We start from the raw sequence: 57671 nt of genomic DNA on the forward strand, positions 1-57671 counted from the left end.
CCGGTATTACACATTCATCCGACTCTCAGGTGCCGCCGCTGGCATCCAGGTTATCGAAGGAGGCGCATGATGGCACTGACGAAGAAACAGCGCGCAGACCTGCGCATGAAGTTCGGCGGCCGCTGCGCCTATTGCGGATGTGAGCTACCAGAGAAGGGGTGGCATGCTGACCATGTTCAGGCGGTGCTGCGCATATCGGAGCAGTGTATGAAAGCTGCTGCGAAAGGCATCTTCAAACTAAAGGCGACGGGGGAATTCTACAGACCAGAGGCTGAAAGGCTGGAGAACATGTTCCCGGCATGCGCGCCCTGCAACCTACTGAAAACGTCCTACTCGCTGGAAATGTTCAGAAAGCAGGTATCTCTTCAGGTTGAGCGTGGGCGCAAGAGCAGCGTGAACTTCCGCACGGCAGAGCGTTTCGGCCTTATCGAGGCAGTAGAAAAGCCAGTCGTGTTCTGGTTCGAAAAATATCAGGAAGGTGCAGCATGACAATCAACTTAATAGACCCAGCTAACCACCCGGCAAACGGGAAATTAACAGATGATCGTCTTGTTCGTGTGCGTAACGAGCTGGAGCGCATGCTCTCGTATCGAAATGGCAGCACTCAGGACTATGTCACCACCGATGCGATAAAAGCGATAGACGAGCTCCTAGAACGCCGTAAAGCAGCGGGGCCGGAACTGAAGCCTGCAAATCTCATCAATAAGTTTTACGAGCGTTACCCGGTAGCATCATTCAAAAGCGATACCGAACGTGCCGCCGCGCTGGGATATTTCATGGCTGGAGCAGAGCTTCAGTGCTTTGGTGAATTTGTTAAATATGAGGATTTATGCAGCGATGAATAACCATTTAATGATCGACCTTGAAACTATGGGCACTAAACCGAATGCCCCTATCGTCGCCATTGGAGCTGTATTTTTCGATCCCCAAAGCGGGGAATTAGGACCAGAATTTTACACCGCGGTGAACCTCGCCAGCGCAATGGAGCAAGGTGCTATACCTGATGGCGACACAGTTATCTGGTGGTTGAAACAAAGCCCGGAAGCACGTTCTGCAATCTGCGTTGATGACGCTTTGCCGGTCGCGGCTGCGCTTTCTGAACTGAGCCACTTTATCAACCGCAATACGGATCCTAAATTTCTCAAGGTTTGGGGCAATGGCGCCACGTTCGACAATATCATTTTGCGTAGCTCCTACGAGCGCGCCGGCCAGACTTGCCCTTGGAAGTTTTTCAATGACAGCGATGTGCGAACCATCGTTCTGATGGGCCGCCAGATGGGATTCGATCCAAAGCGAGAAATGCCTTTTGATGGTGTCGTTCATAACGCATTGGCTGATGCCCAGCACCAGGCCAAGTATGTTTCGGCAATCTGGCAAAAACTCATCCCATCCACCAACGACCATTAAATATCATACCGGGTGCAGCCGGTTTGTATGGAGAAATAATCATGAGCAATGTTATCCAGTTAGCCCCGAACGAGTGGGTATGCGAGAGTGTTCTTATAGCCGTTACCGGGCTTAAACCAGGAACTATTCTCCGAGCCAGAAAAGAATGCTGGCTCGTTGGTCGGGAGTATATCCATGTGTCCCCTGACGGCAGCCCAAAGCCGTCCAGCGAGTGCATGTACAACAGAAAAGCAGTTGATTCATGGGTCGCGTCCCTGAGAAACAAGCAACCAGGGTGATTTAACGCCATGAAAAAGGTAAGCTCACATCGCTCTTGGGCGTCTGGAGGAATCAATGGATAAAGTCACATATCCAACAGGCGTCGAAAACCACGGTGGCACATTACGCATCTGGTTTAACTATAAAGGTAAGCGTGTCAGGGAAAGCCTCGGTGTCCCTGACACCATTAAGAATAGGAAGTTGGCTGGCGAACTGCGCGCCTCCGTCATTTTCTCTATTCGCATGGGTAATTTTGATTATGCTGCGCGGTTCCCTGAATCACCGAATCTGGATCAATTCGGGATCGCCAGTAAAGAAATAACCGTTGCGCAGTTGGTGAAGAAGTGGCTTTCACTGAAGGAAATGGAGATAGCTAGCCGAACCCTAAACAGCTATGAATCCGTAATGGATAATATGCTGAAAATGTTGGGCCCAAATAAATTAGCTTCTTCGATCACCCAGGAAGATATTCTTTTCATTAGAAAAGAGTTGCTAACCGGTTATCAAACACCAGGCGGCGGGAGAAAAACCATCGTTAAGGGTCGTAGTGTTACGACAGTGAACCAATACCTGGCAATAACATCCGGAGTATTCAAGTTCGCTGTTGATAATGGTTATATCGCTCAGAATCCTTTCACTGGCGTTTCTCATCTGAAAAAGTCACGGCAGCCGCCGGATCCTTTAAGCAGAGACGAGTTTATCCGGTTGATTGGCGCTTGCCACCAGCGGCAGCTGAAAAACATCTGGGTGCTGGCTGTGTACACCGGCCTCAGACACGGCGAAATTTGCGCGCTGGCCTGGGAGGATATCGACCTGAAAGAAGGGACGTTGATAGTGCGCAGGAACCGCACCAAGTTGAAAGAGTTCACCCTGCCAAAGACTTTGGCGAGTACTGACAGGGTGGTTCATCTTATTCAGCCGGTTATCGACGTGCTAAAGGATCAGGCCGAACTGACACGGCTTGGAAAGCAGCACCAGATAAAGGTTATGACGAGAGAATACGGGCGTAGCGTCAACCATTCCTGTACTTTCGTCTTCAGTCCACAGGTTGCAGATAAATCACGTCGAGCTGGGGATTGCTACTCGACGAATTCTATCAACAAAACATGGGACGCAGCAATGAAACGGGCGGGGAACCGTCATCGTAAGGCATACCAGTCTCGACACACTTACGCGTGTTGGTCACTGGCCGCTGGTGCGAACCCAAACTTTATTGCAAACCAAATGGGTCATGCAGACGCCCAGATGGTATTTAGGGTATATGGCGCATGGATGCCGGACAGCAACGCCCTGCAGGTGGAGATGCTAAACCGGCAACTTTCTGAATATGTCCCAATGGTGTCCCAAACTAGGGTAGTGGCTGGTTAGCATTATACAATTCAAGTAGTTAAGTCGTTAGCGCGACTTAAATAAAAAAAGGCGCTCTATCAGCGCCTTTTTTAAAGCATGACGATTATTCTGTCACGTCTGCCCCGAACCATTTTTCAGACAGTGCCTTCAGGCTACCGTCTTTGTGCATGGCATCGATGGCACCATCAATCGCTTTCAGTAGGTCTTCGTTGCCTTTACGCAGCGCAACGCCAGATTCCTGACGGGAGAACGCATCGCCCGCAACGGCCAGCGTATTGTTGGTTTTCTTCACCAGATCCAGCGCCGCCAGACGGTCAACCAGAATCGCGTTGATACGGCCTACGCGCAGGTCCTGGTATTTTGTCGGGTCATCATCGTAAGTACGAATATCAACGCCCTGGACGTTTTTACGCAACCACTCTTCGTAGTTGGTCCCCAGACCCACGCCGACTTTTTTACCTTTCAGGTCAGCCGCGGTTTTGATGGTGTCTTCACTGCCCTTTTTCACCAGCGCCTGAATGCCGGAGATGGTGTACGGGGTGGAGAAGTCATATTTCTTCTGACGCTCAGGAGAAATCGTCACCTGGTTAATCACCACGTCGATACGTTTTGAATCGAGCGACGCCAGCATCCCATCCCACTTGGTCGGTTTGAGGTCAGCCTTAACGCCCAGGTGTTCTGCCAGCTCATTGGCAAACTCCACTTCAAAGCCGGTCAACTTACCGTCATCGCCCTGGAAACTGAACGGAGGATAAGTGCCTTCCAGGCCAACGCGCAGCGTGCCGCGTTCTTTCACCTGGTTTAATAAATTCTCAGCAGCGAACGCCTGTACGCTTGCGCCAGCAACCAGCGCAACGGCCATAGCACCCATCAGCGCCTGACGACCCAGAAACTTCAGTTTCATTATACCCCCGAAAAGCATCACTTTTTTTCGTAGTGTAAACCGTTCGTCTTCAATGACAAACACCCATGAGATACATCTTATTCCAATTTAATATATATCAGAGGTTTCACAGTCTGCGAAATTTTGCTCGTTATCACGCGGCAAGTGGCGCTGAAAACGCAGGTATTTCCGCAAGGCAATACGATAATTGTTGGTGCTTGTGTCCGGCAGCCAGGCCTCCAGTTTTTCATCCGCATGACGCTCAAGCAGTATCGATTGCGGCACCTGTTGGTCGACAAAATGGTTGCCAAGACGACGCAGACGCACAACGTACTCACGTACGGTACCCGCGCTCATATCCGTTTGTTCGAGGAGATATTGTTTGAAGCCGATGATATTGAAGAAGGCACTCTGCTCTTTACAGTGCAGATCGCCGCAGAAGCGGCATAGCGCTGACCAGGCGCTACGTTCCTGCTGCCACGCGTTGTCATCCATCAGCGTATCCAGGCGGGAGATAGCGATTTTATTCACGATTACGCCCTGACGCACTAAGGTGATACGGTCGAGCAGTTTGTGACACTGGGCGCAATGCGTTTCGCTGTGTTTAAAGTCTTTGAGATAGCGGCTTAATGGCCGTCTTTTTACCTGCATCATTATGATAACTCCGGGTTCTCATTACATAATGCGGCATTTTTGGCGAAACTTAACGTTACTCCAACCTACGTCTTACCCAGTTTTATGCGCAGACGCTTAATGGCCTGGCTGTGCAGTTGGCTTACGCGCGACTCCCCTACTTCCAATACCGCGCCGATCTCTTTGAGGTTCAGCTCTTCCTGGTAATAGAGGGTTAACACCAACTTCTCGCGCTCTGGCAGAGCCTCGATGGCTTCCATCACGCGATGGCGAAGATCGCCTTCCAGTAGTTGATGCAGTGGGTTTTCGTGTTGATTCTCTTCCGTCACCAGCTCAATGCTGTCGCCATATTCTTCACGCCACTCATCGTAGGAGAAAAGCTGGCTGTTATTGGTGTCCAACAGCACCTGACGGTATTCTTCAATCGCGATCCCAAGTCGCTGCGCGACTTCGGTTTCGGTCGCGTTTCGTCCTAGTTCCTGCTCCAGCTGTCCCAACGTCTGCGCAACTTCACGCGCGTTCCGCCGGACGCTACGCGGTACCCAATCTCGGCTGCGTAATTCGTCCAGCATCGCCCCACGGATGCGTTGCACTGCGTAAGTCGTAAATGCCGTACCTTGCAGAGCGTCATAGCGTTCAACTGCGTTCAATAAGCCGATACCGCCCGCCTGGAGCAGATCGTCCAGTTCCACGCTCGCCGGCAAACGCACCTGAAGGCGCAGCGCTTCGTGTCGCACCAGCGGCACATAGCGTTGCCATAGCGAGTGTTTATCCATTACACCTTCAGCGGTATACATTGAATTCACGATAAACAGCCCTGCATTAATATGAGTTATCGGCACGATTATCCGTTTCTACAGGAATTTTAATCGATGGAACAATGGGGAAAAGTGGGGGTTATTTGCGGAGTAAGTGAAATTTACTTAACAAAAAAACCCCGCCGAGGCGGGGTTTGTCAGATTGAGAGCGATTAGCCCTGCAGCAGAGACAGAACCTGCTGTGGAACCTGGTTCGCTTTGGACAGCACGGAGTTACCAGCCTGCTGGATGATCTGCGCTTTAGACATGTTGGACACTTCGGTCGCATAGTCGGCGTCCTGAATACGGGACTGCGCTTCAGACAGGTTGGTGGTGGTGTTGTTCAGGTTGGTTACAGCAGAGCTCAGACGGTTCTGTACCGCGCCCAGAGAAGAACGGAATTTATCGACGGATGCGATAGCTTTGTCCAGCAGAGCCAGCGGGTTGTTAGAAGACGCGCCATCAAACTCCTTAGTAGCTACAGTAGTAGTACCATCTGCACTGGAACTGAGTTTAATTACCGCCGGGTTAGTACCAGTCCCATCTACAGTAATTTTAGTGGCGGCAGCAAGACCGCTGTTAGCGAGAGAGCCCGCTACAGAGAAGTTTTTGCCTTGAACAGTTACATAGCCAACTGCAGCACCGCTCGAATCCGAGCCAACTTTAATTAACTGGCCAGATTGGGTTGCTGAAGTTACACCATTAGCAACATCAGAATAAGTTACGTCTGCGGTGTTCAGAGAAACAGTTCCGTCAGCCGCAATAGACGCTGCATAAGAATCACTGCCACTTTGTACAACGTAATTACCTGATGCTGAACCATCAGCATTTTTTACGTTGTGCAGGCTGAGGCCAGAAGTATCAGTGATGTTCAGCGCAGTAGCTACACTCGCAGCATATTTGATAGCAACAGGCGGACTACCTGCTGTTGCTGAAGGAATCTGCGTGATAGAGTCGCCAACACTTACGCTGCCGCCGGCAACAGAGAAGCCTTTAAGACCCAGAGTAGAAGAGTCAATCTTCTGCAGGTCGATGCTGATGGTCTGACCATCGTTCGCGCCAACCTGAATCTCCATAGAACCGTTTTTAGCCAGTACGTTCACGCCGTTGAACTGAGTCTGACCGGATACGCGGTCAATTTCAGACAGGCGGGATTTAATTTCGTCCTGGATAGAAGACAGGTCAGAATCGGAGTTAGTACCGGTCGTTGCCTGAACGGTCAGTTCACGTACACGCTGTAAGTTGTTGTTGATTTCAGACAGTGCACCTTCAGTGGTCTGCGCCAGAGAGATACCGTCGTTAGCGTTACGTGCCGCCTGAGTCAGGCCTTTAATGTTGGAGGTGAAACGGTTAGCAATCGCCTGACCCGCTGCGTCATCCTTCGCGCTGTTGATACGCAAGCCAGAAGACAGACGCTCGATAGAACTGGACAGAGCAGACTGGTTCTTGTTGATGTTGTTCTGAGTGATCAGCGAGAGGCTGTTGGTATTAATGACTTGTGCCATGATTCGTTATCCTATATTTCAAGTCGTTGATTACGTTATGGGTTTTCACCCGTCGGCTCAATCGCCGTCAAACTTGTTATCGTCTGCTGTAAAACAACCTTTAGAATTTTTTTCACCAATCCCGCATTTTTTTAGCCGCCGAAATACTCTTTTCTCTTGCGCTTATTCTCGCCATTAAAAAAAAACAATTAAGCGTAAACTTTGACGCATTCAGGCCGATAACCCAGACATTCATTATACGTGTCGACACATTAAGGAATAAAAATGGCAAGCATTTCTTCATTGGGAATCGGATCGGGCCTGAAGCTGAGCGACATTCTGGATAGCCTTACCGCGGCTGAAAAAGCCACGTTAACACCTATTACAAAACAGCAGACCTCTTACACCGCTAAACTCAGCGCCTATGGCACGCTGAAAAGCTCCTTAGAGGCCTTCCAGACCGCTAACACAGCGCTTTCTAAAGCCGATCTTTTTACGGCGACCACAACGGCCAGCTCTACTACCGCCTTCAGCGCAACCACTACCGGTAACGCGATTGCGGGTAAATACACCATCAACGTCACACAGCTGGCACAGGCGCAAACGCTGACCACCAAAGCAACGCAGGCTGATAACAAAACGGCCATTGCCACCAGTGACAGCGTTCTGACTATTCAACAGGGTGGAGGTAAAGAGCCGGTAACCATTAACATCAGCGCAGCAAACTCCTCATTAACCGGAATGCGCGACGCTATCAACAATGCCAAAGCGGGCGTCAGCGCCAGTATCATTAACGTCGGCGGAGCCTATCGCCTGTCGATTACCTCAAATGACTCCGGCCTGGATAACGCCATGACGCTGAGCGTCAGCGGCGACAGCGCACTGCAAAACTTTATGGGTTACAACGGCACCAAAGGCGATACCAGCAATGGTATGACCGAGAGTGTGACGGCGCAGAATGCCGAGCTCACAGTAAACAACGTTGCCATTGTAAACAGCAGCAATACCATTAGTGATGCGCTTGAAGACATTACACTGAACCTCAATGACGTGACCAGCGGCAACCAAACGCTGACCATCACTCAGGATACGACAAAAGCGCAAGCTGCGGTTAAAGCATGGGTAACAGCCTACAACGCCCTGCAGGATACCTTCAGCTCCCTGACCAAATACACGGCGGTTGATGTAGGCTCCGATAGTCAGGATACCAGCAACGGTGCATTGATTGGTGACACCACGCTACGCACCATTCAGACCCAGTTGAAGAGCGCACTGAGCAATACGCTGAGCTCCTCGGCTTATAAAACTCTGGCACAGATTGGCGTCACTTCTGACCCAAGCACCGGCCAGTTGAACGTTGATGATGACAAACTCAGCGCTGCGTTGAAAAAAGATTCATCCGGAGTCGGCGCTCTGATTGTGGGTGACGGTAAAAAAACCGGCATTACCACCACTATCGGTAACAACCTGACCAGCTGGCTTTCCAGCACCGGGATTATTCAGGCTGCCAAAGATGGGGTCAGCAAAACGCTGAACAAATTGACCAAAGACTATAACGCCGCCAGCGATCTGATTGATGTAAAGGTCGCCCGTTATAAAGACCAGTTTACCCAGTTGGACGTTCTGATGACCTCGTTAAATAACACCAGTAGCTATTTAACGCAGCAGTTTGAATCAACATCCAGCAGTTCCAAGTAATTATTCTTAACCGGGAGAAACATCATGTACGGGGCCCAAGCAACAAAAGCCTACGCACAGATTGACGTAGAAAGCGCAGTGATGAGCGCCAGTCAGCAGCAGCTAGTCAGCATGCTGTTTGACGGCGCGCTGAGCGCGCTTATCCGCGCCCGCCTGTTTATGCAGGACGGCAATCTGCAGGGAAAAGGGCTTTCCCTGTCGAAGGCAATTAATATCATCGAAAACGGCCTGAAAATGGGGCTGGATGAAAAGAGTCATGATGAACTGACGCAGAATCTGTTAGCGCTCTACGCCTATATGGTAAGACGACTTTTACAGGCTAATCTGCACAATGACGCTGGCGCCGTTGAGGAGGTTGAACACCTCATGCGCAATATCGCCGATGCCTGGAAGGAATCTCTCCTTACGCCTAATTTGATTCAGGACGCCGTCTAATGAGCCATGCACCGCATCTTTATCTCTCGTACCAACAGCTGGTTGAAAAAAGCAACAGGATGCTGCGACTTGCCACGGAAGGATTGTGGGACGAACTGATTGCCAGTGAAATGGAATACGTTAATGCGGTGCAAAAGATTGCTCAGTTAACCCAGCTAAGTGAACCGTCCGACCCGGTTCAGGAGCAGCTTCGTCCCCTGCTGCGCAAGGTACTGGATAATGAAAACACCGTAAAACGTCTGCTACAAGCGCGCATGGATGAGCTGGCAAAACTGGTGGGGCAATCGTCGATACAAAAGTCGGTGATGTCGACCTACGGTAAACAGGGTGGCCACGTGCTGGTTCCCCAGGATAATGCCGACCTTAATCATTAGTGATATTCACTCCGACACGCGGCGTGCCGGAGTGAATGTTTTTTATGGCAGTACCGACGGCAGCGGCGTTTTCGCCAGCGCAGCCGCGCATTCCACCGTTGGGCGTTCGACGCGTTGCAGCGTCATGCCGTCATACTTCAGCGTGTTACCGTCACGTTCAACCGCGTACACGTCCAGCTTATTCGTCACGTTATAAACGTCTTTATCTTTCAGCATCAGTTTCCCCGGAAGCGCAATCACGCGCTGCCACTGACGGCAGTCCATCGTATCGCCATCACGAGTCACAATCAGGCTGCCTATCGCCTCCGGGCTCACCAGCGCACGCTGCGGCCCAACCGACTGCCAGTATCCAACCAACCCCGCCGGAGCCGGTGCTTTTACAACGGTGGAGTAATCGGTAATTTGCGCACAACCCGCCAGCGTTAACAGCGCCGCCACAATGGCTAATTTTTTCATTATTCGTCCTGTTCCGGGAGAAAAAAACAGAAACATTATAGCGTTAAACCGATGACCGTTTCACGGTAATTGACTATTGCGGTAGGCGTGCCGCGATAAAAAACGCGGACGTTGGAGCGAGGAAGAGAAAATAGAAGGAAAAACACAAATCAGTTGTAGGCCGGATAAGCAAAGCGCCATCCGGCATCGCCCGAACAAATTGCCGGATGGCGGCGTGAACGCCTTATCCGGCCTACGGACTGAGTATTAAACTTGCATGCCCATCACTTCCTGATACGCACTCACCAGCTTATTGCGCACCTGAATCCCCATCTGCAGCGACACCGACGCTTTTTGCAGATCGGTCATAACATCGTTTAGCGCAATGCCCGGCTCACCCAGCGAAAACTTCTCCGCCTGCGCTTTCGCGCTGTTCTGCGTATCGCTCACGCGATCCAACGCGGCGTGAAGCTGCCCGGCAAAGCTGATGCTTGGTTGCGTATCCACGCTCTGATTGCGTGCCATTGCCGCCGTTGCTTGCAGCTGTGACAGAACACCCTCAATACCCTGAATCGCCATATGAACTCCCGGATTGTATTTAACCTGGGAACAAGCTTACCAGTTTGTCAATAAGATAAAGGCGCTAAATAGCACCATAAAAATGGGTTATTTGGCCCATCAAAAATCCTAAAGAAACAAATAATGGCATAGCTATCTTTATGAGTTCTGACCTGGGAGTCTGCTTTGTTTTCGTTAACGTTTAACGCCATTGATCAGGATCGACGAGGTGCGCAATGAGCGCGAGTGCTACGGCTACACCACAAAATAAAACCTTAGAGTGGGTCAACCGCCTGCGCGCGAATCCTAAAATCCCACTGATGGTCGCCAGCGCGGCCGCAGTGGCCGTTCTTGTGGCAATGGTACTGTGGGCAAAATCCCCGGACTACCGCACCCTGTTCAGCAACCTGTCTGACCAGGACGGCGGTGCTATCGTCACGCAGTTAACCCAGATGAACGTCCCTTACCGCTTTGCCGATAACGGCGGCGCGCTGGAAGTTCCTGCGGATAAAGTTCACGAGCTGCGTCTGCGCCTGGCTCAGCTTGGCCTGCCGAAAGGTGGCTCAGTTGGCTTTGAGTTGCTCGACCAGGAAAAATTTGGCATCAGCCAGTTCAGCGAGCAGGTGAACTACCAGCGCGCGCTGGAAGGAGAGCTAGCCCGCACTATTGAAACCCTCGGCCCGGTCAAAAGCGCGCGCGTCCATTTAGCGATGCCGAAACCATCGCTGTTTGTCCGTGAACAAAAATCCCCTTCCGCTTCGATAACCGTCAATCTGGAACCCGGCCGTGCGCTCGATGAAGGGCAGATATCCGCCGTTGTGCATCTGGTCTCCAGCGCCGTCGCCGGTTTACCGCCGGGCAACGTCACGCTTGTCGACCAGGGCGGGCACCTGCTGACGCAGTCGAATACCAGCGCCCGCGACCTGAACGACGCGCAGCTGAAGTATGCCGCCGACGTTGAAGGCCGCGTTCAGCGCCGTATCGAAGCCATACTCGGGCCGATTGTCGGCAACGGTAACGTCCACGCGCAGGTCACCGCGCAAATCAACTTTGATAACAAAGAGCAAACCGACGAGCAGTATCGCCCGAACGGCGATGCCAGCCAGGCCGCGGTGCGTTCACGTCAGGTGAGCGAGAGCGATCAGGTAGGCAGCCCTTATCCGGGCGGCGTTCCGGGCGCGCTGTCAAACACCCCTGCCCCTGCGCCATCGGCACCTATCAGTACGCCACCAGCAAACCAGGCCAATGGTCAGACCGCCGCGAACCGCAATACCACCACCACGACCGGTCCGCGCAATACGCAGCGTAATGAAACCAGCAACTACGAGCTCGACCGCACCATCATGCACACCAGGAAAAACGTTGGCGATGTGCAACGTCTGTCGGTGGCCGTGGTGGTCAACTACCGTAATCTGCCGGACGGCAAACCGCTGCCGCTTACGAACGATCAGATGAAGCAGATTGAAGACTTGACCCGCGAAGCGATGGGCTTCTCCACCACCCGTGGCGATACCCTGAACGTGGTCAATTCACCGTTTAACGATACCGATGAAAGCGGTGGTGAACTGCCATTCTGGAAGCAGCAGTCGTTTATCGATCAGCTGATGACCGCCGGTCGTTGGTTACTGGTGCTGATTGTCGCCTGGCTCCTATGGCGTAAAGCGATTAAGCCGCAGCTCCAACGCCGTGAAGCCATCGCGCTGGCGTCCGCCGAGCAGGTGAAAGTTCAGCAGGAAGCGCAGGACGCTGTTGAGGTTCGCCTCAGCAAAGATGAACAAACGCAGCAGCGCCGTGCTAACCAGCGCCTGAGCGCTGAAGTGATGAGCCAGCGTATTCGCGAAATGTCTGATAACGATCCGCGCGTGGTAGCGCTGGTCATTCGCCAATGGATGAATAACGACCATGAGTAACCTGACTGGAATCGATAAAAGCGTCATTTTGCTGATGACGATTGGCGAAGACCGCGCGGCTGAGGTGTTCAAACATCTCAGCACCCGCGAAGTGCAGCAGCTCAGTACCGCCATGGCGGGCGTAAAGCAGATCTCTAATAAACAGCTGACCGACGTGCTGGCGGAGTTCGAGCAAGAAGCCGAGCAGTTTGCGGCGCTCAGCGTCAACGCCAACGACTACCTGCGCACGGTGCTGGTCAAAGCGCTGGGCGAAGAGCGTGCCGCCAGCCTGCTGGAAGATATTCTCGAAACCCGCGAAACCACCAGCGGCCTCGAAACGCTCAACTTTATGGAGCCACAGAGCGCTGCCGATGTTATTCGCGAGGAGCACCCGCAGATTATCGCGACCATCCTGGTGCACCTCAAACGCGGTCAGGCGGCCGATATTCTGGCGCTGTTCGACGAACGTCTGCGTCACGACGTGATGCTGCGTATTGCGACCTTCGGCGGCGTACAGCCGGCGGCGCTGGCGGAACTGACCGAGGTGCTGAACAACCTGCTCGACGGCCAGAACCTCAAGCGCAGCAAAATGGGCGGCGTGAGAACGGCGGCCGAAATTATCAACCTGATGAAAACGCAGCAGGAAGAAGCGGTTATTACCGCAGTGCGCGAATTCGACGGCGATCTGGCGCAGAAAATCATCGACGAGATGTTCCTGTTCGAAAACCTGGTCGACGTGGACGATCGCAGCATCCAGCGCCTGCTGCAGGAAGTGGACTCCGAATCGCTGCTCATTGCCCTCAAAGGCTCCGAGCCGCCGTTGCGCGAGAAGTTCCTGCGCAATATGTCCCAGCGTGCGGCCGACATTCTGCGCGACGACCTGGCCAACCGTGGCCCGGTTCGTCTGTCTCAGGTCGAGAACGAACAGAAAGCCATCCTGCTTATTGTGCGTCGTCTGGCCGAAACCGGCGAGATGGTGATTGGCAGCGGAGACGACACCTATGTCTGATACCACGCCGTGGAAAGTCTGGCAGCCTGACGATCTCTCTCCGCCAATGGAAATGGAGTTTACCCCACTTTCCGTTGACGAAATGGACGAGGAGCAAGAAGAGATCTCCGCCGAACAGCTGCAACAGCAACAGCTGGCTCAGCTACAGATTCAGGCTCATGAACAGGGCTACCAGGCCGGTCTGCGTGAAGGCCACGCCGCCGGTCAACAGCAGGGTTATCAGGAAGGTCTGGCGCAAGGGCTCGAACAGGGTCTGGCGCAGGCCAAACAGGAACAGGCGCCAATTCACGCCCGTATGCAGCAGCTGGCGAGCGAATTTCAGCATACGCTGGATACCCTCGATAGCGTCATTGCTTCACGTCTGATGCAGATGGCGCTGGAAGCGGCGCGGCAGATTGTCGGGCAGGTGCCGGTGGTGGATAACACCGCGCTGATTAAGCAGATTCAATCCCTGCTTCAGCAGGAGCCGCTGTTCACCGGCAAGCCGCAGCTGCGCGTCAGCCCGGAAGATTTACCACGCGTCGAAGAGATGCTCGGCGCAACGCTGAACCTGCACGGCTGGCGGCTGCGAGGCGACCCAACGCTGCATCCCGGCGGCTGCAAAGTCTCCGCCGATGAAGGCGATCTGGATGCCAGCGTCGCCACGCGCTGGCAGGAACTGTGCCGCCTGGCGGCACCGGGAGCCTGCTGATGACCGTGCGTCTGACCCGCTGGCTCAACACGCTCGACAATTTCGAGGCGCGCATCGCGCAGCTTCCTGCTGTGCGCCGCTACGGACGTCTCACCCGCGCAACTGGCCTCGTGCTGGAAGCCACCGGGCTACAGCTTCCGCTCGGCGCGACCTGCATTATCGAACGCCAACAGGGCGCGGAGATGCAGGAAGTAGAAGCCGAGGTTGTCGGCTTTAACGGTCACCGCCTGTTTTTGATGCCGCTCGAAGAAGTTGAAGGCATCCTGCCCGGCGCGCGCGTCTATGCGCGTAACACCGCCGGTGACGGCCTACAAAGCGGCAAACAGCTGCCGCTTGGCCCGGCGCTGCTGGGCCGCGTACTGGATGGCAGCGGCAAACCGCTTGACGGATTGCCCGCCCCGGATACTACCGAAACCGGCGCGCTTATCACCGCGCCGTTTAACCCCTTACAGCGCACGCCGATTGAACACGTGCTGGATACCGGGGTACGCCCAATCAACGCCCTGCTCACCGTCGGACGCGGCCAGCGTATGGGACTGTTTGCCGGTTCCGGCGTCGGTAAGAGCGTGCTGCTCGGCATGATGGCGCGCTATACCCGCGCCGACGTCATCGTCGTCGGGCTTATCGGTGAACGTGGGCGTGAAGTTAAAGACTTTATCGAGAACATTCTCGGCACCGAAGGCCGCGCGCGTTCGGTGGTGATTGCGGCGCCAGCCGACGTCTCCCCCCTGCTGCGTATGCAGGGCGCCGCCTATGCGACCCGCGTGGCGGAAGATTTCCGCGACCGCGGTCAGCACGTACTGCTGATCATGGACTCCCTGACCCGCTACGCCATGGCGCAGCGTGAAATCGCGCTAGCCATCGGTGAACCACCGGCCACCAAAGGCTACCCGCCTTCGGTCTTCGCCAAGCTGCCAGCGCTGGTTGAACGTGCCGGTAACGGCATCACCGGCGGCGGCTCGATCACCGCGTTTTATACCGTTTTGACCGAAGGTGATGACCAGCAGGACCCGATAGCCGACTCCGCGCGCGCCATCCTTGATGGTCACATCGTGCTGTCCCGTCGGCTGGCGGAAGCCGGGCACTATCCGGCCATTGATATCGAGGCCTCGATCAGCCGTGCGATGACCGCGCTCATCAGCGAAGAGCATTACGCCCGGGTGCGCAACTTTAAGCAGCTGCTCTCGAGCTTCCAGCGTAACCGCGACCTGATTAGCGTCGGCGCATACGCCAAGGGCAGCGACCCGATGCTGGATAAAGCCATCACACTTTGGCCGCATCTGGAAGCATTTTTACAGCAAGGCATTCTTGAAAAAGCAGACTGGGAATCATCCATCCAGGCCCTGGAAATGATTTTCCCATCGTCATAGTGAAGCAAGAGGATCACAAATATGGCGCAGCACGGTGCATTAGCAACGCTGAAAGAGCTGGCAGAAACTGATGTGGACAACGCCGCCCTGGTTTTGGGTGAAATGCGGCGCGGATGCCAGCAGGCGGAAGAACAGCTCAAGATGTTGATGGACTATCAACTGGAATATCAAAACAGCCTGAATAACGACATGACGCAGGGCATTGCCAGTCTGCGATGGCAGAACTGCCAGCAGTTTATTCAAACTCTGGAGAAAGCTATCGACCAGCACCGTCAGCAGTTGATTCAGTGGAACAACAAAGTGGAGCAGGCGCTGAATTTCTGGCGCGAGAAAAAACAGCGTTTGCAGGCATGGCAAACGCTACAGGACCGGCAAGAATCCGCCGCGCTGCTGGCGGAAAACCGGCTTGATCAGAAAAAAATGGATGAGTTTGCCCAACGCGCAACCTTGAGGAAACCCGAATGATTACTCTGCCTAACCTTGCCGTCAGCGATGCAAATATTGCAAGCACAGACGCGACGGCAAAAACCCCGGGGTCACCCGAGGATTTCCTGGCGCTGTTGGCAGGCGCACTGACCCAGAGCGCCGACCCCGCTGGCGCAAAAAAAGCGCTGCTCACCGACGCTGATGTCAAAGGCCTTACCGATGTGAAAGGTCTGAAAGATATCAAAGTTCAGGGTCAGTCGCTGACCAAGTGGCTGGTTCAACAGGAGGCTACCCAGGCCAATGCCAGCGCCGAGAGCGACGTAGACTTAGCGACCTCAAGTGATGCTCAGACCCTGTTAAGCTCACTGGCCGCCCATCTGAAAAGTGAACTGACCACCGGTAAAACGGACGCGAAAAGCGACGACGACTCCGCTGAGAGCAAACTGAGCGACGACGATCTGAAAAGTCTCAGCGCGCTCATGGCGATGCTGCCGGTCACCCCGCAGATTCAGCAGACGGCTACCGTTACTGCGCCTGCGCAAAATAGCGACACGCTCAGCTCCCTGACCACCGCACTCGGTCGCGGTGGTGCGAAATCTCAGGGCTTTGTGGATGTTAAAGGCACACCGACCACGCAAACTGGCGTTGATACTCGCGCGCTGCCCGCCGACTCCGCCTTTGTGATCCCAACCCAGAAAGCGGAATCAGAAAGCGTTTCGAGCCCAACCGCCGCCACCGCCGCGCTGGCACCGGTCGCCAACCAGAACAACGCCGCGCCGGTCCTTCCTGCCACCGCGACGGCCAACGTGCGCGCCCAACTGGGCACCGCGGACTGGCAGCAGAACGTGAGCCAGCACATCACGCTGTTTACCCGTTCGGGCCAGCAGACCGCCGAGCTGCGCCTGCACCCGGAATCGCTGGGCCAGGTACACATTACGCTGAAGGTGGAAGATAACCTGGCGCAAATCCAGATGGCCTCACCGCACAGCCACGTGCGCGCTGCACTGGAGGCCGCGCTTCCGGTACTACGCACTCAGCTTGAAGACAATGGCATTCAGTTGGGACAAAGCAATATCAGCAGCGATGGCTTTGCAGGTCAACAGCAGCAACCTTCATCTCAGCAGTCGTTTGCCGCACGTCATAACGCCGACGGCGGTGAAAACCAGGACGACACCGAACTTCTCGCCGTCCCTGCCGCCCTGCAATCTTCGGCTCGCGGGGATAATGCGGTAGATATCTTCGCTTAAACGCCCGAGGTAACACGATTATTCCCGTCTTTTCCACGCTTTGACCCGCGCGGGAGGCGGGATAATCATTGGATAGGCTCTAAAAGGAAGACCGCATCAAATGACTGACACCGCAATCAATAAAAAGAGCAAACGCTCCCTCTGGATCCCTTTGTTGGTGCTGGTAACGCTCGCCGCCTGCGCCACCGCAGGCTACAGCTACTGGCGTTTAACCAACAAAGCAGAGACCGCCGCGCCAAAAGAAGCGCCGCCGCCAGCTGCGCCGGTCTTCTTCCCGCTGGATACCTTTACCGTCAATCTCGGCGATGCCGACCGCGTGCTGTACGTTGGCGTGACGCTGCGCATGAAGTCTGAGGCCGACCGCGCGCGTCTGAATGACTATCTGCCGGAAGTTCGCAGCCGTATGCTCCTGCTGCTGTCACGCCAGGATGCGACTAAGCTTGCTACTGATGACGGCAAAAAGCAGCTCGCTGCCGAGATTAAAGAGACGTTGAGCGCACCGCTAATTGCTGGTCAGCCTAAACAGAACATTACCGACGTGCTGTATACAGCCTTTATTTTGCGGTAGGACTATGGGCGATAGCATTCTTTCTCAGGCCGAAATTGACGCGCTGTTGAACGGCGACAGCGACAATCCTAACGAGCCGCAGGCACGCGCTGCGGGCGAAGATGACATTCGCCCCTATGACCCCAATACCCAACGACGCGTTGTACGTGAACGTCTGCAGGCGCTGGAGATCATCAACGAGCGTTTTGCCCGCCACTTCCGTATGGGATTGTTCAACCTATTGCGCCGGAGTCCGGACATTACCGTGGGGGCGATTCGTATTCAGCCATACCACGAGTTTGCTCGTAACCTGCCGGTGCCCACTAACCTTAACCTGATCCATCTAAAGCCGCTGCGCGGCACGGGCCTGGTGGTCTTTTCCCCAAGCCTGGTGTTTATCGCCGTGGATAACCTGTTCGGCGGGGATGGACGTTTTCCGACCAAAGTAGAAGGTCGTGAGTTCACCCATACCGAGCAGCGGGTCATCAACCGCATGCTGAAGCTAGCGCTGGAAGGCTATAGCGATGCATGGAAAGCTATCAACCCGCTGGAAGTGGAATATGTCCGTTCGGAGATGCAGGTAAAGTTCACCAACATCACCACTTCGCCGAACGACATCGTGGTGAACACGCCGTTCCACGTAGAAATAGGCAATCTGACCGGCGAGTTTAATATCTGCCTGCCGTTCAGCATGATTGAGCCGCTGCGCGAACTGCTGGTTAACCCGCCGCTGGAAAACTCACGCAATGAAGATCAGAACTGGCGTGAAAATCTGGTGCGTCAGGTGCAGCACTCCGAGCTCGAACTGATAGCGAACTTCGCCGATATCTCGCTTCGACTGTCACAAATACTCAAACTTCAACCCGGTGATGTCCTGCCGATAGAGAAGCCCGATCGCATTATTGCGCACGTCGACGGCGTGCCGGTGTTAACCAGCCAGTACGGCACGGTTAACGGGCAATATGCGCTGCGCGTAGAACATTTGATCAACCCGATATTGAATTCGCTGAACGAGGAACAGCCCAAATGAGTGATATGAATACTCCACCCGATGACAACAGCGGATCCGTGGACGATCTGTGGGCTGAAGCGCTGAACGAACAGAAAACCACCAGCAGCAAAAGTGCTGCCGATGCGGTATTCCAGCAACTGGGCGGCGGCGACGTCAGCGGCACGCTGCAGGATATCGACCTGATCATGGATATTCCGGTCAAGCTGACCGTTGAACTGGGTCGTACCCGGATGACCATCAAAGAGCTGCTGCGCCTGACGCAGGGTTCCGTGGTCGCACTGGACGGTCTGGCGGGTGAACCATTGGATATCTTAATCAACGGCTATCTGATTGCCCAGGGTGAAGTCGTGGTGGTTGCCGACAAGTACGGCGTACGTATCACGGACATCATCACGCCATCAGAGCGTATGCGCCGCCTGAGCCGTTAAGATGAGCACAAACCACGCTGTGCCACCGGCACCGGTCTCTCATAGCGCTACGCCGTCTGGACACGGCGTGGCGACGACAAACCATACTGCCGCATCCGCAACCCCCACCGCACCGGTGACCGTTGCGCATGTTAATGAGCCGGCGACGTCGCCGTTAATTCAGGTTAGCGGCGCCCTGCTGGGCATTATCGTACTCATCCTGGCGGCGGCATGGGTGGTGAAGCGCGTCATGCCCGGCGCCATGAGAAACCAACCGGCAAGCGGGTTGAAGGTCAGCGCTAGCGCCTCGCTGGGTGCCCGTGAACGCGTGGTGATTGTTAACGTTGAAGATGCGCGTCTGGTGCTCGGCGTCACCGCGCAACAAGTTACGTTGCTGCATAAGCTGCCGCCAGCCTCAGCGGAGAATCAGCCACCGCAGGCTGCCGCACCCGAATTTGCTTCACTGATGAAAAACATGCTTAAGCGTCCCGGGAGATCCTGATGCGTCGTATTTATTCCCTTGCGCTGAGCGGGCTGTTGTTGCTGTCGCCCTCCGCTTTTGCAGAACTTCCAGGTTTAATCAGCCAGCCGCTGGCCAACGGTGGTCAGAGCTGGTCGCTGCCGGTTCAAACGCTGGTTTTTATTACCTCGCTGACCTTTATCCCGGCCATTTTACTGATGATGACCAGCTTCACCCGCATCATCATCGTGTTCGGCCTGCTGCGTAGCGCCCTGGGAACACCGTCAGCGCCACCTAACCAGGTCCTGCTGGGGCTGGCGCTGTTTCTGACCTTTTTCATTATGTCGCCGGTTATCGACAAAGTTTACACCGACGCCTATCAGCCGTTTAGCGAAGATAAAATCACCATGCAGGATGCGCTGGAAAAAGGCGCGCAGCCGCTGCGTGAATTTATGCTGCGCCAGACCCGTGAAGCGGATCTGGCGCTGTTTGCCAGACTCGCCAACAGCCAGCCTATTCAAGGTCCAGAAGCCGTTCCTATGCGTATTCTGCTACCGGCCTATGTCACCAGCGAACTGAAAACCGCCTTCCAGATTGGCTTCACCATTTTTATTCCGTTCCTGATTATTGACCTGGTGATCGCCAGCGTCCTGATGGCGCTAGGGATGATGATGGTGCCGCCTGCCACCATCGCGCTGCCGTTTAAGCTGATGTTGTTTGTACTGGTGGATGGCTGGCAACTGCTGGTCGGCTCGCTGGCGCAGAGTTTTTACAGTTAAGGAGTACCCATGACCCCTGAATCCGTCATGATGATGGGCACCGAAGCGATGAAAGTGGCGCTGGCGCTGGCCGCCCCGCTGCTGCTGGTTTCTTTGGTGACCGGCCTGATTATCAGTATCCTGCAGGCCGCGACGCAGATTAACGAAATGACGCTGTCGTTCATTCCAAAAATCATCGCTGTGTTTATCGCGATTATCGTTGCCGGACCGTGGATGCTGAATCTCCTTCTGGACTACGTGCGAACGCTGTTCAACAACTTGCCCTATATCATCGGCTAAGCACGATGATCCATTTCACCAGCGACCAGTGGCTCTCCTGGCTCAGCCTCTATTTCTGGCCCATGCTGAGGGTACTGGCGCTGATAACGACCGCGCCGATTCTGAATGAACGCACCATACCGAAACGCGTGAAGGTGGGGCTGGGGATTATCATCACCGTCGTTATCGCCCCTTCTCTGCCGGTTGTTGAAGTCCCTATCTTCTCGGCAAATGCGCTCTGGCTGGCGCTACAGCAGATTCTTATCGGCATTGCGCTGGGATACACCATGCAGTTCGCCTTTGCGGCCGTTCGCTACTCCGGCGAGGTCATCGGCCTGCAGATGGGGCTCTCATTTGCCACCTTTGTTGACCCAGGAAGCAACCTCAATATGCCGGTGCTGGCACGAATCATGGACATGCTCGCGATGCTGCTGTTCCTGGTTTTTAACGGCCATTTATGGCTTATTTCGCTGCTGGTCGATACATTTCACACCCTGCCCATCGGCGGCGAACCCATTAACAGCAACGCGTTTTTAGCGCTGACGCGCGCGGGAGGAATGATTTTTCTCAACGGCGTCATGCTGGCTCTTCCTATCATTACGCTCCTGCTAACGGTCAACCTGGCGCTGGGTATGCTTAACCGTATGACACCGCAGCTCTCCGTATTCGTCATCGGATTTCCGATTACTCTCACCGTCGGCATTCTATTAATGGCTGCATTAATGCCGCTGATCGCACCGTTTTGCGAACACTTATTTAGTGAGATATTTGATCTATTAGCAGATATTATCAGTGAGTTACCACGTATAAATTCTCCATAAGCCACCCGGTTATTATGAGGAAATTCCTAAAGTAAAACTGCAAAAACATCTACCAGCATATCGCTGGCGCGGGTTATTTGTTTTTAGATGATTCACACAACATAACATTTACTTTACTTTGAGATGATTCCTGGCAAATTATACGTAACTTTACGGGATAGTTGATGCCGCCTGTTCGTCTTCATCCTCTTGTTTTTTATTTTCACCAGGTTCGTTGCGGCGATGAAGTTCGAAGGCAGTGGGTTAATTATCGTTACGCATTGAGTGAGGGTATGCCATGTCAACGATTATTATGGATCTATGCAGTTATACGCGGCTAGGGTTAACCGGATACCTGGCCAGTCGTGGGGTAAAAAAACGTGATATCGACAATGTAGACAACGTTGACGGACTCGCTGAGATATGCGCAGTTCGCCGTCCAGCTGTCGTGTTTATTAATGAGGACTGCTTCATTCATGATGTGCAGAGTAGTCTGCATATTAAGCAGATCATTAATCAACACCCCAGGACGCTGTTCATTGTTTTTATGGCGATTGCCAATATTCATTTTGACGAATATCTGATGGTTAGGAGTAATCTGCTAATTAGCTCTAAATCGATAAAACCTGAAACGCTCGATATCATTTTGGGTAATTATCTGAAAAAAGAAACAGCAGAAGTAAAGCAAACTAATATCTCTACCTTGTCATTAAGTCGTACAGAATCCAGCATGTTGAAAATGTGGATGTCGGGTCAGGGAACGATACAAATATCCGATCAGATGAATATTAAAGCTAAAACCGTATCGTCACATAAGGGTAATATTAAAAAGAAAATAAAAACGCATAACAAACAGGTTATCTATCATGTTGTTCGTCTGGCTGAGAATGTCACATCAGGCATTTTCGTCAATATGCGTTAGGACAACGACAGCAGGGAAACTGGCGGTATCGCTACCGCCAGATGACTAAATCACGATTCGCTTTTTTCAACGAAAATACCGTCTGCGTGGCCCAACTCGTTGAAGAACCAGATCCCCATAGGATAATCCTCCAGCGATACCAGATACATCGTCCCTTCATTGAATTGCTCAATTGCCAGCACGACGCCGGAGCGACGCGGCCCCCCATCTGTCTTGACCGTCACACGATCGTTAACTTGCATAAACGTCATCTCCTGAGTGGTTTAGCCCAGTTTAGAACAAAATTGCCGCGCTGACAGCGCTCCGTTGCATAAGTGCTTAATTATCCATCACTATCGCAAAATCGCTCATTTTTTGAGCAACATCATCCATTGGATGTATACTTATACAGGGACCGAAACAAAGGGTGTCTGTGATGAAGATAGCAAGCGACCCCCGAGGGGTTAACATTGATGCGCTGCTAGCAGCGATTAACGAAATCAGCGAAAGTGAAATCCACCGCGCGACGGAGGACCCACATCACGTGAGCGTAGATGGCCGCGAATACCATACCTGGCACGAGTTAGCAGAAGCCTTCGAGTTGGACATTCATGATTTCAGCATCACGGAAGTGACGCGCTAGCGGGGTAAAAAAATCCCGACACGCAAGCGTCGGGATCAACCTTGCCGAAGCAAGAAGCATTGAAATATTCGTTACATCAGGAAACCTGACGTGGGTGAAACATTATCGTCGTTTATTTAAAATGACAAGAATTATTCACCTAAGAAATAAATATGACAGCGTAGTCCTGCTTACGCAGACACTTCGCTAACCTAATGATAAATCAACAAGATGACAGTTTTATTTTCAGAATTTCGCCATCACGCCTTTAAGATTTTTCTCAATATACGCTTTCAACATAAGTTAAATTTATGTTTTATGACGCTATTTATTCCTGTCCTCTCCGTCTTCCGCACACACACGATTTCGCCCACTCGTTTTCGCCAGATAGAGCCTTTTATCCGCAATAGATTGCAGAACCTGGAAATCATACTGCGCCAGTTCATCGCTGCTACAAACGCCCAGCGAGGCGCTAACCCGAATGGTCTGGTTGCGGGAAATAAGGATTTCCCGGCTGTTAATGCTTTCGCGGATACGTTCGGCAATGACCGTTGCCTGAGCCAGCGAGGTGTCCGGCAGCACCAGACAAAATTCTTCACCACCTACCCGGCCAGCGATATCTTCTTTACGGATCTTATTAAGGATCACCCTGCCAATATGAATAAGCACCCGGTCACCCGCCTGGTGACCAAAGCGATCGTTAATGCTTTTAAAATGGTCGAGGTCGAGCTGAATGACCGCCAACGACTCACCCGCCTTCTGGCAGTCGGCAAGGGATTTACTCGCTCTTTCAAACAACGCGCCGCGGTTATAGAGGCGAGTCAGCATATCGTGCCACGCACGCCACGCCAGCGAATCCTGAAGCGTTGACATATTGCGCACCATGCGGCGGATGACTATCCAGGAGATAATCAGCATCGTGGTAAACAGTACCCAAAGTAGCGTCAGCGCAATACTGATGCTGCCGAAGTCTCCGCGAACACCCTCTTCCAGGCTATGAATGCGCAGCAGCACGCCATCAAAATTTCGCAGCTTCTCCCAACTGATATAGCGCGAAAACTGGCGCACACTGCCTTCGTTTTGTTGTTCATAGGCATGAGCCAGCTGGGCCTGAACCTCCTGCGAGAGCTGAGTGCGCTTTGATGCATCCGACTCAGAAGAAGCAATCAGGTTCATTCGGCGGTCGTATAGCTGGTATTCGCCCTCGTCTTCTCCTTCAACGGATTGCGTCAGAAACTGCGTCATTTCATTGACAGAGAGCTGGATAGCCAGCACGCCGAACCAATACTGTTCATAGTCTAGCGGGACGGCGGCAGTCACGGTTTGCGCAGCCGGCGTTTTATCCCGGCTGAAGGTCGTCTGCCACTTCACCCCACGGTTGGGGTTGTCGCGCTGCGACTGCTGGGTAAACCAGGGGCTGGTTGCCAGACGATAGTAATATTCGGTTATGCTGTCCTGCTGGGTAGCATCTGTGCTGAGGTAAAAACCAGCACGTGAGACGTACAGCATATGGGTTTCAAAACGCGCAAGGTGTTGACGGGTCATCGCGGATAAACGCAGCAGGTAGCCCAGTTCAATGGTAGCCATGAACTCGTTGCCCAGCAGCGGGTTGTCGCGGGACAGCAGGTTAGTATGCTCAACAAACGCGTCGGATACGCCGTGTAGCGGCAGCGTTCGGTTGTTGTTCAAAGAGATCTGCCAGTCAGACTGCGCGCGCTGGCGTTCAAACTGCTGTTCGGCGGTGCGCAACACTTCAAACGCCAGCGGCACCTGGAGAGCGGACTGCATACCATTGCGGAAAAACAGCAGACGGTCAGTGTTAAACTGAAGCTGCGCATCCATATCATTGGCCACGTTCTTCAGATTATTACGCTGACTCGAGATATAGGCATCTTCCAGCACGATGGTTTCGCGCCATGTCAGCAACGTTGAAAAAAAGAGAACCACGACAAAACAAATATTGACGACCCGCTCCGGCTTAACCCGGCGCGCCAGCTTAGACCACCATCCTGTGGGCGTTGGTGTCGTCGCCTTCAGGGGATGCACGGTAGCGCTCCCAAACGGCTGTTTGAATTAACAACCCGCGACAGTTCCAGAATTGATTGCTGCTGATAATTCATGCTGCTCCACGACGACAATGCTACGACAAAGGGCCGGGATAACGGCCCTAAACCGCCCGGCATTCGCCGGGCGCAAAGGCAAAGATTACGTTTGCTCTTGTGGGGATAGATTGCCTGGAATCAGCTCATCTTCACGGAATGCCTCCCGCTTAACGCCAAAACCATCGTACCAGCGGCACTCCACCATCCCGCTGGCGTATCCCGTTACGACCATTCGCGGCCCACCATTTTTGGGCCGGACTTCATCACTGACCAAAAAGACCATTGTTGCCTCCGGTATCAGGGTGAAACTGTTTCACCTTAGCCGATCCACGAACGGTTTGCGTACCGGAACCGCATTTTTTATGCACGGGACTGACGCCAGCGTGAGATGACATTCACCCCCGCCAGCACGACGGCGCCAATCACAAAACCGAGCACCAGATTGGCAAACACCGGCACCAGCGTGGCAAGCCAGGATGCCTGCTGCGTGGCAAAGGTTTCGATAGCGTGATGCACCGGCGCAACGCCGTGAACCACGATACCGCCACCCACCAGGAACATGGCCAGCGTCCCAACGACCGACAGCGTTTTCATCAGCCACGGTGCTACCACCAGCAGCCCTTTCCCAACGCCTTGCGCCAGGGCGTTGCGTTTTTCGGCCAGCCAGTAGCCCATATCATCCAGCTTCACAATCACGCCTACGAGGCCGTAGACGCCAATGGTCACCAGCACTGCGATGCCGGATAAAATCAGCACCTGGTTCAGCAACGGCGCTTCGGCGACGATGCCTAAGGTAATGGCAACAATTTCTGCAGAGAGAATAAAATCGGTGCGGATAGCACCCTTGACTTTATCTCGCTCATAGCTGCCAGGGTCCTGCTGCGCAATAGCCTCCAGACGCTGCTGGCGTGCGTTGTCATCGCCTTTATGTTTACGCTCATGCAGCGTATGCAGCACTTTTTCCACGCCTTCAAAACAGAGGTACGCGCCGCCAATCATCAAAAGCGGCGTTACCGCCCACGGGATAAAAGCACTGATTAACAGCGCCAGCGGTACCAGAATGACTTTATTAAGCAGCGAACCTTTCGCCACGCTCCACACCACCGGCAGCTCGCGATTCGCACGCACGCCAGACACCTGCTGGGCGTTCAACGATAAATCATCCCCCAGCACGCCAGCCGTTTTTTTCGCCGCCAGTTTGCCCATCATCGAGATATCATCGAGTAAAGTGGCGATATCATCTAACAAGGTTAATAAGCTACTTCCTGCCACAAACCACATCCTTTATTTTTTGTATTGATAACAAAGTATGAAGCAAAATGACGCAGGGCGTAAGAGATACATATTTATAACATAAAAACAACATCAACCCCTGAATTAAAGCACTCGCCAGCACGGTAGTTTTGGCGTTTACTATCTGCCTGCTTGCTATTTTGCCGTGAGGAAGTATGCGTATTAAACAACTGTTACCCTTGATTGGCGCGCTGTTCGCGCTGTATATCATTTGGGGTTCAACCTATTTTGCCATTAGCATCGGCGTTGCCAGCTGGCCCCCTTTAATGATGGCAGGCATTCGCTTTCTTTCGGCGGGCGTGGTGCTGATGGTATTTTTGCTGGCAACCGGTCACCGTCTGCCGGCGCGAAAACCGCTGATTAATGCGGCTATCATTGGCGTATTGCTGCTGGCCGTCGGTAACGGCATGGTAACCGTCGCCGAACACCAGAACGTGCCTTCCGGTATTGCCGCCGTTATGGTGGCAACCGTTCCCCTATTTACGCTCTGCTTCAGCCGCTTCTTTGGTATCGCGACGCGTAAACTGGAGTGGCTGGGGATTGCGATTGGTCTCGCGGGCATCGTGCTGCTCAACAGCGGCGGCAACCTAAGCGGCAACCCGTGGGGCGCGCTGATGATCCTGATTGGTTCGCTGAGCTGGGCGTTTGGCTCGGTGTATGGTTCACGTATTGAGCTGCCCACCGGCATGATGGCCGGAGCCGTCGAAATGCTGGCAGCCGGAATTATCCTGATGGTGGCGTCGCTGTTCAGCGGCGAGCGTTTGACTGCCCTGCCCAGCCTGCACGGTTTCCTGGCGGTAGGTTATCTCGCCATCTTTGGCTCAATTATCGCCATCAACGCCTACATGTATTTGATTCGCAACGTCACGCCTGCTGTAGCCACCAGCTACGCCTATGTGAACCCGGTCGTTGCCGTGCTGTTAGGTACCGGCTTTAACGGGGAGCACCTCTCTGGAACCGAATGGCTCGCGCTGGCGATTATCATCGCCGCCGTCGTGCTGGTGACGCTCGGGAAATACCTTTTCCCGGCAAAAGCCAGCGCTATTCCTTGTCAGACTGAGAAATAAACCTAAGGCTTGAGATCCCTTGAATACCGATCTGCGCGCTGCCTTCGCCGCCGCAGATCCACTCTTCCAGCCGCTCGCTCAATGCAAGATCTGTGAGCTTTTCCCGCCCGCGTAGCGCACACTCCCACACCACCAGCACGCGCCAGCCTGATGCAATAAGCTGGCGTATATCCCGCTCATCGCGTGCGACGTTAGCGCCAATTTTATTCAGCCAGAAGTCGGTGCGCGTCGCGGGCACCTTAAACAGATAGCAATCGTGGTGATGCCAGAAGCAGCCATGCGTGAATATCACGCAGCGGTAGTCGTCGAGGGTAAAATCGGGGCGGCCCGGCAGGCGCGTGTCCTGCGCGAGCCACTGCAAGCCCAGTCCATCCAGCAGTACCGCCATTCGTTTTTCAATCGCGGTATTCTGCGCGCCGATGGCGCGCATATTTTTACTGCGTGTGGCCTTATCGTGAACGTCCGCCATCGCCGGTTTCCGAATCACGCAGCGCAACCGCCTGCAAAATACGCGACTGTAAAAGGCGCGCCACGGCGGCAAACACCGGTACAATCACCGAGTTACCAAACTGCCGGTACGCCTGAGTATCCGACACCGGAATACGGAAACGGTATCCCTGCGGTGATTCAAAACCCATCAGGCGAGCGCACTCTCGCGGCGTCAGGCGACGCGGGCGATGCAGCTGATTTTGCGGGTCATCAAAGTGCTTTTCCCCCAGCGCCAGATCCCAGCCCCGGTCGATCAGGATTTCGGCGCCATCTTTGTAATAGCGCGCCGACAGCGTTCGCGCCACGCTGCTGGCTTTTGTCGGGTCAACCAGCCCGTAGCCAAAACCGTTGCCTTTCTCCTGATGCTTACGCGCATAGCGGTAAAGATATTTCCACAGCACCGGGGTGAGGATAAATTTGGGGTTAACGTTTGGCTCCAGCAGTTCACCAAAGGTCGGGCGCTGAGCCGGATAGAGCGACGGAATATCACGCAGGGTAAAGCCTTCATGTAGCCCTAAGTCACGGCGAAAACCGACTAGCACAATGCGTTCGCGGTGCTGCGGCAGGAAGTACTGACCATCGATTATTTTCGGGTCATTAGCGCCCATATCCGCGGCATCGGAAACTTCATATCCCAGTTCATCGAGCGTCTGCATAATAATGCGGAAGGTTTTGCCGCTATCGTGGCTCTTCAGGTTTTTGACGTTTTCCAGCACGAAGATAGGTGGCCGTCTAGCATCAATAATCCGCACCACGTCGAAAAATAGCGTGCCCTGAGTATCGCAGGCAAAGCCGTGCGCGCGACCCATCGCATTCTTTTTGGAGACGCCTGCTAAAGAGAAAGGCTGGCACGGGAAGCCTGCCAGTAGCACGTCGTGCTGAGGAATCGACGCCCGAATATGTTCCTGAGCCTTACGGTCGCTGACGTCAGGCTGATTGCTCAGCGTCACATCGCGAATATCCGTATTAAACCGATGCTCTACAGGGTCGCAGTACCAGTTGGCTTTATAGGTGCGCACCGCGTGTTTGTTCCACTCGCTGGTAAACACGCATTGACCGCCAATCGCCTCAAAACCATGACGAATACCGCCGATGCCGGCAAAAAGATCGACAAAGCGAAAGGCATAATTCGGATGATGCTTAGGCGGCCTCGGTAACAAAGAGGCCAGATGGGCACACTCATTTTCACTCAGACGCGTATTGGCGCGCGCCAGGGTTACGACGCGCTTTACGATAGCCGGGCTCCAGTGCTGTTCCCCCACAGCGCTAAGCTCAGCGACAACGGTCTTTAAATCGTAAATCTCCAGAATATGCTCAAGCAGCGTCTGAGCATCTGGTGCGTCTAACGACGCACTCTCATGTGATAAGACTCGTTGTTGCATAAGTTTGACCAGATACAGAAAAATAAACCTGAGATTACCATAAGTTGTTCGAGTCTGGCGTTGCGAATCTCCGCAGCACCTGCGCGTCCACCGAGAGCGGATCGCCCGCCAGCTCGGCGCTCAACTTCGCCATAAAGTGCACAAGAAAATCGGCGTTATGCTGTGCCAACTCGCGCCCTTTTGCGGTTTGCATGGTTTCAGGTAACCGCAACAGCTTGGTCTGAAAATGGTCGAGGGCGTAGGTTTTATCATCCAGTTCACGGTTATCAGCGAAGGGATCGTCAGCGTCAAACAGCGCCGCATTCATCGCCCCGGAAACGGCAAATACCCGCGCCAAACCAATAGCACCCAGCGCTTCTAACCGGTCAGCATCCTGAATGATTTTGGCCTCGGGTGTGTTCGGCGTAATGCGCGCGCTGAAGCTGTGCGCTTCAATGGCGTGAGCAACGGCGTCATAGCGCTCAACGGGAAACTGCGGGAAATCGCGCTGTAGAATCAGCAGCGTTTGCTGAGCCGATAACTGAGAGGAACGGGCGCGGTCGGGATGGTTTTTCGGCAAGCTAACGAGGTCGTGAAAATAACTTGCCAGTAATATCACCGTGAGGTCGACGGGATCGTCAGCAGCGATGCGTCTGGCGGTACGCCATACTCGACGAAAATGGGCGATATCATGCGCCGCATCGCTACCAACATAATGAGTTTCAAACCAACGTTCAACGTCCTGCTGCCATGCTGTTAGTTCCATTCCTTCACCGCGGATGAGTGTATATTGGCCCCCAGCATAGCAATATTAGCGCTGTTCTTCCTGTTCAAGCCGGCGAGGTCGGGTATACCAGGCTATCCCGCCAAGCAACGCACCGACAATACTCAGCACCAGGAAACCGAGCAGCGCGCCAATCCATTTCCCCACGGACGAACCTATTTCACCGTCGATCGTCGCGCCGGGGATAGTCTGCACATCGCTGATGACCCACAGGTAACGCGCCATCGCCCAGACAAAGTAACCGCAAAATGCGTAAAATACCCACAGTGCCAGCTTGCCACCAGGGCCACGCTCTATTTGCTCTTCCATAAAAATACTCTCATTACGCTATTCATGTTCACTGCCACGACATCACGCTGGCAATTGATGTGATATCGGTCACATTATAACGATTAAATTGATGTGAGGTAGTCTCACGCAACGTTACCGGTAACAAACTACCGTTAGCTTGATCTTCGGCAATTTTGTCAGATGACATCTACATCAATGGAGGTACTGCTGATTCGCGTTAGGTTCTTTCGCCCCATTACCCTAGAGAGTGCTCAATCACGATATTCTAATGATAAAAATTTTATAACAGTTGCCATTTTAAATTCATAAAATAAATAACAATAAAGTATTTTTCTGCATCTTTATTTTTTATGGCGATCATGCCATTATCCTTACCGTTATTAGCCTTTTGTTATGCATCAATCAATTTGTTGTTTTTTGATCTTCCCGATCGTATGCCAGTGCGATCGGGATTTTTTTATCTTATACATAATCATTCAGATGATTGATATCGATAAAATTAACATCATCGCGACAAATAAATCCAGTAAAAACAATGATAAAAACAAATAAAACGTTTTTACTCATATTAAATTGAATATAGATGAAACATTATGAAATATTTAATATAATTTAATTACATTTATATTTTAAAATAAATTGAACTCTCACTATATTATCCAGCGCAGTAACACCGGATGGCGTTACTTATATTCACATGCGCAATAATGCAAAGGAAAATATAATGAAAATGAAAGCTCTGGCACTGTTAGTCCCTGCTTTACTCGTGGCTGGCACGGTAAATGCGGCAGAAATGTATAATAAAAACGGTAATAAAGTAGATCTGTACGGAAAGGTTGACGCGCGTCATACCTTCTCCGACCACGCTGGCGATGACGGCGATGAAACCTACGTGCAGATTGGTTTCAAGGGCGAAACTCAGATTTCTAACGATCTGATTGGCTATGGCCAGTGGGAATACAAAACCTACGCGAACGATACCGAAGGCGCTGGTGATAAATCCTTCAACCGTCTGGCGTTCGCCGGTCTGAAGTTCGCCACCCTGGGCTCTTTCGATTACGGCCGTAACTACGGTGCGGTATACGACATTGAAGGCTGGACAGATATGCTGCCAGTTCAGGGGGGGGACTCCTATACCTGGACCGACAACTTCATGGTTGGTCGTACTAACGGCGTCGCCACCTACCGTAACAGTGACTTCTTCGGCTTGGTTGATGGCTGGAACTTCGCGCTGCAGTATCAGGGAGCTAACGAATCTGGTTCAAACAACCAGGAAGGGACCAAAAACGGCCATAACGATGTTCGCTTCCAGAACGGTGACGGCTACAGCATGTCAACCACTTTTGATTTCAGCGATGCCGTTCCCGAACTTCAAGGTCTGAGCGTGGGTGCAGCTTATGCTTCATCCGATCGCACTAACGATCAGGTGGCTTACCGCGGCGTGTACAATGCTTATGGTAGCGGCAAGAACGGCAGCGTGAGCGCTAGCGGAGATAAAGCCGATGTGTGGACCATTGGTGCGAAATATGATGCCAACGACTTCTATCTGGCGATGATGTATGCGGAAACTCGCAACATGACCCCATTTGGCGACGATGGTATTGCCAACAAAACACAAAACTTTGAAATTACGGCACAATACCAATTCGATTTCGGTCTGCGCCCATCGCTGGCGTGGGTCTATTCTAAAGGCGTCGACGTCGGTGTTCATTACGACAATCACGGTTCTCACCTGACCGATCAAGATCTGGTGAACTACATTGACGTTGGTGCTTATTACTATTTCAACAAGAATTTCTCCACCTATGTTGATTACAAAATCAACATGCTGGACGACGACAACTTCTACCGCGCTAACAACATCTCTACCGATGATATCTTCGGCATTGGTTTAACCTATCAGTTCTAATCTGTAGCTAGAATAAAGCCCGCTAAACGGGCTTTATTCTTCCTTAGCTGAATTACGGCGCTTCCTGCAACGCCACCCGCACAAAACCATTGTTCTGCGCCAGCAGCTCGTGCGCTTTCCAGGCGTCCAGGCCGGTAAGTACCATCAGTACCGCCGTCTTACACTGGTGATCGCAGCTTTCCAGCGCCGCTTTCGCCACCGCGCGGCTGCACCCACCCGCTTCCATCACTATCGCAATTTGCCGCTCAGCCATACGCGTATCCGTGTCACGGATATCCACGCGCATATTGCTATAAACCCGGCCACTGCGAATAGCCAGCCCGGATGTCAGCATAGAGAGCACCATTTTCTGTGCGGCCATCGCCTTAGGCTCGCCGTAGCCAGCCACCACTTCAGCCCCCGTTTGCGGCGCAATTACGATATCGGCAAGATCGGTCGCTTCGCTGTGCAGATTGCGGGTAATCACGGTCCGTATCGCCCCCAAAGACCATGCGTGACGTAATGCTCCCCACAGCCATGGCGTTTTCCCACTCACCGTAAGCGCCACCAGCATGTCTTTTTGTGTGAACCCGATAGCCTGAAGATCAAGTACCCCGCGATCGTAATCCTGCCCTGCGCCGCTCATTTCATGCAGCATGGCCAACGCCCCACCGGCAATCAGTCCCATTACCGGGTGCTTTTCGTCCGGCGAAAACTCATTCGCCGCGATCACCGCGTTACGCCCAGAGGCACCGGCTCCCACTATCACCACGCGCCCGCCGTGGCTTAATGTCGCCACCGCGTTATCAATCAGTTGGGTGATGTTGTCGAGACAAGGGGTTATCGCATCAGCAATGCGCTTATCTTCTTGATTAATAACGCTCAACATATCGCGAGTAGACAGTCTATCAATCTCAGCCGTCGTTGAATTGCGTCGTTCCATGACTGAACCGGTAAGCTTAATGCTCATAAACGGACTCCTTATTATGGGTTCTTAAGCAATACTAAAGTGTTTTGTATGGATTGCTCTGCGAGAACGGTCACAAAGAGAGGTTTGGTTTTGTAAGGGAGGATAGCTTTATGAAATCAGGCACATCGGCGATAATGGTTTTTTGACCTCCGATAATAAAAGGTATTAACGTACGCATGCCGCACAATCAGCCCCAACCCAAGCGCCCCATGAAGCTCAGTACGCTGGTGACGCTGATGGTTTGCAGCGTCATTGCCTCCGTGTTACTGGTGGTCTACGCCTTCTACTTTGTACAGATAACCAAAGCAACACGCGCAGGCGTGGAAGATACGGCGTTTGCCATCGCCCGCACGCTTGCCAACTCGCCCGAGATAAAGCGCGGGCTGGCGCAATCGCCTGACAGCAACATCATTCAGCCTATCGCCAGCGCGGTGCAGCAGCAAAATGACCTGCTCTATGCCGTCGTCACTAATATGGACGCGGTCCGCTACTCACACCCCAATGCGCATTTGATTGGTCAGCACTTTATCGGCGCGGATCTTAAGCCCGCATTGCAAGGAAAAGAGAACCTCTCCATCAACCACGGCGTGCTGGCTGAAGCGATGCGCGTTTTCACCCCGATTTATAACAGCCAGCATCAACAGATTGGCGTCGTGATCGTCGGCATTTCTCTACAAAAGGTCGATCAGCAAATCAGCGCCGCGCGCTGGAACGCGGTCTGGTTTGTCCTGTTCAGCGCGATTGTCGGCCTGCTCGGGGTCTGGGGATTGGTGCGGGTGCTCAAAAACATCCTGTTCGGTCTCGAGCCTCACGAAATCTCCAGCTTATTTGAGCAACGTCAGGCCATGCTGCAATCAATTCGCGAAGGGGTGATTGCAGTTGATGGTCAAGGTCGGGTGACGCTAATTAATCAGGCGGCTCGCCAAATACTGTTTTCCGTCGATGCACCAGCCCTCGGTGCCGTGCAGCACGCGCCGCTGCTGGATAGCCTGAAAGAAGTGTTGGTCAGCGGCACACCTATTGAGGATCGTGAGATTGGCTGTAACGGGCGTCTGCTGCTGTGCAGCACCGTCCCGGTGCTCAACAATAAACGGGTTATTGGCGCCATTAGTACTTTCCGCGACAAAACGGAAATCAGTCAACTGATGCAGCGCATGGACGGGCTAGTGAACTACGTTGATGCGCTTCGCAGCCACTCCCACGAGTTTATGAACAAACTACACGTGATTCTGGGGCTGCTGCACATGAAGCGCTACGACAAGCTGGAAGGCTACATCCTCCAGACCGCGCAGAACTATCAGACGGATATCGGCACGTTGCAGCATAAAATTAAATCACCGATCATTGCCGGGTTCCTGTTGGGTAAAATTAACCGTGCGAGCGACGCAGGCGTTACCCTGACGTTGGCCGAAGAAAGTCTGATCCCGGATAACCCTAATGAAGAGCAGGTTGCGGTGTTGGTGACGGTGCTCGGTAACCTGATAGAAAACGCGCTGGATGCGATGGCAGATCAGGGCGAAGGCGAGATTGGTTTGCTGCTGCACTACCAGAATGGCTGGCTCAGCGGCGAGGTTAGCGACGATGGTCCCGGCATCGCGGCCGATCGTATCGATGCCATCTTTAATAAAGGATTTTCAACCAAAGGCGAGAACCGGGGCGTCGGGCTATTTCTGGCCCGCCAGCAAACGGAAAACCTCGGCGGCACCCTTTCCGTCGAGTCTGAGCCTGGCGTGTTTACGCAATTTTTTGTACAAATTCCCTGGGATAGCGAGAGGAACAGCGCGTGATGAATGTATTGATAGTCGATGATGATGCCATGGTGGCCGACCTTAACCGCTGCTATATCGAGCGGGTCGACGGGTTCGTCTGCTGCGGCATTGCCTCTACGCTCCAACAGGCAAAAGAGAAAGTGCAGGATGCCACGCTCTCTATCGATCTTATTTTGCTGGATGTCTATATGCAGCAAGATAACGGTCTGGATCTGCTGCCCATCGTGCGCGATTCTGGCCGCGCGATCGACGTCATTATGATCTCATCCGCTTCAGATGCCGCCACCGTCCAGACATCGCTGCGCTACGGCGTGGTGGACTACCTCATTAAACCGTTCCAGTTCCCGCGTTTTGAAGAGGCGCTGCTGAGCTGGCGTGAGAAAAAACAGCTGATGGGCAGCCACGCCTACTACGAGCAGGCCGACGTTGACCGTCTGCTGCACGGCGGTACGCCGGAACTGGCGGATACCAAACGCTTGCCGAAGGGCTTAACGCCGCAGACGCTGCGCACGCTGTGCCAGTGGATTGATGCTCACCCGGAGACCGAATTCTCCACCGACGACCTGGCGCAGGCGGTGAATATTTCACGTGTGTCTTGCCGTAAATATCTGATCTGGCTGGCACAAATTAATATTCTGTTTACCAGCATTCACTATGGTGCTACCGGCCGCCCGGTTTATCGCTACCGCCTACAGGCCGAGCAATACGGCTTGCTCAAACAGTACTGCCAGTAAGCCGGTAATCGCTGTCCAGCAGCGTGAAACGATAGAGGTGGGACGATGAAAGCACCACCTCTTTGTTTTTGGTGACAAAAATAGCTTCAATGTCCGGCCGCGACCGCAGCGCCATGCACCCTTTTTCGACCCCCATGCCGTACATCAGCGTAGTCCAGATATCGCCGTCGATTGAATCCGCGCTGATGATGGTGACGCTATCAAGTTCATTATCCAGCGGATATCCCGTGCGTGGGTCGAGGATATGATGATAAAGATGGCCGTTTTGTTCGAAAAAACGCTCGTACACGCCTGAAGTCACCACCGATTTATTCTCAATTTCCACGGTACCAATCATCGCGCCAGAGGTTGAGAACGGTTTTTTTAAACCAATTGACCAGCCCCCTTCCGGCGTCCCCAGCGTTTGAACGTTACCGCCGAGATTAATTAACCCCTGCTCCACCCCTTCCTGGCGCAGATAGTCACGCACGCGGTCGGCAATAAAGCCTTTGGCAATCGCGCCGAGATCGATTTCCATACCGGGCTGTGCCAGAAACACGCTCATATCGTCGTCGTTCAGCACGACCTGTTCCGGATTGGTCAGCGTCAACAGTTGGGTAATTTCATCAGCCGGTGGCACGCTGTCGCCTTTAAAACCGATGCGCCAGCGCTTAACCAGCGGACCAATGGCAAAGTTAAAGGTGCTTTGTGGCAGCAGGCTCGCCGCTTTCGCGCATTTGATGAGGGTGTAAACGGGGGCGCTGACAACAACCGGATGCTGACCCGCCGCATGGTTGATATCCATCACCTGCGACTGGGCGCGGTTAACGGTGAGCAGGTCTTCATAGTGTTTGATAAGGCGGAAAACGCGTGAGGCGAGCGGTTCGTTATGCGCGAAAAGCTTAAGCAGGATGGGTGAGCCCATCAGTACGGCAGAATAGCTATAAACCCTTGTGCTGTCTGACATCGATATCCCCCTTTGCTGATGGTAACAACCCGTCGTCGCTACGCTCGGCCGGGCTACGGGTTGGGTTTTGAAGGCCTGATAAGCGCAGCGCCATCAGGCAATTCGATGCCGGTTAATTATGCGGATTCAAGCATCGCCCAGGGTACCTGCTGCGCGCGCTGCGCGGCCTGACGACCGGCAAGCGTACCAAAGATAATAATATCTGCCACCGCGTTCCCGCCAATACGGTTACCGCCGTGGATGCCACCGACCACTTCACCGGCGGCATAAGCGCCAGGAATTGCCTGTTTGTTGGCGTTGAGCACGCAGGTATCAGTGTTGATGGTTACGCCGCCCATCGTGTGGTGTACGCCCGGCGCAATCTGAATTGCGTGGAACGGCCCTTCATTCAACGGCGCGCGCAGTGCAGTTTTACGACCGAACTCTTCGTCGTCCTGTTTTTCCACAAAACCGTTATAGCGCGTCAAGGTTGCCTGGAAGGCTTCAGCGTCCAGCCCCAGTTTTGCCGCCAGTTCCGCAGGCGTGCTGGCGCTGGTGACCAGCCCTTTCGCGATATACTCATCCGCCGCTTTGTTTTTGACGCGAACATGTTCATCAAACACGATGTAAGCATAGTGCTCCGGCAGCGCGATAATCGCCGCGGACACTTTGTCACGGGTCTCCATCTCGTTGAAGAATCGGTTACCCTTCTGATTCACCAGAATAGCCCCGCCGCCGCGAATAGATTCAGAGACCAGATAAGAGGTTTTCTGCTCAACGGTTGGGTGAATCTGAATTTCGCCCATATCTACCGTACCAGCACCGATGCGTTCAAGCAGCGCGATACCGCCGCCGGTCGCCCCTTTGTGGTTAGTGGTGACAAAGCCCGCCAGGTCAGGACGGTATTTCACCACCATTTCGCTGTTAGCGCTGAAACCACCTGTCGCCACAATGATGCTGCGGGTCTGAATGGTGACCGTTTCCTGCTCATCGGTCAGCAGACGTACGGCGGCAACTTCGCCCCCTTCCATTACAATATCGACCACGGAGGTGTCGAGCATGACATCAATCTGGCGTTTTGTGACGTTACGCACGAGACCGCTTATCAGGTAGCCTCCCACTGCAGAACCATCTTTTGGACGGTGCGTACGATCAATGCTCATCCCACCGGTAGTGGTGATGTCGTTCAGCATGATGCCGCGATCCGCCAGCCATTCAATGGCCTGCGGTGCCGTTTCAACAAAGCGGCGCAGCAGCGCAGGATTATTTTTGTTTTTGCCGCCTTTCAGGGTTTCTTCATAGAACAGCTCTTTGCTGTCCTGAATCCCTTTCACCCGCTGGAAGCGCGTTTCTGCAGCGTTCATCCCAGCGGATGCCTTAATGGTGTTCCCACCAATGGTCGGCATTTTCTCAACGATCAGCACGCGGGCACCGTCATCGTGCGCCTGAATAGCCGCCGCCAGACCTGCACCGCCGCTCCCGACTACCACCACATCGTAAGATTTTGGTGCCGCGGTATCGCCGCCCTCTTCAGCCACCAGCGCTTTACTGGATTTCACCATCGCTTTGGAGACCGCTTTTTTCACCGCTTCGCTCTGGCTGGTTGCCCCGGAGATGGCATCCACATGTGGGGTGTTCGCATCCAGAATACGTGAGCGAATTTCTTCAAAGCTGGTGACGAACTCCACGTCCTGATCCACGCCGCCGGTCAGTTCAATGTCGGCGATTCTGTCGGTTTCGAGGCTAACGTTGATAACCAGTTCACCGGCTTCATCCTGCACTGTTTCAACGAACACGCCCGGCTTGAATTTAGACACCGACACGCTCATATCGCGGATCATCGCTTCCACCAGCGAGAAACGCCACAGCGGTTCAGGGATATTCAGCGCTTCGCGCTGGGTGCTGTCGATAAACAGATCCAGCGTCTGGCCGTCGGCAATGCGTTCAGCCCAGTCAGGATAAGCGATACAGGCGCGGCCAACCGCAATCAGGTCGTAACCGTGGTCCATAGCGCTTTCGATATCGCTGTCGTTCACCACGCCGCCCACGCCCATTACCGGCACTTGTGCCAGCGTTTCAGAACGCATCGCAACGTATTTTTCAATCAGCGGGGTCGGGTCGGTCGTATCGACGATAGACGGACGCAACGTCGCACCAACGGAGAAGTGCAGATAGTCCAGCCCACGAGCAGCCAGTTTTTCCAGCAGATACATCGTGTCGTCAAAGCGAATCCCTGGAATTTCCATCTCTTCAGGCGAGAAACGATAGCCGATGATGAAGGCGTCGTCCGCATACTGGCGCACCATTTTATGGGTGATATCTAACACCGCTAGCGGGAATTTCGCGCGGTTATCGCGGCTGCCGCCCCACTCGTCGTCACGCTGGTTGGAGTTTGGCGAGTAGAACTGTTGGATAAGATAGGTATTTGCGCCGTGGATTTCGACGCCATCAAAACCGGCCTGAATAGCACGACGTACGGCATCGCCGAACTTACCGACCATCCCTTCCACTTCTTCAGTGGTCAGAGCTACCGGTGTTGCCGCGCCATCACGCGGGGCCGCTACGGCGCTTGGGCCAACCGGCGTACGGCCACCAATCAGTTTCGGATCGACCATGCGGCCGCCGTGGTAGATTTGCAGCAGTGCTTTAGAGCCTTTCGATTTAATGGCTTCAGCGATTTTTGCCAGCCCGGCAATTTTGTCATCGCTGTCAATGCCGAGTGCGCCCGGGAAAGCCAGACCTAAATCGTCAACAAAACAGCATTCTACGATGATAGTACCGATAAGACCGGCGCGAGCACGATAGTACTCCACCAGCTCGCTGCTGACGGAACCATCGTAATAACCTGAACAGGTTGTCATCGGTGCCATAAAGAGACGGTTTTTAAGCTCGGTACCATTCGGTAATGTACAAGAGCTCAGTACGCGATGTTGATTGTTCATAAGGGTTAACTCCAAACTTTTAAAAAATTAAAATTTAAGAATTCGGGATCGGGCTGTATTTGAGTTATTTGTTATGCCGATATCATGGTATTAATATAACGATAATTTTAGTTACTAAAGCAATTACGTTAGTTATAAAACTATTTAATCCCATAAATAACACACATGCCCCATGGTGTTACTAATTTAATTCTTTTTTATTCACAATAATTTAATAAATATCGATACAAATGCAACTTTGTTAACAGTGGTCAAACCAGTGCAAAGCCAAAGTTAAAACCAATAAAAACAACAACTTGTGACAATTAAAAACAAGCAAAACACCATCTAATATAAAAATTAATTTAACCTAACCTCCATAATACCCAATAAGCCAATAGGGTTATTTATCAATGCGTAAAATTAATACGGCGATTGTGATTTTTTGATCCCGATCAATTGTAATAGCATCCAAAAGCGCATTATATGAATATAAGATTTTTAAAACTTAGCGCTAAATAAAATAGCGTTAAGCACCTAACTTTTGAAATTGCCAGCCGTGCTTTTGAAATATAAAGAAAGTAAAAAAACTAAAAAAAGCAAAGCGGCAATTTTAGTCAATCGAATTATTAACTACTTATAGAAGCGTAATATGAACGAGAAATCTGCGACATCGCACTCACCGACCCCGGTGAGTAAACCAAAGGATGGTAAGAAAAACCGTCTTGTGATGATGGCGCTGCCTATTATTGTGGCGGTGCTTCTCCTCTTCGTCCCGGTTCCTGACGGGCTTCCACCGTATGCCTGGCACTACTTCGCTATCTTTGTCGGCGTAATTGTTGGCCTTATCTTTGAACCGCTTCCAGGTGCCGTTATCGGCCTGACCGGGGTGGTTGCCATCGCGTTGTGCAGCCAGTGGGTGCTGTTCAGCCCTGAACAGATGGCGGCACCGAAGTTCCAGCTGGCGGGTGCCTCCTTTAAATGGGCGGTCAGCGGCTTCGGCAACTCCACCGTCTGGCTTATCTTCGGCGCGTTTATGTTCGCGGCCGGTTACGATAAAACCCGCTTCGGTCGCCGCCTGGCGCTGATCCTGGTGAAATACCTCGGTCGCCGCAGCCTGACGCTTGGCTATGCCATTACTCTGGCAGACCTGCTGCTGGCACCGTTTACCCCGTCCAACACCGCGCGTAGCGGCGGGACCATCTACCCGATTATCGCTAACCTGCCGCCGCTGTACGGTTCAAAACCTAATGACCCAAGCGCGCGTAAAATTGGTTCATACCTGATGTGGGTGGCGATTACCGCCGCCTGTATTACCAGCTCCATGTTCCTTTCCGCACTGGCACCTAACCTGCTGGCGCTGGCGCTGGTGAAAAGCATCGTTGGTATCAACATCTCCTGGGGTACCTGGTTTATCGCCTTCCTGCCGCTGGGTCTGCTGTTGATTCTGACCATGCCGCTGCTGGCTTACTGGTTCTACCCGCCGGAAGTGAAGGTGAACGACGAAGTGCCGCTGTGGGCCGCACGTGAGCTGGAAAAACTCGGCAAACTGTCTCGTAACGAAATTCTGCTGCTGGTGTTCGTGTGCTGTGCGCTGATGATGTGGATCTTCGCCGCCGCGTGGATTGAACCCGCCATGGCCGCTCTGCTGATTATCGGCCTGATGCTGTGGACCGGCGTACTGGAGTGGAGCGACATCACCGGTAATAAAGCCGCGTGGAACACCTTCGTGTGGTTTGCCACTCTGGTGGCTCTGGCCGACGGCCTCTCCTCTACCGGTTTTATCGGCTGGTTGGGTAAAGAAGGCGGCATGCTGATGAGCGGTATCTCCCCGGGCGTGGCGACCATCGTTCTGCTGCTGGCGTTCTACCTGCTGCACTACCTGTTTGCCAGCACCACCGCGCACACCACTGCGCTGCTGCCAGCGATGCTGACCATCGCGTCAACCATTCCGGGCATGAACATGAACGTCTTCGTGCTGCTGATGGTGACCTCGCTGGGTATCATGGGGATCATCACCCCATACGGTACTGGCCCAAGCCCAATTTACTACGGCAGTGGCTATCTGCCGACCAAAGACTACTGGCGCCTCGGCACCATCTTTGGGGGCATCTTCCTGGTAGCACTGCTGGTCATCGGCTACCCATGGATGTCTATGATGTTCTGATTCATAACCGTCGGCGGGCAACCTCCGGCGGTTTTATTTTTATGGAGTGAAGCGCTATGTCGAATAAATCATTTTATTACCAGAACCCCTTCCCACTGTCTCACGATGACACTGAATACTATCTGCTCAGTCGTGAGCACGTTTCCGTGGCCCAGTTTGACGGTCAGGACGTCTTAAAAGTTGAACCTGAAGCGCTGACGCTGCTTGCCCAGCAGGCCTTCCACGATGCCGCCTTTATGCTGCGTCCTTCTCATCAGAAACAGGTTGCCGCCATTCTGAATGACCCGGAAGCCAGCGAAAACGATAAATACGTCGCCCTGCAGTTCCTGCGTAACTCCGAAATCGCCGCCAAAGGCGTGCTGCCAACCTGTCAGGATACCGGCACCGCCATCATTATGGGTAAAAAAGGCCAGCGCGTCTGGACCGGCGGTGGCGATGAAGCCGCGCTGTCTCAGGGCGTGTACAACACCTATATCTCCGACAACCTGCGCTATTCGCAGAACGCGGCGCTGGATATGTATAAAGAGGTGAATACCGGGACTAACCTGCCCGCCCAGATTGACCTCTACAGCGTCGACGGTGACGAGTATAAATTCCTGTGCATCGCCAAAGGCGGCGGCTCGGCGAACAAAACCTATCTCTATCAGGAAACCAAAGCGCTGATTACCCCAGCGAAGCTGAAAAACTACCTGGTGGAAAAAATGCGTACCCTGGGTACCGCGGCCTGCCCGCCGTACCATATCGCGTTCGTGATTGGCGGTACTTCTGCTGAAGTGACGTTGAAAACGGTCAAACTGGCTTCAACCCGTTATTACGACGGTCTGCCAACCGAAGGGAACGAACACGGCCAGGCATTCCGAGACATGAATCTGGAGAAAGAACTGATGATCGAGGCGCAGAATCTCGGCCTCGGCGCACAGTTTGGCGGTAAATACTTCGCTCACGATATCCGCGTCGTCCGTCTGCCACGTCACGGCGCATCCTGTCCGATCGGCATGGGCGTTTCCTGTTCCGCTGACCGTAATATCAAAGCCAAAATCAACCGCGACGGTATCTGGATTGAGAAACTGGAGCACAACCCGGCGCAGTACATTCCTGAAGCACTGCGTCAGCAGGGTGAAGGCGCTGCGGTCAGCATCAATCTCAACCAGCCGATGAGCGAGATCTTAGCGCAGCTTTCAGCACACCCGGTATCCACTCGCCTTTCGCTGAACGGCACCATTATCGTTGCCCGCGATATTGCGCACGCTAAGCTGAAAGAGCTGTTGGATAACGGGGAGGAACTGCCGCAGTACGTGAAAGATCACCCAATCTACTACGCAGGCCCAGCCAAGACGCCGGAAGGCTACGCGTCCGGTTCCTTAGGCCCAACCACCGCAGGACGTATGGACTCTTACGTTGACCTGTTGCAGTCTCACGGCGCCAGTATGGTGATGCTGGCAAAAGGAAACCGCAGCCAGCAGGTGACCGACGCCTGTCATAAACACGGCGGTTTCTATCTCGGCAGCATCGGCGGCCCGGCGGCGGTGCTGGCGCAAACCAGCATTAAGAGCCTGGAGTGTGTGGCCTATCCTGAGCTGGGTATGGAAGCTATCTGGAAAATTGAAGTGGAGAATTTCCCGGCATTTGTTCTGGTGGATGATAAAGGTAATGATTTCTTCCAGCAGATTCAGAACAAGCAGTGTGCAGGGTGTTCTCAGCGATAAGTTTGTTCTCCCCCTGCTATGGTCTGTCTCTTGCACGTAAATGTTGAGGACAATTATCTGGTAAGGGGAGACGCATTTGGGTTTATCGCTCCATTGCGGTCTTTTAGTTAACAGCAAAAACCAACACAAATGTCACTGAAACCGATGAGCCCCCGCTGGAAATCGGCGAGCCTTAGCACGAAAGACAAGGTCAGGACGCCATGGATGGCGGACTGAGGCGAACCGAGACACGACGTCGAGTTTCGCCGTGCCGCAGGCTGGAGTCGTAGGCGAGCGTAGTGCGAAGCACCGATTTCCCCGCGGGGCCGCGGGGATTGTTAAGGGGGATGCGGTTATCCCCCTTAACACGTTCACCGGTGAAGAGCCTTCATATTCCGCCTGATGCAAAGTGAACGGAACCACGCACCTCACTGAAAAATATCAGCCCCACTGAAATTCATGTATAAGAGACCACGCCACAATAGAGGTTAATTCTATTTTAAGAAACATCCCAATAAAGCAATTAATTACCCTGCTCCCTTGCAGAAACATCTCCAGAACGTTATTCCCGTTTCATCCCATAAATTCAGGTAGTTCATCAGAAAAAACATTCTCGATATAATCCCCGCGCTTTTCAAACTCATTGATTAACACAACACAATAATTTTAAAGGGTTTTATAAATTGAAAAAACTATCTCTGGCAGTATTGGTCCTGGGGAGTCTGGCAAGTGGAATGGCCATTGCGGATAGCCAAAGCGTTTCCATTGGTTATGCTCAAGCTGACGTACAGGACTTCAAAAATATCCGCGGTGTTAACCTGCAATATCGCTATGAATTTGATTCTCCGTTCAGCGTCGTAGGTTCATTTACTTATATGAGCGGCAGTCAGGACCAGAACTATTATGTCGACTCTGATTCCGTCAACACCAATATCGACGTCAAGTATTACTCGCTGTTAGTCGGCCCAGCCTACCGTATCAACGAATATGTCTCCCTGTATGCGCTGGGCGGTGCGGCGCGTACCAAAGCCGATATCGATGTCAAATGGCTGGAATCGAGCAACAACGAAGTCTATCGTGAAAGCGAATCCCGTGATTCAACCTCTTTCGCTTACGGCGCAGGCATCATCATTAACCCAATCGAAAATCTGACCGTGAACGTCGGTTACGAAGGGACCACTGCCGATATCGAAGACAAGTACAGCATCAACGGTTTTAACATCGGCGTAGGCTATCGTTTCTGATACTTTCCGACGCGCGGCTTCTTATCTTTGCGGATTGAGAAGCCGCCAGCACATTCCCTTCCCGCTTATTCTGTACCTCTGGCGCCAGATCCCCGGGGGCGGCGTGAACGCCTCGCGCAGGCTACGGTTTTCGCCGTCAATATTATCGTTAAAAGGTTCTGAACATAAATCCTTAACATTCAGAAACAGATACATACAAGATTTACCCCAGAGTGAGTATTTTTTCAATTTAAGCTCAACGACCGTTTCATCATCATTGCCCCTCCTCTCCTTTTCGTGAAAAATCGATATGTAAAAAAATACATAACGAGGCAGGGCAATGGTTTCAGGAAAAATGAAGTACGGGATTTTAGCGCTGATGGTATGTACCCCGGCGGTTTTCGCCAAAGACATCCGTGTCACCTATGCCGGTTCAATGGGCAAAGTGATGGATCAGGGCCTGGGTCCGGCGTTCAGCAAAGCAGACAACGGTGAATATCAGGGGCAAGGACAAGGGGCCTACGGGATGGCTCGTCTGCTCGCCAGCCACAAGATTGAGGCCGATGTCTTCGTCTCTATCAACCCAGGTCCAATGCAGATCCTGAAGGATGCAGGGCTGATTGACGATGCTGTGCCTGTGGCTAGCACCAGTATGGTGCTGGCGTACAACCCAAAAGGTAAATATGGCGAGCAGTTTGCCGAAGCCAGCAAAAAGAGCGATGGCTCATGGCTCTATCTGCTGGCAAAAAAAGATATTAGTTTTGGCCGCACCGACCCGTATGTCGATCCGAAAGGCCAGAATATCGTCTTCACCCTGATGCTGGCTGAAAAATATTATCAGCAACCGGGTATCGCGATGAAGATCCTCGGTAGCCTCCAGAACCCGCAGCAAACGAACCAGGAAGGCGGTCTGTTAACCCGTCTCGAAAGTGGTCAGGTCGATGCCGCCGCAGCGTATGAGAGCGAAATTCGCTCCGCGCACCTGCCATATGTTGCGCTGCCGGATGAAATTAACCTGAGTAACCCAGCGATGGAAAAGCAGTGGTATGACACCGTCAGCTTCACCATTAAAGACAGCAAGGGCAAAGACCAGGTTCTGCATACTCAGCCTATGGTGTTTTACGCTGCCGTGCTGAAAAATGCACCTAACGGCGTTGAACAAGGCAAAAAGTTCGTCAAATTTATGCAAAGCCCACAAGGTCAGGCGCTGTTTAAACAGTATGGCTACGCGGAACCGAAAGGGGATGCGCTATACGCTCGCTAAGCCGTCCTGGCAAAATAGCGGGTTGGCTTTCGCTGCCCGCTATTCTCCTGCTCAGCATTCCGTTTGTGACGCTGCTCAGCGTCACACCCTGGCAACATTTACAGCTGGCATGGCGTGACGATAATGCGATTGCCGTATCAATGGGTCTGGGTGGGTTCGCGCTGTGCATCACGGTCGCGATTGGCTTGCCCGCAGCCTGGTGGTTGTCGCAGGCAACGGGGCGACGGCGGTTAATTGCCGAGATGCTTGTGATGATCCCCCTGCTTACCCCACCGCTGGCGATGGGGATACTGCTGGTTTCCGCCCTGGGGCCCTATGGACTGGTCGGTTCCTGGATCTCAAAAATAGGGATAACTCTGGTCAACAACCCGGCGGCATTTGTGCTGGCGCAGATTTACGGTTCACTACCCTATTTCATCGTGGTGGCGCGTTCGGCGTTCTCTACAGTGCCAAAAGACATTCTTGAAGCTGGCCAGACGCTTGGCGCCTCCGGATGGAATCGCTTTCGCTATCTGACGCTGCCTATCGCCCTCCCCGGCCTGGCTTCCGCCGTCACGCTCGCCTGGGTTCGTGCCGTCGGCGAGTTTGGCATCGTCATGATCTTCGCCTATTTCCCCCAGGGTATCCCCGTCAAACTATACACTAACCTGCAAAATGATGGTGTAGATGCCGTCTATACGCTGCTGTGGATGCTGCTGATTGTCACGCTACCGCTGCCGATGATGTGCTTTGCCTTGGGCCGACGCCAGGTACGGTAAATCGGTCGTGATTCCGATATTCCTGTGTTCAATGTCACAATTGCAGACATAATGAAGTGACGCTAGGCGGTTACGAAAATATCCTGTGGACGTTTAAAAAAAGGGAAGTCTGACGGGCACGAGAGGAGTATAACTTGTTGAAAATTGGCGGAGAGAGGGGGATTTGAACCCCCGGTAGAGTTACCCCTACTCCGGTTTTCGAGACCGGTCCATTCAGCCGCTCTGGCATCTCTCCGTTTTGATGGTTGCCATCATGCCAGGTTATTTGGCATTTTAACAGACCCAGTCTCCTCAATTGCGTTCAAGTGACGAGTTTGCGAGCAAAACGATGATTAAATGGCCCTGGAAAGCAAGTGATACCGTCGAAATAAGCAATATGCCGTGGGCGCAGGCTCTGGCTATTCCGCTGTTAGCCAATCTCTCTGACGACGAGCAGCTCAAGCTGGTGCATCTCGCCGACCGTTTTTTACAACAAAAACGGCTGGTGTTTCTGCAAGGTTTGACGGCTGAGCCGATTATTGAGGCGCGTATTGCCCTGCTTTTCTGTCTGCCCGTACTCGAACTTGGGCTTGAATGGCTGGATGGATTCCATGAAATTCTCATCTACCCTGCTCCCTTTATCGTGGACGATGAGTGGGAAGACGATATTGGCCTGGTCCACAGCCAACGCGTGGTGCAGTCCGGTCAGAGCTGGCAACAGGGGCCCATCGTGCTGAACTGGCTCGATATTCAGGATTCTTTCGATGCCTCCGGTTTTAATCTGATTATTCATGAAGTGGCGCATAAGCTCGATGCCCGTAATGGCGACCGCGCCAGCGGCGTGCCGTTTATCCCGCTTCGCGAGGTCGCAGGATGGGAACACGACCTCCATGCAGCCATGAATAATATTCAGGATGAGATTGATTTAGTTGGCGAAAACGCTGCCAGTATTGATGCCTACGCGGCGACCGACCCCGCAGAATGTTTTGCCGTCTTATCTGAGTATTTTTTCAGCGCGCCAGAACTTTTCGCCCCACGCTTCCCTGCCCTGTGGCAACGTTTCTGCGGCTTCTACCGCCAGGATCCTCTACAGCGGTTGCGTGATAACAGCGAACTGGGTAAAAACTCACCAGTAGTTCACTAAAACGGCATCTTGCGCTAAATTCATTCATTTGAATCAGCAAGTTAAATTTAGTGTTGACACAAATATCGGGTGCCAGTACTATGCGCCTCGTTCACACGATTCCTCTGTAGTTCAGTCGGTAGAACGGCGGACTGTTAATCCGTATGTCACTGGTTCGAGTCCAGTCAGAGGAGCCAAATTTAAAAAGCCTGCTTAGGAAACTAAGCAGGCTTTTTGCTTTTCTACGCTTCAGAAATCGACCTATCAGGTCGTACGCCATTTCCTGGTCAGCGGTTTCTCCACTTCGACTATCAGGAACATGACAAACCCGATAATAAAGGTGATGACCCAATAGCGGAGCGGCAGCCCTGTGGTACCGAACAACACCTGCATAAATGGCGCGTAGATAATCAGCAATTGCAGCACCAGCAGTACGCCACTCACTATCCAGATCCCGCGGTTGGCCAGCAGGCCTTTACTCAGCGAGAAACCATCCGCGACTCGACAGTTGAGCATATAGAACCACTGCGCGGTAACCAATGTTTGCAGCAACACGGTACGAATAAACTCAGGTGAATAGCCACGAGGCTGTAGCCAGGCCTCCAGCACAAAGGCGCTCACGGCAATCATTGAGCCCACAAAAATCACGCGCCAGATAGCAAATCCGTCCATGACGTGCAGCTTAGGATCGCGCGGCGGACGCCGCATGATGTTCTTTTCACCCGCTTCAAACGCCAGGCCAAACGATAGCGTGGCGGAGGTAGCCATATTCATCCACAGAATCAACACCGGCGTGAGCGGGATTAAGTTACCTGCCAGCAGCGCGATAATGATAAGCAACCCCTGCGCAAGGTTCGTCGGCATAATGAACAGGATGGTTTTCTTCAGGTTATCGTAAACCCGGCGCCCTTCCCTGACCGCGCTGGCAATCGTGGCGAAGTTATCGTCGGTAAGCACCATATCAGCGGCCTCTTTGGTCACTTCAGTGCCTTTGATCCCCATGGCGATACCGACATCGGCCTGCTTCAGCGCTGGGGCATCGTTCACCCCGTCACCGGTCATCCCGACCACCTCTTTTTTACTTTGCAGCGCCTGGACCAGGCGGAATTTATCTTCCGGACTGGTACGGGCAAAAATATCAAATTTCTGCGCTGCTTCGCTCAACTGGATATCGTCCATCACCTCCAGTTCGCGCCCGGTAATGGCGTTGCCCGCGTTGCCGATCCCCAACATTTTGCCAATACTCATCGCCGTTTGCGGGTGGTCGCCGGTTATCATCTTCACGCGGATCCCCGCCTGCAGACAGTCGCCGATCGCGGTAATAGCTTCAGGCCGTGGCGGATCCATCATCCCGGCAATCCCCAGCAAAATAACGCCCTGCTGCAGATCCTGATGGGTGAGCTCCGTTTGCCCCTCCGCTGCCGGTTTCCATGCCGCTGCGACCATACGCAGCCCTTCCCGCGCGTACTCCTCAATTTTCGCTTCCCAGTACGGTTGGTTGAGCGGCTCCAGCCCATGGTCGGTTTGCTGATGCTGGCACAGACGGAACAATACATCCGGCGCGCCGGTGATGAGAATCGACTCCTCATCGCCGATGCGGTAGAGCGTTGACATGTATTTGTACTGCGAGTCGAAAGGAATTTTACTGCGTAATTCGGTCGAGACTGCCGGTAACGTCACTTTCGCCGCTAGCACCTTCAGCGCCCCTTCCGTTGGCCCACCGGTTATTTTCCATAGCCCGCTTTCATCCTTGATAAGCTGGCTGTCATTACAGAGGTCGATAGTCCGTAGATAACGAGCCAGCAGCGTATCGGGCGCCACGGTAATAGGCTCTTCACTATCAACCGGATGAATATTCCCCACCGGTTCGTAGCTGTCCCCCTCAACCCGATAGACCGTGTCCGCCGTGATAACGGCTTTAACGGTCATTTCGTTCATGGTCAGGGTCCCGGTTTTATCCGAGCAAATCACCGTCATGGCCCCCAGCGTTTCCACCGTTGGCAGTTTGCGAATAATCGCCTGCTGCCGCGCCATGGTTTGTACGCCGAGCGAGAGAATAATCGAAATAATTGCCGGCAGCCCTTCCGGTACCGAAGCCACCGCCAGGCTAATCAGCGACAGCATCAGCTCGGAAACCGGCATATCGCGGAACAGCAGGCTAAAGACAAACAGCGCCGCCATCATCACCAGAATGATGATAAATATCGCTTTACCAAGCTTATCCATCTGCACCAGCAGCGGGGTTCGGTGCTTCTCGATATCCGCCATCATCTGGTTAATATGGCCAAGCTCGGTATTGCCCCCGGTGGCCACCACCAGACCTTTACCGCCGCCGGAGCTCACCGTCGTGCCCGAAAACAGCAGATTAGTACGGTCACCCAGCGGGAGTTCTCCGCTGAGCGCGTCGGTGTTTTTCTCCACCACCGTCGACTCACCGGTGAGGATCGCCTCCTCTACTCGTAGATTGTGCGCCTCAATTACCCGCAGGTCAGCCGGGATACGGTCACCGGCGCGGATAACCACAATATCGCCAGGCACTAACGCCGTGGTGGGAATGGTTTCATGATTCCCCTGGCGAATCACCACCGCCTCGCTGGAAAGCATATTGCGGATGCTCTGCAGTGATTTCTCCGCATTGCTCTCCTGAATATGACCAATCAGGGCGTTGATGACCGCCACGCCAAGAATAACCAGCGTATCGACCCAATGCCCCATTACGGCGGTCAGCAACGCCGCCGCCAGCAGAACGTAGATCAGCACATCATTGAAGTGGGCAAGAAAGCGCAGCCACGCCGGTTTACCCGCTTTTTGCGGCAGCGCATTTTCACCGTATTGCTGCAATCGTGCGGCGGCCTCTGCGCTGCTAATCCCTTCCGGCGCACTGTTGGTGCTGGTCAGGGTCTCATCCACGGAGAGCTGGTAATACGGGCTGCCCGGTTTGTCTGTGTTCATTCGTATCTCCTCACTCCTGTAACGGAAATCAGGACAGCTATTGGCTGCTCTTAACGCACCACAAATACCGGCACATGAGCATAGCGCACGATACCGGAGGCCTCTGATCCCAGAAGATGAGTCTGAATATTGGGGTTACGAGAACCTACGATGACGACATCGGCCTTCAGTTCATCGGCCAGTTTTGTCACCTCATCGCGGACGTTGCCGCTGCGGACATGTATCTGCACCTCGTCTTCTTTAATCGAGAGTTTGTTAATGAGCTCGGCAAGTTTTTCTTTCGAATTTTTAATTAGATACTCTTCCATCTTTCTCGCATCGGCGATAAACCCACGCGTCAGTGCGGGTGAAAAAGGAGGGATAACGTTCAGCAGATGAATTTTCCCGGAGGAACTGTGTGCGAGAAAATGCGCGTGGGATAAAGCTTTATCTGCGAGGCCAGTTTCAAACACATCAACCGGCACAAGAATATTTTTATACATAGAGAATCCTTTTATAAACCAATATGTCAGGTAGTAAAAATGGCCCACGAAAGGCGCTGATAAAGACATCTCGAATTGAGGTATGAGGGCATAACTAAACGTAGCACACGGCGTGCGATACAATTAAGACACCAATTAATATATTGAAAAATATCATGGCGGCAGCACGCGCCAGTCAATTCAACTATAAAACCCGCCAAATCGTCGACATTGCCGCAAATTTTACTCTTTTTAACATTTTCGATTTTCTGCGACTATGCTCATTAACAGGCGTCACTGCGTCTTGCGAAAATCATCCAATAATTATGTAGATAAGAATGTAATCATCAAACGATTGGTGCTGAAGGAGGGATAATGTTCGGCTACAGTTTATTTCGCCTGGCCTTATTTATTGCACTAGCAATAATTGCCTGCACTGCTTCAGGCCTATTCACCTACTTCGTAGTATCTGCGTTGGCTAATTAAAACCAGAGATTGTGAACAATATGTAAAATACGTCCTTAAATTCCGAGGGGAATACTGTGAACCGTTATTTTTCTCTCATTCCCATTGTTATTTTAATAACAACGGCTTGCGACCAGAAAGCACCACAAGTTGCACCGCAACCGAAGATGGTGAAAGTCGCGGAAGTGGTTGCTATTGGTGTTTCACAGCAGCGTATTTTCCCTGCCCGCATTGAGTCTGGCGACTCTACCGACCTGTCGTTTAAGCGGGGCGGTCAGATAGAAGCGCTCGACGTGCGCCAGGGAGCCAACATTACTCAGGGGCAGACACTCGCCCGCTTGAATGCCCGAGAGGCACAGCAACGGTTAAACGAACGGCAGACCGCCGCAACGCTCGCCCAGCGGCAGTTTGACCGCTTCCAGACGCTGGCTGGCCGTCAGGCCATTTCAAAAGCAGAAATGGATATCCAGCGCGCGAGCCGTGACTCCGCCAACGCCGCCCTAAAAATTGCCCAGGAAGAACTCTCTCAGATGACGCTGACCGCGCCGTTCAGTGGTGTGGCTGCCAGTGTACCAGTGCGTAACCACCAGGTGGTGGCCGCCGGGCAGCCTATCGTCACCCTGACGCGAACCGATCTGCTGGACGTTGTTTTCAGCGTCCCGGAAAATCTGTTTACCGCCATTGATATCCGTAATGCGCAGTACCGGCCGGTCGTCAGGATCAACACCCTGCCGGACAGGCAGTTCACCGCCGAATATAAAGAGCACACTGGCAGCAGCGACGCCAGCACCCTGACCTGGCAAATTATCCTGACCATGCCGCGCCCGGACGATTTCCCCTCCGTCGGCGGCGTCAGCGGTACCGTCACGGTGAACCTGGCAAATCTTCCCGCAAGCGAGGGCGAACACGCCGTGGTGGTGCCGGTTGAGGCCGTGTTTAATCCCGATAACCGCCAGCGCAATGAGCCGCACGTCTGGCTGGTCAAAGGTGAAGGCGAGGCGCTCCATCTCGAAGACAAAAAAGTTAGCGTAGGCCAGGTGACCTCACAGGGCGTAGTGATTACCGATGGGCTGAGCGTCGGCGATCGTGTCGTGGCGGCAGGCGTCAGCGAATTGCATGCGCAGCAGCCGGTGAGAATCTGGACGCGTGAACGAGGTTTGTAATGGATATCTCTCGCCAGTTTATTAACAACCCCGTGCGCGTCTGGCTCACTATCTTACTGCTGGGCATCGGGGGCATTTTCGCCCTGCTGAACATTGGTCGCCTTGAAGACCCGGCGTTTACCATTAAAACCGCCGTGGTCGTCACCCACTATCCGGGCGCATCGGCGCAACAGGTTGAAGAGGAGGTGACGTTACCGCTGGAAAATGCGCTGCAGCAGTTGCCTTATCTGGATAACGTCAGTTCAATTTCCTCCAATGGGCTATCACAAATCACCGTCAATATCGCATCGAACTATCACTCTAGCGAACTGCCGCAAATCTGGGATGAACTGCGCCGTAGAGTCGGCGACGCCGCGCGCCTCTTCCCTCCCGGCGTGGCGTCTCCCTTTGTGAACGATGATTTCGGTGATGTCTTCGGCTTTTTCTTTGCTCTCTCGGGAGATAGCTACAGCAATCCAGAGCTGGTTCGCTACGCCGAGCAGCTCAGACGCGAACTGGTGCTGGTTCCCGGAGTAGGCAAAGTCGCTATCGGCGGCGCCATTCCCCAACAAATCAATATTGATATTTCGCTGGCGAAAATGGCTGCCCGCGGTATTACGCTAAACCAGTTAGCCGCCACCCTTAGCCGTTTGAACGTCGTATCCAACGCCGGGGAGATAAAATCCGGCAGCGAGTCCATTCGTCTGCATCCTACGGGCGAGTTTGAAAATATTGATGAGCTTAGCGATTTGCTCATCAGCCCGCATGGCTCCGGTGCCGCAACGCGGCTACGCGATATTGCCACGCTGTCGCGCGGGCTCAGTGAGTCACCATCAAGCATTTACCACGCCAATGGGCGACAGGCCGTCACCATGGGGGTCTCGTTTATTCCCGGCGTTAACGTGGTGGATGTTGGTCGCGCGCTCGAGCAGAAACTTGAGCAGATGTCGGCGGAAAAACCGGCAGGCATTAAGATTGACCTGTTCTACGACCAGGCGGCAGAAGTGGCCCACTCGGTGAACGGCTTTATTACTAACTTCCTGATGGCGCTGGCGATAGTCGTCGGCGTGCTGCTCATTTTCATGGGCATCCGCAGCGGTATTATCATCGCCCTGTCGCTGGCGCTCAACGTGCTGGGCACGCTGCTTATCATGTATCTCTGGGGCATTGAACTACAGCGTATTTCTCTGGGGGCGCTCATCATCGCGCTGAGTATGCTGGTCGATAACGCTATCGTTATCGTCGAAGGGGTGATGATTGCCCGCCAGCAGGGTTCGACGCAGCTCGCGGCCATTAACTACGTCATTCGCCGCTCGGCGCTGCCGCTGCTTGGGGCCACCGTCATTGCCATTCTTGCTTTTGCGCCCATTGGCCTGTCGCAGGACTCCACCGGCGAATACTGTAAATCCCTGTTCCAGGTTCTGCTGATTTCACTCATGCTGAGCTGGTTCTCCGCGCTGACCATTACGCCGGTGTTGATTAAATGGTGGCAATCCAAAGGCCAACCCACAGCACAAACGGATACCGACCCGTACGCGGGCCGCTTTTATCGCCTTTATCAGCAAATTCTGCGCACGCTGTTGATGCGTAAAGCCATAACTCTGGCGGTGATGGTTGTGCTATTGGCGGCTTCAATATGGGGGTTTGGTTCAGTTCGGCAGAACTTTTTCCCCTCCTCTAATACGCCCATTTTCTTCGTTGATCTCTGGCTGCCCTACGGCACCGATATTGCCGCAACCGAGCAGATGGCCAGCGATATTGAAACCTCAATTAACGGTCAGCCGGGTGTCGTCACCACGATTGCTACCGTCGGTCAGGGCAGTATGCGTTTCATCCTCACCTACAGCGGCCAACGGCAATACAGCAACTACGCGCAGATCATGGTGCGGATGGACGATCAGCGCAAAATTTCCGCCCTGACGCAGCACGTTGATAGCTATATTGCGCGCAACTACCCACAGGTTAACGCCAGTACCAAACGGGTGATGTTCGGCCCTTCCGGTGATAGCGCGATTGAAGTTCGTATTAAAGGCCCTGACCCCGACCGGCTTCGCCTGCTTGCCAGTCAGGTGAGCGATATTTTATCCGCGGACCCGGCCACTGACGGCGTGCGTAACGACTGGCAAAACCGCAGTAAAGTGATACGCCCGCAATATTCTGCCGCATTAGGCCGCGAGCTGGGCGTGGATAAACAGGATATCGATAACGCGCTGGAGATGAACTTCTCCGGTAGCCGCGCTGGACTTTATCGTGAAGGGGCCGATCTGCTACCGGTCATTGTGCGCCCACCCGCCGCTGAACGTCAGGATGCCAACCATCTGAACAATGTCCTGGTCTGGAGCCAAAGCCGTCAGCAATACATTCCACTCAGCAACGTGGTGAGCGGCTTTAACCTTGAATGGGAAGATCCGCTCATTCTGCGCCGCGACCGTAGCCGCGTGTTGACGGTTCAGACCGATCCAGACCCGCTCAGCAACCAAACCTCGGGCGATATTCTGGCCCGCGTGAAGCCAAAGATTGATGCGCTTGCCCTTCCCCACGGTTACAGCATTGAATGGGGCGGTGACGCCGAGAGTTCCAGCGAAGCGCAGCAGGGGCTGTTCACGACGCTACCGTTGGGCTATCTGGTCATGTTTGTCATCACCGTGCTGATGTTCAGCTCGCTGAAGAATGCGATTGCCATTTGGCTTACCGTCCCGCTGGCACTGATTGGCGTCACGCCGGGCTTTTTAATTACCGGGATCCCTTTCGGCTTTATGGCGCTGATAGGCCTGCTCAGCCTGAGCGGCATGTTAATTCGTAACGGCATCGTCCTGGTTGAAGAAATTGTGCAGCAAAAGCAGGAAAAAGCGCAGCAGGAAGCCATTATCTATGCCGCAACGTCGCGCCTGCGCCCTATTCTGCTAACCGCGTTTACCACCGTGCTCGGCCTCGCACCTTTGCTGCTGGATGTTTTCTTCCAGAGCATGGCTGTGGTTATTATGTTTGGACTCGGATTTGCGACAATCCTGACGTTACTGGTGCTGCCAGTGATTTACGCCTGTTTCCATCATAAGGATATAAAGCCACAACAATGAATACGACTGGGTTGAACATCATAAAAACGCTGGGATGCATGACGGCAGTAACGTTTTTTACTATCTATAACACCTGGGATCATTATGATTATGACTATCACTGGATCCTCGGCTTTCTGACGTTTATTTCAACCATTGCCACACCGCTGTTTTTTGTGGTCGCCGGGTATCTGGATTCTCAATCCCGGCATAATGCACAGTGGCAAATGGGAAAAATTAAAAGCGTGGTCATCGTCTTCCTGTTCTGGGTGACAATTTACTACCTTTGGGAACCCTACCAGCGCGGCTATCTCATTCAGCCGTGGTTTGTATTTTCTTTTATTGTGATTTACACCTTTCACCCGTTAATTGAGTGGCTCAGTCAACGACGCAAGCTGTTCTTCATCACGGTATTTTTTCTGCTGCTGTTCTCTTACGCCTACGACCTGTTGGCTGCACTCTACCCTAACGTTCACGAGCTGAGCCTGGCACCGCAGTACCGTTTGTGGACCTGGTTACTTTTTTACCTGACCGGCCAGCTGTTCAGCGATCCAATGGTGACCCAATGGCTCACCAGTAAAAAAGTCGTCAGGGCCGCGATGATCGCCATACCGTTTATTTACCTCTTCACCTGGTTTTATGAGCGTCATTTCTTTTTCGCACTGTTTAAGGCCGACAGAAATGCGTTCATTCTTACCGGCTCACAAATCTATATATTGGTCTTAGCGCTGGTTATTGCCGCGAACGGCGTGCAATTTCGCAAAAACAGCGAGCTTAAAGAGACCATTCTGGCCACCATCAGTAAAACAATGACCGGCGTCTATATCCTTCACTACTCGGTATTCCACCTGCTGACGGCGCTTATCCCCATTAGCTCGTTAGGCACGAAATTAATGCTGATAGTGCTGACATTTATTCTTTCCGTCGCCATTTCAATGCTGGTGCTATCCCATTCGGTGATGAAAAAAGTCATTACGCTTTGAATGCGCGGGATGAGCAGTACAGTTAGCACCCAATTCCAGGACAGAGAAATACGCGACGGCGATTTCACTTCCTTGCCGCTGGTATTATGATGGCGCTAACTATCCTTACTTCCCGCAGTGATTGAGAATTAGATGGACTTCATCAGCATTATTATGTCGGCAGGGAAGACCTCCGTCGACGTAGCGCTTTATACGCTGCTGCCGATTATGGTGGTTATGCTCATTGTCATGAAATATCTGGAAGTGCGCGGTGTACTGGACGTTATCGTGCGCTGGCTTGCCCCACTTCTCAAACCGTTTGGCCTGACCGGAATGAGCGCCTTTGCGCTGATACAGATGAACTTTGTGAGCTTCGCCGCGCCGCTGGCTACCCTCGCAATTATGGACAAACGCGGCGTTTCTGACCGGCAGATGGCCGCTACGCTGGCGATGCTCTTTGCGATGGGCCAGGGAAACGTCTTCTATCCGCTGACCCCTTTTGGCCTACATTGGCTGGCCTCTATCGTCATTTCCATTGTCGGGGGACTGTGCGCGGCCGCCGTTACCTGGCACGTAACCGGTCGCCGGCTCTCGATGGTTGAGAGTGCCCGTGCCGAGGCGCTTCCCGACGCCGAGAAAAATAATCAGGGGATCATTTCGGTTATTAACAGCGCGGGCTCCGATGCCATCCGCCTGGCGCTCGGTGCCGTCCCGATGCTTATTCTTTCACTGGCTATCGTCGGAGTAATGCAGAAAGCGGGCCTGATTGAAATGCTCCAGCAACTGCTGATGCCGCTGCTGCTGTGGCTGAATATTCCGGTTAACTTCGTGCTGCCTGCGCTGGTTAAATGCGTGGCTGGTGGCACCGCTTACTTTGGCGTCGTCTCTGAGATGGTCCAGCAGGGCAAAGTCACCGTCAGCCAGATTAACGCCTCTGCCGGGCTGTTAATTCAGACCTTTGATCTTCCCGGCATCGGCATCTTTTTAGGCGTCAGCTCCCGCTTCGTCCGCCTGTTCCGCTTTGCGGCGACGGGTGCCCTTGCTGGAATCATCATCCGCACCCTTTTGCACGTCACGCTATTCTGACCGGAGGCAGGCCGCCACATTGAT

General features: G+C 53.2%; 57 protein-coding genes and 2 tRNA genes (1 of these 59 running past the window's edge). 38 read left to right on the forward strand and 21 right to left on the reverse strand.

Going from position 1 to position 57671, the window contains the following annotated elements; all coding sequences use genetic code 11:
• Positions 1-69: 69 nt before the first annotated feature.
• From RDN66_RS11005 to RDN66_RS11025, 5 genes are read left to right on the forward strand one after another with little or no spacing between them, the layout of a single operon-like run.
• Entirely contained in the window at positions 70-489 is a 420-nt protein-coding gene (locus RDN66_RS11005; RefSeq protein ID WP_308537860.1) for an HNH endonuclease signature motif containing protein, read from the forward strand.
• On the forward strand, positions 486-845 hold the full coding sequence (locus RDN66_RS11010; RefSeq protein ID WP_308537847.1) for a hypothetical protein: 360 nt from the start codon (positions 486-488) through the stop codon (positions 843-845). The genes RDN66_RS11005 and RDN66_RS11010 overlap by 4 nt, the downstream gene beginning before the upstream one ends.
• Positions 838-1407: a 3'-5' exonuclease gene (locus RDN66_RS11015; protein ID WP_308537848.1), complete on the forward strand. Its 570-nt coding sequence runs from the start codon at positions 838-840 to the stop codon at positions 1405-1407. Before RDN66_RS11010 ends, RDN66_RS11015 begins: the two co-directional genes overlap by 8 nt.
• Before the next feature lie 41 nt (positions 1408-1448).
• Complete coding sequence (locus RDN66_RS11020; RefSeq protein WP_073971208.1) at positions 1449-1685, forward strand: excisionase family protein; 237 nt, start codon at positions 1449-1451, stop codon at positions 1683-1685.
• Between the two features lie 55 nt (positions 1686-1740).
• The gene (locus tag RDN66_RS11025) at positions 1741-3033 is read left to right on the forward strand and encodes a site-specific integrase (RefSeq protein ID WP_308537849.1); all 1293 of its coding nucleotides are present in this window, start codon (positions 1741-1743) and stop codon (positions 3031-3033) included.
• Between the two features lie 85 nt (positions 3034-3118).
• Here the strand turns inward: RDN66_RS11025 and tcyJ are convergent, their stop codons facing one another.
• The 4 genes from tcyJ to RDN66_RS11045 all read right to left on the reverse strand — a co-directional run bounded on the left by tcyJ (position 3119) and on the right by RDN66_RS11045 (position 6833).
• Positions 3119-3919, reverse strand: coding sequence for a cystine ABC transporter substrate-binding protein (gene tcyJ / locus RDN66_RS11030; RefSeq protein ID WP_123652196.1), 801 nt, complete (start codon positions 3917-3919; stop codon positions 3119-3121).
• Between the two features lie 87 nt (positions 3920-4006).
• Positions 4007-4558 (reverse strand): flagella biosynthesis regulatory protein FliZ, encoded by a 552-nt coding sequence (fliZ, locus tag RDN66_RS11035; RefSeq protein WP_202218097.1) that lies wholly within the window; start codon positions 4556-4558, stop codon positions 4007-4009.
• 59 nt (positions 4559-4617) lie between these two features.
• A complete protein-coding gene (locus tag RDN66_RS11040) occupies positions 4618-5337 on the reverse strand; it encodes an RNA polymerase sigma factor FliA (protein ID WP_035894153.1) in 720 nt (239 codons plus the stop codon).
• Positions 5338-5501: 164 nt separating this feature from the next.
• Positions 5502-6833 carry a FliC/FljB family flagellin gene (locus RDN66_RS11045; RefSeq protein ID WP_202217712.1) on the reverse strand — a complete coding sequence of 444 codons (1332 nt, stop codon included), beginning with the start codon at positions 6831-6833 and terminating at the stop codon, positions 5502-5504.
• 264 nt (positions 6834-7097) lie between these two features.
• On the opposite strand from RDN66_RS11045, the gene fliD reads away from it, so the two are divergent.
• The 3 genes from fliD to fliT are packed head-to-tail and all read left to right on the forward strand — an operon-like array spanning position 7098 to position 9319.
• Positions 7098-8510, forward strand: coding sequence for a flagellar filament capping protein FliD (gene fliD, locus RDN66_RS11050; protein WP_202217711.1), 1413 nt, complete (start codon positions 7098-7100; stop codon positions 8508-8510).
• A gap of 24 nt (positions 8511-8534) precedes the next feature.
• A complete protein-coding gene (fliS, locus tag RDN66_RS11055) occupies positions 8535-8945 on the forward strand; it encodes a flagellar export chaperone FliS (protein WP_202217710.1) in 411 nt (136 codons plus the stop codon).
• Positions 8945-9319, forward strand: coding sequence for a flagella biosynthesis regulatory protein FliT (gene fliT / locus RDN66_RS11060; RefSeq protein ID WP_035894127.1), 375 nt, complete (start codon positions 8945-8947; stop codon positions 9317-9319). Before fliS ends, fliT begins: the two co-directional genes overlap by 1 nt.
• 42 nt (positions 9320-9361) lie before the next feature.
• On the opposite strand, the gene yedD is transcribed toward fliT, so the two are convergent.
• Complete coding sequence (yedD, locus tag RDN66_RS11065; RefSeq protein WP_202217709.1) at positions 9362-9775, reverse strand: lipoprotein YedD; 414 nt, start codon at positions 9773-9775, stop codon at positions 9362-9364.
• A gap of 246 nt (positions 9776-10021) precedes the next feature.
• Positions 10022-10333 (reverse strand): flagellar hook-basal body complex protein FliE, encoded by a 312-nt coding sequence (gene fliE, locus RDN66_RS11070; RefSeq protein WP_123652190.1) that lies wholly within the window; start codon positions 10331-10333, stop codon positions 10022-10024.
• Between the two features lie 215 nt (positions 10334-10548).
• On the opposite strand from fliE, the gene fliF reads away from it, so the two are divergent.
• From fliF to rcsA, 14 genes are all read left to right on the forward strand, one after another.
• Entirely contained in the window at positions 10549-12222 is a 1674-nt protein-coding gene (gene fliF / locus RDN66_RS11075; protein WP_202217708.1) for a flagellar basal-body MS-ring/collar protein FliF, read from the forward strand.
• Positions 12215-13210 carry a flagellar motor switch protein FliG gene (fliG, locus tag RDN66_RS11080; protein ID WP_308537850.1) on the forward strand — a complete coding sequence of 332 codons (996 nt, stop codon included), beginning with the start codon at positions 12215-12217 and terminating at the stop codon, positions 13208-13210. The genes fliF and fliG overlap by 8 nt, the downstream gene beginning before the upstream one ends.
• Positions 13203-13901: a flagellar assembly protein FliH gene (fliH, locus tag RDN66_RS11085; protein ID WP_035894137.1), complete on the forward strand. Its 699-nt coding sequence runs from the start codon at positions 13203-13205 to the stop codon at positions 13899-13901. The genes fliG and fliH overlap by 8 nt, the downstream gene beginning before the upstream one ends.
• A complete protein-coding gene (gene fliI / locus RDN66_RS11090; protein ID WP_035894154.1) occupies positions 13901-15271 on the forward strand; it encodes a flagellar protein export ATPase FliI in 1371 nt (456 codons plus the stop codon). Before fliH ends, fliI begins: the two co-directional genes overlap by 1 nt.
• A 21-nt stretch (positions 15272-15292) precedes the next feature.
• Positions 15293-15736 carry a flagellar export protein FliJ gene (fliJ, locus tag RDN66_RS11095; RefSeq protein WP_202217707.1) on the forward strand — a complete coding sequence of 148 codons (444 nt, stop codon included), beginning with the start codon at positions 15293-15295 and terminating at the stop codon, positions 15734-15736.
• Positions 15733-16944 (forward strand): flagellar hook-length control protein FliK, encoded by a 1212-nt coding sequence (locus RDN66_RS11100; protein ID WP_202217706.1) that lies wholly within the window; start codon positions 15733-15735, stop codon positions 16942-16944. The genes fliJ and RDN66_RS11100 overlap by 4 nt, the downstream gene beginning before the upstream one ends.
• Before the next feature lie 100 nt (positions 16945-17044).
• Entirely contained in the window at positions 17045-17512 is a 468-nt protein-coding gene (gene fliL, locus RDN66_RS11105; protein ID WP_035894143.1) for a flagellar basal body-associated protein FliL, read from the forward strand.
• A 4-nt stretch (positions 17513-17516) separates the two neighbouring features.
• A complete protein-coding gene (fliM, locus tag RDN66_RS11110) occupies positions 17517-18521 on the forward strand; it encodes a flagellar motor switch protein FliM (protein WP_035894146.1) in 1005 nt (334 codons plus the stop codon).
• Positions 18518-18931, forward strand: coding sequence for a flagellar motor switch protein FliN (gene fliN, locus RDN66_RS11115; RefSeq protein ID WP_035894148.1), 414 nt, complete (start codon positions 18518-18520; stop codon positions 18929-18931). The genes fliM and fliN overlap by 4 nt, the downstream gene beginning before the upstream one ends.
• A gap of 115 nt (positions 18932-19046) precedes the next feature.
• Positions 19047-19412, forward strand: coding sequence for a flagellar biosynthetic protein FliO (gene fliO, locus RDN66_RS11120; protein WP_035894155.1), 366 nt, complete (start codon positions 19047-19049; stop codon positions 19410-19412).
• Positions 19412-20149 (forward strand): flagellar type III secretion system pore protein FliP, encoded by a 738-nt coding sequence (fliP, locus tag RDN66_RS11125; RefSeq protein WP_115073920.1) that lies wholly within the window; start codon positions 19412-19414, stop codon positions 20147-20149. The genes fliO and fliP overlap by 1 nt, the downstream gene beginning before the upstream one ends.
• 9 nt (positions 20150-20158) lie before the next feature.
• Positions 20159-20428 carry a flagellar biosynthesis protein FliQ gene (gene fliQ / locus RDN66_RS11130; protein ID WP_035896987.1) on the forward strand — a complete coding sequence of 90 codons (270 nt, stop codon included), beginning with the start codon at positions 20159-20161 and terminating at the stop codon, positions 20426-20428.
• A gap of 5 nt (positions 20429-20433) precedes the next feature.
• Positions 20434-21228 carry a flagellar biosynthetic protein FliR gene (fliR, locus tag RDN66_RS11135; protein ID WP_035896990.1) on the forward strand — a complete coding sequence of 265 codons (795 nt, stop codon included), beginning with the start codon at positions 20434-20436 and terminating at the stop codon, positions 21226-21228.
• Positions 21229-21505: 277 nt separating this feature from the next.
• Positions 21506-22129, forward strand: a complete 624-nt coding sequence (gene rcsA / locus RDN66_RS11140; RefSeq protein WP_035896993.1) for a transcriptional regulator RcsA — start codon at positions 21506-21508, stop codon at positions 22127-22129.
• A gap of 50 nt (positions 22130-22179) precedes the next feature.
• On the opposite strand, the gene dsrB is transcribed toward rcsA, so the two are convergent.
• Positions 22180-22371, reverse strand: coding sequence for a protein DsrB (gene dsrB, locus RDN66_RS11145; protein ID WP_035896994.1), 192 nt, complete (start codon positions 22369-22371; stop codon positions 22180-22182).
• Between the two features lie 173 nt (positions 22372-22544).
• Between dsrB and RDN66_RS11150 the strand changes: the two genes are divergently transcribed.
• Entirely contained in the window at positions 22545-22751 is a 207-nt protein-coding gene (locus RDN66_RS11150; RefSeq protein WP_035896996.1) for a DUF2525 domain-containing protein, read from the forward strand.
• Between the two features lie 303 nt (positions 22752-23054).
• On the opposite strand, the gene dgcQ is transcribed toward RDN66_RS11150, so the two are convergent.
• The 3 genes from dgcQ to RDN66_RS11165 all read right to left on the reverse strand — a co-directional run bounded on the left by dgcQ (position 23055) and on the right by RDN66_RS11165 (position 26104).
• Entirely contained in the window at positions 23055-24776 is a 1722-nt protein-coding gene (dgcQ, locus tag RDN66_RS11155) for a cellulose biosynthesis regulator diguanylate cyclase DgcQ (protein ID WP_227675151.1), read from the reverse strand.
• A gap of 159 nt (positions 24777-24935) precedes the next feature.
• Entirely contained in the window at positions 24936-25115 is a 180-nt protein-coding gene (locus RDN66_RS11160; RefSeq protein ID WP_035896999.1) for a YodC family protein, read from the reverse strand.
• Positions 25116-25192: 77 nt separating this feature from the next.
• Positions 25193-26104: a DUF808 family protein gene (locus RDN66_RS11165; protein ID WP_202217704.1), complete on the reverse strand. Its 912-nt coding sequence runs from the start codon at positions 26102-26104 to the stop codon at positions 25193-25195.
• Positions 26105-26280: 176 nt separating this feature from the next.
• On the opposite strand from RDN66_RS11165, the gene yedA reads away from it, so the two are divergent.
• A complete protein-coding gene (gene yedA, locus RDN66_RS11170) occupies positions 26281-27192 on the forward strand; it encodes a drug/metabolite exporter YedA (protein ID WP_202217703.1) in 912 nt (303 codons plus the stop codon).
• Here yedA and RDN66_RS11175 read toward each other — a convergent pair.
• The 4 genes from RDN66_RS11175 to drpB are packed head-to-tail and all read right to left on the reverse strand — an operon-like array spanning position 27167 to position 30135.
• Complete coding sequence (locus tag RDN66_RS11175; protein WP_202218095.1) at positions 27167-27661, reverse strand: very short patch repair endonuclease; 495 nt, start codon at positions 27659-27661, stop codon at positions 27167-27169. The two genes, yedA and RDN66_RS11175, sit on opposite strands and share 26 nt — an antisense overlap.
• Complete coding sequence (locus RDN66_RS11180) at positions 27642-29063, reverse strand: DNA cytosine methyltransferase (protein WP_202217702.1); 1422 nt, start codon at positions 29061-29063, stop codon at positions 27642-27644. Before RDN66_RS11180 ends, RDN66_RS11175 begins: the two co-directional genes overlap by 20 nt.
• A 34-nt stretch (positions 29064-29097) precedes the next feature.
• Positions 29098-29808 (reverse strand): phosphohydrolase, encoded by a 711-nt coding sequence (locus tag RDN66_RS11185; protein WP_202217701.1) that lies wholly within the window; start codon positions 29806-29808, stop codon positions 29098-29100.
• 45 nt (positions 29809-29853) lie between these two features.
• The gene (gene drpB, locus RDN66_RS11190) at positions 29854-30135 is read right to left on the reverse strand and encodes a cell division protein DrpB (RefSeq protein WP_202217700.1); all 282 of its coding nucleotides are present in this window, start codon (positions 30133-30135) and stop codon (positions 29854-29856) included.
• Positions 30136-30841: 706 nt separating this feature from the next.
• On the opposite strand from drpB, the gene ompC reads away from it, so the two are divergent.
• Positions 30842-32026: a porin OmpC gene (gene ompC / locus RDN66_RS11195; RefSeq protein ID WP_248538636.1), complete on the forward strand. Its 1185-nt coding sequence runs from the start codon at positions 30842-30844 to the stop codon at positions 32024-32026.
• 52 nt (positions 32027-32078) lie between these two features.
• Here the strand turns inward: ompC and RDN66_RS11200 are convergent, their stop codons facing one another.
• The gene (locus RDN66_RS11200) at positions 32079-32975 is read right to left on the reverse strand and encodes an N-acetylmuramic acid 6-phosphate etherase (protein ID WP_202217699.1); all 897 of its coding nucleotides are present in this window, start codon (positions 32973-32975) and stop codon (positions 32079-32081) included.
• Between the two features lie 176 nt (positions 32976-33151).
• On the opposite strand from RDN66_RS11200, the gene RDN66_RS11205 reads away from it, so the two are divergent.
• Together RDN66_RS11205 and dcuR are read left to right on the forward strand one after the other, a co-directional pair.
• Positions 33152-34762 (forward strand): sensor histidine kinase, encoded by a 1611-nt coding sequence (locus RDN66_RS11205; RefSeq protein WP_202217698.1) that lies wholly within the window; start codon positions 33152-33154, stop codon positions 34760-34762.
• Positions 34759-35478 carry a two-component system response regulator DcuR gene (dcuR, locus tag RDN66_RS11210; protein ID WP_035895057.1) on the forward strand — a complete coding sequence of 240 codons (720 nt, stop codon included), beginning with the start codon at positions 34759-34761 and terminating at the stop codon, positions 35476-35478. The genes RDN66_RS11205 and dcuR overlap by 4 nt, the downstream gene beginning before the upstream one ends.
• On the opposite strand, the gene RDN66_RS11215 is transcribed toward dcuR, so the two are convergent.
• Positions 35459-36424 (reverse strand): FAD:protein FMN transferase, encoded by a 966-nt coding sequence (locus tag RDN66_RS11215; protein WP_308537851.1) that lies wholly within the window; start codon positions 36422-36424, stop codon positions 35459-35461. The genes dcuR and RDN66_RS11215 overlap by 20 nt on opposite strands.
• Positions 36425-36540: 116 nt before the next feature.
• A complete protein-coding gene (locus RDN66_RS11220; protein WP_202217695.1) occupies positions 36541-39345 on the reverse strand; it encodes a flavocytochrome c in 2805 nt (934 codons plus the stop codon).
• 631 nt (positions 39346-39976) lie between these two features.
• On the opposite strand from RDN66_RS11220, the gene RDN66_RS11225 reads away from it, so the two are divergent.
• The 5 genes from RDN66_RS11225 (at position 39977) to RDN66_RS11245 (ending at position 46421) form a co-directional block, all read left to right on the forward strand.
• Positions 39977-41491 (forward strand): DASS family sodium-coupled anion symporter, encoded by a 1515-nt coding sequence (locus RDN66_RS11225; RefSeq protein ID WP_202209216.1) that lies wholly within the window; start codon positions 39977-39979, stop codon positions 41489-41491.
• 56 nt (positions 41492-41547) lie between these two features.
• The gene (fumA, locus tag RDN66_RS11230) at positions 41548-43197 is read left to right on the forward strand and encodes a class I fumarate hydratase FumA (RefSeq protein WP_202217694.1); all 1650 of its coding nucleotides are present in this window, start codon (positions 41548-41550) and stop codon (positions 43195-43197) included.
• A gap of 662 nt (positions 43198-43859) precedes the next feature.
• Complete coding sequence (locus tag RDN66_RS11235) at positions 43860-44420, forward strand: Ail/Lom family outer membrane beta-barrel protein (protein ID WP_035895060.1); 561 nt, start codon at positions 43860-43862, stop codon at positions 44418-44420.
• 319 nt (positions 44421-44739) lie between these two features.
• Positions 44740-45663: an extracellular solute-binding protein gene (locus RDN66_RS11240; RefSeq protein WP_374044017.1), complete on the forward strand. Its 924-nt coding sequence runs from the start codon at positions 44740-44742 to the stop codon at positions 45661-45663.
• 14 nt (positions 45664-45677) lie between these two features.
• Positions 45678-46421: a molybdenum ABC transporter permease gene (locus tag RDN66_RS11245; protein WP_035895062.1), complete on the forward strand. Its 744-nt coding sequence runs from the start codon at positions 45678-45680 to the stop codon at positions 46419-46421.
• Between the two features lie 145 nt (positions 46422-46566).
• Here RDN66_RS11245 and RDN66_RS11250 read toward each other — a convergent pair.
• A tRNA-Ser gene (locus RDN66_RS11250) sits at positions 46567-46656 on the reverse strand.
• Positions 46657-46749: 93 nt separating this feature from the next.
• Between RDN66_RS11250 and mtfA the strand changes: the two genes are divergently transcribed.
• Together mtfA and RDN66_RS11260 are read left to right on the forward strand one after the other, a co-directional pair.
• Positions 46750-47544 carry a DgsA anti-repressor MtfA gene (gene mtfA / locus RDN66_RS11255; protein ID WP_202217693.1) on the forward strand — a complete coding sequence of 265 codons (795 nt, stop codon included), beginning with the start codon at positions 46750-46752 and terminating at the stop codon, positions 47542-47544.
• A 100-nt stretch (positions 47545-47644) separates the two neighbouring features.
• Positions 47645-47720: transfer RNA gene (locus RDN66_RS11260), tRNA-Asn, on the forward strand.
• Positions 47721-47787: 67 nt separating this feature from the next.
• On the opposite strand, the gene RDN66_RS11265 is transcribed toward RDN66_RS11260, so the two are convergent.
• Positions 47788-50475: a cation-transporting P-type ATPase gene (locus RDN66_RS11265; RefSeq protein ID WP_202217690.1), complete on the reverse strand. Its 2688-nt coding sequence runs from the start codon at positions 50473-50475 to the stop codon at positions 47788-47790.
• Between the two features lie 50 nt (positions 50476-50525).
• The gene (locus RDN66_RS11270; protein WP_035895065.1) at positions 50526-50957 is read right to left on the reverse strand and encodes a universal stress protein; all 432 of its coding nucleotides are present in this window, start codon (positions 50955-50957) and stop codon (positions 50526-50528) included.
• Between the two features lie 521 nt (positions 50958-51478).
• Between RDN66_RS11270 and RDN66_RS11275 the strand changes: the two genes are divergently transcribed.
• The 4 genes from RDN66_RS11275 to RDN66_RS11290 all read left to right on the forward strand — a co-directional run bounded on the left by RDN66_RS11275 (position 51479) and on the right by RDN66_RS11290 (position 57647).
• Positions 51479-52564, forward strand: a complete 1086-nt coding sequence (locus RDN66_RS11275; RefSeq protein WP_202217689.1) for an efflux RND transporter periplasmic adaptor subunit — start codon at positions 51479-51481, stop codon at positions 52562-52564.
• Complete coding sequence (locus tag RDN66_RS11280) at positions 52564-55620, forward strand: efflux RND transporter permease subunit (RefSeq protein WP_308537852.1); 3057 nt, start codon at positions 52564-52566, stop codon at positions 55618-55620. Before RDN66_RS11275 ends, RDN66_RS11280 begins: the two co-directional genes overlap by 1 nt.
• A gap of 38 nt (positions 55621-55658) precedes the next feature.
• Positions 55659-56582 (forward strand): acyltransferase family protein, encoded by a 924-nt coding sequence (locus tag RDN66_RS11285; protein ID WP_308537853.1) that lies wholly within the window; start codon positions 55659-55661, stop codon positions 56580-56582.
• Between the two features lie 132 nt (positions 56583-56714).
• Complete coding sequence (locus RDN66_RS11290) at positions 56715-57647, forward strand: nucleoside recognition domain-containing protein (RefSeq protein ID WP_115073910.1); 933 nt, start codon at positions 56715-56717, stop codon at positions 57645-57647.
• On the opposite strand, the gene RDN66_RS11295 is transcribed toward RDN66_RS11290, so the two are convergent.
• Positions 57639-57671, reverse strand: partial view of an alpha/beta hydrolase gene (locus tag RDN66_RS11295; RefSeq protein ID WP_374044018.1) — the final stretch only. It continues 1494 nt past the right edge of the window; only the last 33 of its 1527 coding nucleotides appear in the window; the start codon falls outside the window, past its right edge — the gene reads right to left on this strand; the stop codon is at positions 57639-57641. The genes RDN66_RS11290 and RDN66_RS11295 overlap by 9 nt on opposite strands.

Origin of the sequence: uncultured Kluyvera sp., assembly GCF_902485085.1 — a bacterium.
In the GTDB taxonomy this organism is placed as follows: Bacteria; Pseudomonadota; Gammaproteobacteria; order Enterobacterales; family Enterobacteriaceae; genus Kluyvera; species Kluyvera ascorbata.

What these genes read in the sequence shown, in the direction of transcription:
- fliL (WP_035894143.1), top strand. Translation starts at nt 17,045, where the DNA reads ATGACTGACACCGCAATCAATAAAAAGAGCAAACGCTCCCTCTGGATC.
- RDN66_RS11285 (WP_308537853.1), top strand. Translation starts at nt 55,659, where the DNA reads ATGACGGCAGTAACGTTTTTTACTATCTATAACACCTGGGATCATTAT.
- fliT (WP_035894127.1), top strand. Translation starts at nt 8,945, where the DNA reads ATGAGCCATGCACCGCATCTTTATCTCTCGTACCAACAGCTGGTTGAA.
- fliF (WP_202217708.1), top strand. Translation starts at nt 10,549, where the DNA reads ATGAGCGCGAGTGCTACGGCTACACCACAAAATAAAACCTTAGAGTGG.
- RDN66_RS11005 (WP_308537860.1), top strand. Translation starts at nt 70, where the DNA reads ATGGCACTGACGAAGAAACAGCGCGCAGACCTGCGCATGAAGTTCGGC.
- drpB (WP_202217700.1), bottom strand. Translation starts at nt 30,135, where the DNA reads ATGGAAGAGCAAATAGAGCGTGGCCCTGGTGGCAAGCTGGCACTGTGG.
- fliI (WP_035894154.1), top strand. Translation starts at nt 13,901, where the DNA reads ATGACCGTGCGTCTGACCCGCTGGCTCAACACGCTCGACAATTTCGAG.
- fliJ (WP_202217707.1), top strand. Translation starts at nt 15,293, where the DNA reads ATGGCGCAGCACGGTGCATTAGCAACGCTGAAAGAGCTGGCAGAAACT.
- RDN66_RS11180 (WP_202217702.1), bottom strand. Translation starts at nt 29,063, where the DNA reads ATGCAACAACGAGTCTTATCACATGAGAGTGCGTCGTTAGACGCACCA.
- fumA (WP_202217694.1), top strand. Translation starts at nt 41,548, where the DNA reads ATGTCGAATAAATCATTTTATTACCAGAACCCCTTCCCACTGTCTCAC.
- fliQ (WP_035896987.1), top strand. Translation starts at nt 20,159, where the DNA reads ATGACCCCTGAATCCGTCATGATGATGGGCACCGAAGCGATGAAAGTG.
- RDN66_RS11015 (WP_308537848.1), top strand. Translation starts at nt 838, where the DNA reads ATGAATAACCATTTAATGATCGACCTTGAAACTATGGGCACTAAACCG.
- mtfA (WP_202217693.1), top strand. Translation starts at nt 46,750, where the DNA reads ATGATTAAATGGCCCTGGAAAGCAAGTGATACCGTCGAAATAAGCAAT.
- RDN66_RS11160 (WP_035896999.1), bottom strand. Translation starts at nt 25,115, where the DNA reads ATGGTCTTTTTGGTCAGTGATGAAGTCCGGCCCAAAAATGGTGGGCCG.
- RDN66_RS11290 (WP_115073910.1), top strand. Translation starts at nt 56,715, where the DNA reads ATGGACTTCATCAGCATTATTATGTCGGCAGGGAAGACCTCCGTCGAC.
- RDN66_RS11200 (WP_202217699.1), bottom strand. Translation starts at nt 32,975, where the DNA reads ATGAGCATTAAGCTTACCGGTTCAGTCATGGAACGACGCAATTCAACG.
- fliD (WP_202217711.1), top strand. Translation starts at nt 7,098, where the DNA reads ATGGCAAGCATTTCTTCATTGGGAATCGGATCGGGCCTGAAGCTGAGC.
- RDN66_RS11240 (WP_374044017.1), top strand. Translation starts at nt 44,740, where the DNA reads ATGGTTTCAGGAAAAATGAAGTACGGGATTTTAGCGCTGATGGTATGT.
- fliN (WP_035894148.1), top strand. Translation starts at nt 18,518, where the DNA reads ATGAGTGATATGAATACTCCACCCGATGACAACAGCGGATCCGTGGAC.
- RDN66_RS11220 (WP_202217695.1), bottom strand. Translation starts at nt 39,345, where the DNA reads ATGAACAATCAACATCGCGTACTGAGCTCTTGTACATTACCGAATGGT.
- RDN66_RS11280 (WP_308537852.1), top strand. Translation starts at nt 52,564, where the DNA reads ATGGATATCTCTCGCCAGTTTATTAACAACCCCGTGCGCGTCTGGCTC.
- RDN66_RS11270 (WP_035895065.1), bottom strand. Translation starts at nt 50,957, where the DNA reads ATGTATAAAAATATTCTTGTGCCGGTTGATGTGTTTGAAACTGGCCTC.
- dsrB (WP_035896994.1), bottom strand. Translation starts at nt 22,371, where the DNA reads ATGCAAGTTAACGATCGTGTGACGGTCAAGACAGATGGGGGGCCGCGT.
- fliE (WP_123652190.1), bottom strand. Translation starts at nt 10,333, where the DNA reads ATGGCGATTCAGGGTATTGAGGGTGTTCTGTCACAGCTGCAAGCAACG.
- RDN66_RS11175 (WP_202218095.1), bottom strand. Translation starts at nt 27,661, where the DNA reads ATGGCGGACGTTCACGATAAGGCCACACGCAGTAAAAATATGCGCGCC.
- RDN66_RS11185 (WP_202217701.1), bottom strand. Translation starts at nt 29,808, where the DNA reads ATGGAACTAACAGCATGGCAGCAGGACGTTGAACGTTGGTTTGAAACT.
- RDN66_RS11100 (WP_202217706.1), top strand. Translation starts at nt 15,733, where the DNA reads ATGATTACTCTGCCTAACCTTGCCGTCAGCGATGCAAATATTGCAAGC.
- yedD (WP_202217709.1), bottom strand. Translation starts at nt 9,775, where the DNA reads ATGAAAAAATTAGCCATTGTGGCGGCGCTGTTAACGCTGGCGGGTTGT.
- RDN66_RS11020 (WP_073971208.1), top strand. Translation starts at nt 1,449, where the DNA reads ATGAGCAATGTTATCCAGTTAGCCCCGAACGAGTGGGTATGCGAGAGT.
- RDN66_RS11045 (WP_202217712.1), bottom strand. Translation starts at nt 6,833, where the DNA reads ATGGCACAAGTCATTAATACCAACAGCCTCTCGCTGATCACTCAGAAC.
- RDN66_RS11265 (WP_202217690.1), bottom strand. Translation starts at nt 50,475, where the DNA reads ATGAACACAGACAAACCGGGCAGCCCGTATTACCAGCTCTCCGTGGAT.
- fliH (WP_035894137.1), top strand. Translation starts at nt 13,203, where the DNA reads ATGTCTGATACCACGCCGTGGAAAGTCTGGCAGCCTGACGATCTCTCT.
- ompC (WP_248538636.1), top strand. Translation starts at nt 30,842, where the DNA reads ATGAAAATGAAAGCTCTGGCACTGTTAGTCCCTGCTTTACTCGTGGCT.
- fliM (WP_035894146.1), top strand. Translation starts at nt 17,517, where the DNA reads ATGGGCGATAGCATTCTTTCTCAGGCCGAAATTGACGCGCTGTTGAAC.
- RDN66_RS11225 (WP_202209216.1), top strand. Translation starts at nt 39,977, where the DNA reads ATGAACGAGAAATCTGCGACATCGCACTCACCGACCCCGGTGAGTAAA.
- RDN66_RS11025 (WP_308537849.1), top strand. Translation starts at nt 1,741, where the DNA reads ATGGATAAAGTCACATATCCAACAGGCGTCGAAAACCACGGTGGCACA.
- tcyJ (WP_123652196.1), bottom strand. Translation starts at nt 3,919, where the DNA reads ATGAAACTGAAGTTTCTGGGTCGTCAGGCGCTGATGGGTGCTATGGCC.
- RDN66_RS11215 (WP_308537851.1), bottom strand. Translation starts at nt 36,424, where the DNA reads ATGTCAGACAGCACAAGGGTTTATAGCTATTCTGCCGTACTGATGGGC.
- RDN66_RS11010 (WP_308537847.1), top strand. Translation starts at nt 486, where the DNA reads ATGACAATCAACTTAATAGACCCAGCTAACCACCCGGCAAACGGGAAA.
- fliP (WP_115073920.1), top strand. Translation starts at nt 19,412, where the DNA reads ATGCGTCGTATTTATTCCCTTGCGCTGAGCGGGCTGTTGTTGCTGTCG.
- RDN66_RS11205 (WP_202217698.1), top strand. Translation starts at nt 33,152, where the DNA reads ATGCCGCACAATCAGCCCCAACCCAAGCGCCCCATGAAGCTCAGTACG.
- rcsA (WP_035896993.1), top strand. Translation starts at nt 21,506, where the DNA reads ATGTCAACGATTATTATGGATCTATGCAGTTATACGCGGCTAGGGTTA.
- fliS (WP_202217710.1), top strand. Translation starts at nt 8,535, where the DNA reads ATGTACGGGGCCCAAGCAACAAAAGCCTACGCACAGATTGACGTAGAA.
- yedA (WP_202217703.1), top strand. Translation starts at nt 26,281, where the DNA reads ATGCGTATTAAACAACTGTTACCCTTGATTGGCGCGCTGTTCGCGCTG.
- RDN66_RS11150 (WP_035896996.1), top strand. Translation starts at nt 22,545, where the DNA reads ATGAAGATAGCAAGCGACCCCCGAGGGGTTAACATTGATGCGCTGCTA.
- fliR (WP_035896990.1), top strand. Translation starts at nt 20,434, where the DNA reads ATGATCCATTTCACCAGCGACCAGTGGCTCTCCTGGCTCAGCCTCTAT.
- fliG (WP_308537850.1), top strand. Translation starts at nt 12,215, where the DNA reads ATGAGTAACCTGACTGGAATCGATAAAAGCGTCATTTTGCTGATGACG.